The organism is Sphingomonas sp. 179-I 2A4 NHS (assembly GCF_045369135.1).
Lineage (GTDB): Bacteria > Pseudomonadota > Alphaproteobacteria > Sphingomonadales > Sphingomonadaceae > Sphingomonas.
Window position 1 is genome coordinate 1 of the sequence record NZ_JBIQFL010000008.1, and the last position, 57671, is coordinate 57671.

A 57671-nucleotide genomic window follows, 5' to 3' on the forward strand; every position below is an offset into this window, starting at 1 on the left:
AACATCAACCTCCGGACGAGGCCCGCACTCCGCTAATCTACGCCGCGATCTGTGCCGAATGTTCTGACGACTGACAGGGATCGCGGTCGCTGACGGTGATCTCGAGCACGTTGCTGGCCTTGCCCGGCCGCACCGCAGTCTGTGCGATCAGGCTCTTTGCCTGACGATCGAGCTGCGCATCGTCGGGCTTCTGCCCCTGCTGGCGGGCAAGTTGCTCCGCAACAGCGCGGGCGACGAAGCTGCTGACGATGATGTCGGATTGGGTACCGATCAGATTGGTGGCCGACTGGGTCGAGCGTTCCTGATCGCCGAGCGAGAGATCAGGCTGGGACACGTCGAACAGCAGGGACGATGATGCCTGAAAGGTCCTTGGCTGGACCGAGATCCAGAAGGCGATGATGACGAACATGATCGCCGCGATGGCAAGGCCAAGCCGCCAGCGGTCGCGCAGCGCTGCCAGTAGGTCGCTCGCTGTCATGACACTCCCCCTACCCGCGCCGTCACAGCTTCCAGATGGCTCGCGAAACAAGCAAGGTCGGCGCAGGCCGCAGACCTATCGTGACGCACCATCGCGAGCAACAAGTATTGCGGCGCAAGTGAATCGGTAAATGCAAGCCCGCCATCAACCTCGCGCAGTTCTCCCCCCAGCCCATCGACAACGGCCACGACGATTGACTGGATCTCGGAAGGTGAACACACGCGCGCGTCGCCGATCGCCTCAGCCAAGCGAGCAGCGTCGAACACATACTCGGTGCCCGCCAGCAGCGCCGTGGCGACCAGCGGCTCTCGCAGTGCCGCCGATGCAGCAAGCCGCGTGAACCGCCGTGCCGCCGACGCGCTCACCCCCGACCAGTCTCGCCAGGCAGTATCTATTCCCTGCCAGAGCGCCGCTTCGTCGACCGTCTCAACTCCCGCCTCGAACGCTTGAAGCCCGGCCTCCCGCGCCAACGTCCGGACATGATAAGGTGACCCGATCGAGATTGCCGCGATGATGTCGACGACGCCGGGCTCGTAATCGAGTCCAGCACGACGTCCCCCCTCCGCCATCAGGGCGCGGGCCGCGGCCGGTTCGATCGGGCCGACGCGGATAGCCGCCATGTGCCGCCGGAGCGAGGCGTGCTCGGCAATCAGCAAATCGACATCGTTGCTGATCCCGACCATGACGAACTGCACCGGGATCCGGAAATCCGACAGCAGCTTCATAAGCGCCGCCAGCTCAGACCGTGTGCGCTGGTTCGTGATTCGGTCGAATTCGTCGAGGATCAGGAAGATACGGCGGGTGCGCACACTGGCCAGTGCGTCGGCTACATCGCGAGCGGAGAACGGCGCCTGGAGCACAAGCGACCGCATCGGCTGGCTGCGCCCGGCAGTCTCCTCGATGAAGCGGACATAGGGGGCGACGACCGCCTCGAACTCCGCATCGCCGCTTGCCGAATGATAGAAGACGTCGCAGCCGGCCTCGTCGACCAGATCGCCGAAGACGCGCGCCAGCGACGTCTTGCCGACCCCGCGTGCGCCATAGATGATCGCATGGTTCGCGCCGTCGACCACTGCGCTCGCCAGTGCCCGAAGCTCGGCCATCCGGCCGCTCAGCTCATAGCGGTCACCAACGGGCTTGGAGGCGTTGAACCCCTCCGTAATGCGGCTGCGCCGGGCCTCGCCGATGATCCCGGCGTTTACCGCGGCCTGAAGATGCGAAAGAGTATCCACCTGCTGGGCAAGCGCAGCTGGTTCGCTTCCGGCGGCCAGGGGGCGCGCAGAAGCCTTCTGCCCGACCTCGACATCGGCACGGCCGGGCGCGATACTGACCGGTCCCATAGGCAACGCCCCCGGCGCCACGTCCTCCGGCACGTTCCCCGCCAGCCGGTCGAACCAGCCCCAAACCCTGTTCAGCATATCGGTGCCCACCCCAAGCGTCCGCAAACGACATATGCGTCTGATCTTCTGACCGGACGCACAAGCAGTGGCAATCCGATTGTGACGGTCGCCCGCCGCTGGGGGCCCACTGGAGCACAGTATAGGCCAGTGGCTGCGTGGTGGCGATGACGCTTTTCAAGATGATGATTCCCCCCACGTCTCATCTCGAGCCGAATACTGTTGCCCTTATGTGGCGCGAAGGGGCGGCAAAGCGGCATGCGCGGCGGTCGAAGGCCGGACAGGGAGGAGCGGCGCGTCCCGGTCGGCGCCTTCCTCGCGCTGCCACCGCCGAAGGCAACCGTAGCAGACGAACAATATGGCCGCTGCCTTGATCGAGATGAACGAGTTGCTGACCGGCATGCTGAGCGCGAAGAACAGCGTGACGCCGATGATGAACCGTTTCGCCTCGGGGGTCCGCAGCGGCAGCATGAGGCACAGAAGGCACCAGAAGGCGATCAGCCCCAGCACCGATTGGGTCTGGGTGAAATAGGTCCAGCCGCTGTCGAAGGTATAGCCTGGCACCGAGGTGTTCAGCCCGAACAATTCGATCAGCGACTGGCGTTCGAAATAATAGAGGCTCTTGGCCAGCCGGCCCGGCAGCGTGTCGCCGCCGCTAGGGAGCGCGCCCAGCCCTCGTACGCTCGCCAGCAGGATCATCGTTGCGGCTGGAAAGGCGAGCGCGATGCCGCGCGGCAGCTTCGGCGCGACCAGACAGGCGCCGATCACCACCACGCTGGCGATGATCGCGAAGCGGCCGTCGCACATGACGAGGAGGATAACGTTTCCCGCGATCAGCACCACCCGCATCCAGAGTGCCATGCGTCGCCAGAAGGTGCACAGGAATATCGTGACGACCACCGTCCAGTTGCCGAGCGACACGGGTTCGAGGAAAAGCGACGACACGCGGTGGATGTCGAGTTGCGGCAGCAGCAGGCGGCCAACCGGCCGCGTGGCATTGAGGTAGAGGCCGCTGAGGTCCGGATCGTAGATCGTCGCCTCGACCCCCCGGGTATTGGCATAATATTTCGCGACATCGATCGCCACGCCGTACTTGACCGGATCGATTGCCTCCCAGAGCCCGATCACCACCGCCAGTATCTGGGTGGCGACGAGGAAGATCGGGATCATCCGCGGACGCACGACCGTGCCCATCAAGGCGAAGATCGGGAACGCGGCAATGTCGCCCAGGTATTTGGGGCTCGCCGCCTGCCGGAACAGCGACAAGCCCACCCACCAGACGAACATCAGCCACAGGATCATCAGCCAGGTCAGGCGATCGCGGTCGCCGCCGAGCACACCGATCCCGAACGCTCCGGCGAGCAGCAGCCCCTGGATGAGAACGATGCTGCCGGGGGTCAGCGCGGTGACATTGGCATTCACCCATGCCGCCGCGAAGTTGAACAACAGAGCGCCGGCCATGATTGCCATCGCCCCGGTGGTCAGCCAGCGATCGGATCGTTCCGCGCGAGCGGGCGCGGCTGCCCTTGCCGAAGCGGCCGCACCCGCCATCGTCAGAAGATCCGGTCGCGGATGAACAGGACATCGTCCGAGCGGATCGGCGTGTCGAGTTCGTCGATGTCCGATTTGGCGCCGCCGCGATAGAGCTGAACGCGGTTCTGTGTACCCGAGTCGTTCTGGCCCCCGGCCTGCGCCAGCGCCTGGCGGAAGGTCATTCCAGGCTCTAGCGGGTAGGCACCCGGCTGGCGGACCTGCCCATAGACGAAGAAGCGCTCGCTCGCCGGCACAACGATGACGTCGTTCGCCTGCAGCACGGGATCGGCGTCGGTGCCCGCGATTTGGCCGATGACGAAGCGCTGCTCGGCGCCTCCCCGGCGCCGCAAGATCGCGACTTCCGAAGAGCCCGTTTGTCCGCCCGCCTGTGCGATGACCGCACTCAGCGTCGTCGGCCGCACCAGCGGAACGATCCCCGGCGCCTTGACCCCGCCCAGCACCGTCACGCCGCGGCTGACATAGCTCACGACTTCGACGTTGACGATCGGCTTGGTGTAGTAGCCCCCTCGATTGTACTGCTGGCGGATGGCGGCTGCTAGGTCGCCCGGCGTCATGCCGACCGCGCTCACGTCGCCCAGCAGCGGCAGGCTGATGTTGCCGTCGGCACGGATGCGCAGGCGGACCGGCTGCGGAAACTGCCCATAGACCTGCACGTCGATCACGTCGTCGGGGCCAAGGACATAGGACGCTTCCTGCGCCGCGGCGGGTGCCGTCGGCAGGACGATCATCGGCGCGAGCGCGGGGATTGCCGCAAGCGCCAGCGACAGGCGCCGTGTCGGCGCGGCGAAGATTCGTGACGACATGAGCTTTGCTGCCTCCCTGTTAAATTGCCAGGCTTAGCGTCGCGACCGCGCGCGTGCCCTGATAGGTTCCGAATGCACCATCGGTGCGCCGCTCGTCGCTTCGCACTTCGGAATCGAGCCGGATGTTGGGCGCGATGTCGTAGCTTGCGCCTGCGGCGACGAACAACAGTCTGTCGAAGGTCCGGATATCGGCCAGATTGACCGGCTGGAGATCCCTATAACGGTTGCGCAGCACCCCGCCGCGCAGATTGAGCGATGTGCGCGGGCTGATCGTGTAGACGGTGCCGAGTTCCAGCCGGTCCTGAAGCACATAGCCGGCCGACACGAACAGCGCCGGTTCGATTGAGCGTAGTGCCTGAAGCTGGATGCGGTAGCGCGGCATCGGCCGGACTGTCACGTCGAGGCCGCCCGAAAAGCCGTCGAACCCCTCACCCGCTCCGGTCGGATCGACCCAGTTATAATCGACCGTCGCAGTGTAGAAGATTCGCTCGGCAACAGTGCCGCCGACCTGCCCACGAACCAATCGGCGCCGGACTTCCGTGACGCTACCGTCTTCGGGCCGGATTCGATTGGGATAGGTGAAGCGTTCGTCCCGGTAGTTGAGCGCGACGCCCAACCTGCCGGTCCGATTATAGCTGACGCCGCCCTCGATCGCTTCCGTGTTGAAGTTCGAGGCTCGGCGGCTGAAGCTGCTGTTCGAGCCCTCGCGGTGCTGGACCGTCAGCGTCGGCCGAAGTCCCGGCGCGACCTCGCAGCCGCCGCCCATCGACACGTCGAAGATCGTCCGCGCGTTGGCGGCGATCAGGCCCTGTTCGGCAAGATCGGCCTGCGCCTTCGAATAGCGAGACAGCGCCTTGCCCGAACAACGCGGCGTGGCCTTCCAGTCCCAGTCGAGCCCTGCCGACAAGCGGGTACGATCGAGGAACAGGTTGTTGGTATGATATTCTCGCCCGACCTCCGCGGTCGCACGGATGCGCTGCATCCCGGGCGTGATGTTGAGGGAAGCGATGCCGGCGATAACGCCGACCAGATCGTCCGTTTGCCGCCCGTCGACCTCCTGCACGCCGTCGCGAACGCGCAGAATGTTGTCATCGTAGACGAGCCGCGCCCGCCCGCCGATCGTGATGCCCTGCGGCAATTCATCGGCTGGAGCGACCTGTGCCACGACCGGCGCAGGCGCAAGCAATGCTAGCACCAGCGCGGCCGAACCGGCGACCGCCGCGGTCGATACCCCCATCAGAGCCCCTCTGCTCACCGGCCCGGCATCTCCACCGTGACCGCCCCCGGAATGCCTATGGCAAATTCCGATTCAACGCAAAGTGCTTCCGAATGAAAACGGGACTACCTCAGGAACGCGACTCCACGGGATCAGACAATCAGGCTGACGACGAACCCCACGGCCGCCAGCAGCGCGACGTATCCCACGGTCCGCGAAATACCATACTCGATGTTTTCAGACGCGGTCCGATCACGAGCATGAGCCAGCGACTTCATGTCGATCGAAACAGATCCTTTCACAGCGACACCTCTCCATTACCCCGGGCATCGTCTGACACCCGGCACGACCGAACATCTTTGCCGTCTCGTGCAACCACGACCTTAACGCGCAGAGTGCTGTAATAGCTCCAGAAAAAAAACTACTCGTTGCTCAGCGGCTTGGCGTGCGCTCCTTTGCTTCGCCCCTCACCGCGCTGAACGACGTTCGACCGCCGCGCGGACCAGCGTGCTCGGATGCTGCCTAAGGCATAGGCGACAACTTGCTTGCCGTTGCCAATGCGCGCTGGCCGAAAATATCTCACATCGGCTCCCGTCATTGCGCCGCCGCCCCTCCCGCCGCCCCTATCGCGGCCGAAGCCGCGGCCAAGTGATCCGCAAGCCACTTCGCGATCTCAAAGCCAGGCGCCGAACCACCACCGTCTCGGTCCTGCCCGGTGCGTGCCCTCGATACGATCCGAGACGGCGATCTCCACGAACGTCGCCTCCGTATCATCCACACCTCCGGCATTATGGTCGAATGCCTGTTTTCCACCGAGACAGGTCGAAGCCACGGCTCCACGACGCCAAACAGCAAGTCACCAACCAGGAATATGTAAATCGCCGCAGCGTAAATCGGCTGATTGCCCTGCGCGAGCGTTTATTTTCGACCGTTGATCCCATTCTCCTGCGCAACAGCGCCGTCCTGACGACGCGAGTGATCGCCTCGGGTAAGACATTGCAAAAAGGTCAATAAATTGCGAGAATTAACTACGATTGTTAATGACTTATTATCCGTTGACAGCTACTGTACTGGGGTTTTTAGGAGCCCATAAATGCGTACCGTCGGCGCCAAGGTCCCCAGTACTGCCCCGGTCCCCCCGAGCTCTGTGACACGGGCGCACGATGAGGTGGGCGGGCCCGTAGGTGAGCTCTACGATCGCCTCCATTCTCGTGTCATACCGATCATGCGCGTTCAACCGAGCCGCCCTGAGCCCGCGCTCGAGCGGTTCTCGCGTGTCGCAGGCTATGTTACCTTGGGCGCCTGCTATCTCGCGGTCTTGGCATGGTTCCTTGCCTGACCTTCGCGCCCCCCGCACTTTGCCGGGTAGGGAGTCTTCTGCCGCATCTCGGGACACGTTGGGGGGGTCGTAAGAGACGGATCCCAGGCCGTCTCGCGCCGCTTACCAGCGCGACATTAAACTGCATCTCGCCAATCAGAATTATCTGCGGCTACAGGCGAACCCCCGATAGCTGGGCGGAGACACCCCACTGCCTCTCGCTCCGGGCGGATGGGCGACGCCGAAGTGGCGTGCATGGCGGCGACGGTCCTGCTCCTCACCCAGAAGCCTGCCATCCACAAAAGCTTTGCGCCCGACCAATCCCGCCGCGATCGTTCCACATCCGCGGATCCAAAGGCGTCGGCAATTGACCCAAGGCGGCAAGCCTCATGCCGGCGTGCTCCGCGGCAGCGAGGGCAAGGTGTGAGTCAGGCGCTCTCCCCGCGTCGCCAAAAAAAGCATAAAGGAAGTCACAAGCCGACGTGACTGCCTTGATCTGGCCGACATTCGTGCCGGCTCCACACGCTTGCTACGCGCGTCTGAAGGGCTGTCGTAAGACACATCTCTTCGCGCCTACGGACGGATTGGCGCATGTCCACTATCGGTCGTGCTCACCAAGACGGCCGACTTCCAGTCCCCGCATCTCGTCGGTGACACCACGCCCAGATGATAGCGGCCGCCGGAGCCATTCTGAACGAAATGGACGCTGATTTGCCGACGGTTGCGCCTCAGTTCTGATCGCGGCCTGATCAACACGGTCGCGGCGCTTGTCGGGCGCGAGAGCGCTACCCTCAAGCTTGGCTACCCTTCGTTCACCATAAAGATTCAAGGTTATTTAGCCGCCCGGCGGCATCCAGCCACTCAGGCTTATGATAATGTTGAATCTCAGGAAACTCGCGGCTTTCGTGTCGCGGCTGGCCCGAGACAAGGCCGGCAACACGCTGGCGATCATGGCCGCCGCGATGATCCCGCTGTGCGCGATCATCGGCTCGGGCGTGGACATGACGCGCGCCTATGTCGCGCAGAACCGCTTCCGACAGGCGTGCGACGCCGGCGCCCTCGCCGGCCGGCGCCTGCTCGCCGGCACTACCGTGTCGCCAACGGTACGCACCGAAGCGACCAAATACTTCCAGTTCAACTTCCCGCAGGGCCAGTTCCAGTCCGCGCCCTACACGCTCGCGATGGCCGTGCCGACGCTCGGCACGCTCCGCATCCAGTCGGAAACGACCGTCCCCACCACGATCATGAAGATGTTCGGCTTCGAGACGCTGCCGATCACCGCATCCTGCTCCGCGACGCAGGACTTCGTGAACACCGATATCGTGTTGGTCTTCGACCTCTCCGGGTCGATGAACTGTGCCCCGGGCGTGAGCGGCAATTGCGGCAATGTCAGTCAGTCCGGCTCCAAGCTGCAGGCCCTCAAGTCCGCCGCGAAATCGCTCTACACGACGCTTGAACCGGCGCAGGTCCAGCTTGCCGAGAACAACCTCCGGCTGCGCTATGGGTTCGTCAACTACTCGAGCAACGTGAACGTAGGGCAGGCCGTCTATCAGAAGAACTCGTCGTATTTTGTGAACAGTTGGATCTACCAGTCGCGTAGCCCTGTTTACACGACCCAACCCCGTACCGAGTCGACGACGAGCCGCGCCGCGTGCGAGTCTCAGGGGGGCGTGTACTCGACGTCCTGGTTCGGGCTGATCAAGACCTGCACGTTCCAGGACCAGGTTCTATCGGGCTACACCTATGGGCCGGTCCGACATGATCTGACCACCTATCTCGCAGGTGGTACACCATACCTTGCCAGTATTGACAGGAATTCCACGCGCTGGGCGGGTTGCATCGAGGAACGCGATACGGACCCAGTGACGATCAACGGCGGCAGCGCCACCAGTGCGCCGGCGTCGGCCTACGACCTCGATATAAACTTGATCCCGTATAACGACGCTACCCGCTGGCGCCCGTCCTGGCCGGACACCGAATTCCGCCCCGGCGCCTCGACCAGCGTCATCAACAACGATTTCTATTGCCCCACCGCGTCGCGCCGGCTGCAGAATTACTACAATAACAAGGCTTCGTTCGACAATTACGTCGATGGCCTGACGGCAATCGGCAGTACCTACCACGATATCGGCATGATCTGGGGCGCGCGGTTCATCTCGCCTAAAGGAATCTTCGGCGCCACGCCCGAAGAAACCAACGATCTCACCACGCCTGACAATCCGGTGAAGCTGCGTGGGTTCGGCGTGAAGCGATACATCATCTTCATGACCGATGGTGATATGTCGCCGAGCGACACCTACTCCACCTACGGCATCGAGTCCCTCGACAAGCGCGTGACCAACGGCGCTAGCAACCAGATGAACCGCCACCTTCAGCGGTTCCGCATGGCGTGCAACGCGGCCAAGGCCACCGGTACCGAGATCTGGGTGATCGCCTTCGCCACCACGCTGACGGCGGACATGCAGAACTGCGCCTCGAAGCCGGAACAGGCCTCGGGCCTCTCCACCAATGCCGCGCTGATCGCAAAGTTTCAGGAGATCGGCTCGAAGATCGGCTCGCTGAGGCTCAGCCAGTGATGCGCCGGCTCGCTTCGGACACGCGCGGCGCGACGATCCTCGAATTCGCTTTGATCATCCCTGTCGTCTGCACCCTGCTCGCGGCGGGGTTCGAGCTTGGCTATCGCGTCTATCTAAACTCGATCCTGCAGGGTGCCCTGCTCGAAGCCTCGCGCCGCGCCACCGTGGGCGATCAGACCGGCGACCAGATCGATCAGATCATCAAGGATCGCGTCGCGATGCTGTCCAACGCTGCCAATGTGAAGGAGATCAAGAAAGAGAGCTTCTACAACTTCACCAATGTCGGAAAGCCCGAGAAGCTTACCTTCGACAAGAACAACAACGGCATCTACGACGCCGCCGACGATTGTTACGAAGACGCGAACAACAACAATCAATATGATGTTGTGTCGAATTCCGGCCTGGGTACGGCCGACGACATCGTGCGCTATACCGTGCGTGTCGAATACCCAAACATCATGCCGGTCAACGGCCTCTTGGGCTGGGGCCGGACGCAGACGATCAGCGCGTCGACGGTGCTGCGCAACCAGCCCTTCACGTCCCGCGCGATGCCGACGATCCGGTGCCCGTGATGGTGGTGCGCGCCATGCTGCGGCGGCTGAAGGACAACACGCGCGGCCTCGCCCTGATCGAGTTCGCGCTCGCGCTTCCGCTCGTCCTGACCATCATCCTCTACGGTCTGGAGATCGCCAATTACGGCCTCGCCATGCTGCGCGTGCACCAGATCGCGGCGACCACCGCGGACAATGCGGCGCGCGTGCGCGATTCGATCAACGAGGCGGACGTCAACGAAGTGCTGCTCGGCGGCAAGATCGTCGGCGATCAGATGGGCTTTGCTCAGCGTGGCCGCATCGTGATCAGCGACGTCGTGCCGAACGGCCTCACCAACAGCGCCAAGGGCCAGCGGATCCTGTGGCAGCGCTGCACCGGCGCGCTCAACACGCAGGATTCGCAGCCGCGCTACGGTACGGAAGGCAAGGGACGCACGGACGGATCGCTCCAGGCGATGGGCATGCCAGGCCGGCAGATCGCCGCCACCGACGGATCGGCGATGATCTTCGTGGAGGTGACCTACGCGTACCAGCCGATCATCTCCGACGCGCTGCTCGGCGCACAGACGCTTCGCTCCGAAGCGTCCTTCTCGGTCCGCGAGCGGGAGGCCGAAACACTGAACGCCTCACCCGGCGCAACCCCCAGCCTTTGCACTACCTACGCCGCCTGAGAGCTGCGTTCCGCGGGGCACCTATGCCTCCTATCCTCCCTGGGCATCGGCACGTATCCTCCACCCACAACAACGAAGGCGCGCCCCCAACCGTGAACCATCTCCGCCGCCTCATCGCCCCGCTGCTCGCCGCATTCGCGCTTGCCACACCGGCCGCCCTGTCGGCGGCTCCACGCACAGATGGCACGGCTGGTAGTGTAGCGCCCTTCGCGCTTCCCCGCGGATGGCAGGTTGAGCGCATGGTGATCCTCATGCGGCACGGCGTGCGCTCGCCGGACGCGGCGCCGCCAGCGATCCCCGGGCTCCCCGCCCCCTGGCCAGGCTGGCCCGATACACGCGGCTTGCTCACGGATCATGGCGCCCGGGCCATCGCGCTGCTCGCGGCCTCTGACCGCCTCTGGCTGCGTCGCTACGGGCTTGTTCCGGCGAACGGCTGCCCGGCTGCTGGCCGCGTCGCGATCCTCGCCAACAGCTTCGAACGCACCATTCGCACGGCGCAGGTATATGCCGCCAATGTCGCACCTGGCTGTGCGCTCGCGACGGTGCACAAGCCGCTCGGCCAGCCCGATCCGCTCTTTCCCTCGGCGGCCAATCGCAACCTCGTGGTCGATCCTGCGCGTGCCGACGCAGCGGCGCGAGCCGCGATCGGCAAGGGCGGCCTTGCAGCATGGGACCGGCGCCTCCAGCCGCTGCTGGCGCGGCTGAACCGGATCCTATGCGGCAGCAGCGCAGCCGATTGCGGCATCCGCGGAGGATCCACACTGGAGCCGGCGACCACCAGCCGCCCCCCGCGCGTTCACGGATCGATCGAACGCGCCGCGAAGGCATCGTCCGCGCTTCTGCTGCAATATGCCAATGGCTGGCCGGCGTCGCGGGTGGGCTGGGGCCGCGCCACGGGGGCGGACATCACCGCTCTGACCACGCTGGTGAACGTCCCCTACCAGATCACCGTTCGGCCGCCGTATCTGTCGAGCCTCGAGATCGGAACGCTCAAACGCCGCATGGCCCTCGCCCTCTCCCCCTCGCAACCGGCACGCCTCACCGTCATCGTCGGCCACGACGGCACCATCGCCAGCCTTGCCGGCGACCTCGGCCTCCACTGGAAGATCCCGGGCTTCGCTGCCGATTTCCCCTCGTTCGGCGCGGGGATCGGCTTCGCGACGCTCCGTGGCCCCGGTGGCCAGAGCCGCGTCGTCGCCTTTTTCCGCGGCCAGTCGCTCGAACAGATCCGCGGCCTCGCACGTACGCCCGCTTACGCCCAGGTCCTGCCGCTGCGCTGCGTGCAGCCTTCCGGTGGCGACTGCCAGCCCGCTGCCTTCACCAGGACGCTCGTCGGCCCGCCGCGCTGAGCCACGTCGTGGCCCGTCAGCCGCCGTGCGGCCGGATCGGCGTCGCCGCGCGCTCGCCCACCACCGTCGTCCACGGTACTGTCCGCCATCCGGTCACCAGCCCCTCGCGCACGTAAGGATCCGCCGCGGCGAAGGCGGCTGCTCGCGCTTCGTCGGTGAACAGCAGCAGCGCGGATTCCACCGGATCGCCGATCGCGCCGCCCAGCACCAGCGCGCCCTCATCGGCCGCTTCCCACGCCAGCGCGAGATGCGCCTCGCGGAACTGCCCGCGCCGCGCCAGATAATCAGGCGCCAGGTCATAGATCAGCAGAATGTGGCGCACGCGGCCCTCCGGATGGTGTGAGCCTCGCCCCTGCCCCACCGTCGCAGCCAAGGCGAGCCCAGTCCGCCAAACCGCGGGAGAGGGAGGACGCCGCCCGGCGCCCTCCCGGCCGCCCCGTCAGAACCCGTAGCTCAGCCGCGCATAGCCGAAACGGCCAGGCACGTCGTAGGTCGTCGGATCGTAATTGTTGAGGCTGCACGAGAAGCAGCCCGGCGGGTCGGTATCGAACACATTGTTGATGCCCAGCGTCAGCCCCAGCTGCTGGTTCAGCCAGCTCGGGCGGAAGGTCAGTTGCACGTCGCCGTAGAAGCGGCTCTTCAGCTTGTTGCCATCCGCAATCTCGCGCACGTCGTCGATGTAGCGGCCGGTGAACGCCGCCGCGACCGGGCCGATGTCCCAGTCCAGCGTCGCCTGCCCCTTGAAGCGGGGGTAAGCCTGGTCGGGGCTGCCGCGCTCGGTGCCGGTGTAATCGATCACCGTGACGCCGGCGGTGGCGGGCACCTCCTCCTCGTACTTCAGCAGGTAATTGCCGCTGATCGAGAGGCCGAAGGTGCCGGCCCCCGTCTCCCGCGTGCGGGCGAGGAAGGTGAGGTCGAGCCCGCGCGTGCGCAGCCCGCTGGTGTTCAGCAGCACACCGTTGATCGACGTGATGAAGCCGCTCGGCGCTCGCACCACGGCCGCGCAGGACAAGGGATCCCCGATCTCGGCGCAGCGGCTGAGCAGCACGTCCGCCGGGATCGAGGTGATCGCTCCCTTCACCTTGATGTCATAGTAATTCACCTCGAGGCTGAGCGAGCGGAAGAAGCCGCTGCGCGCCCATTCCGGGCTGTAGGCGCCGCCGAACAGCCACGTCCGCGCCGTTTCCGGCTGCAGTTCGCGGTTGCCGCCGGTGATCACTGGCAACTGGCCGGTCGGCTCGGCATAGCTGCCGTTCGCCGGCACGCCATTGGCGGCGCAATTCGCCCGCACCGTCGCCGATGTCTGGTAGGGCGATCCGGCGATGTTGCTGCACGGGTCCGCCAGCGGCTGATCGAAGCGGGACCGCGCGCCGAACAGCTCGCCGATCGACGCCGCGCGATAGCTTTCGGCATATTGGCCGCGCAGCAAGAGGTCCGCCACCGGCTTCCACAACGCCCCGCCGCTCAGCGTCGTATTCCCGCCGAAGGTCGAGAAGTCGGAGTGCCGCACCGCGCCGTTCAGCTCCACCAGGTTCAGGAACGGCGTGTCGCGGATCAGCGGCACGCGAAGCTCGCCATAGACCTCGTCGACGTTGAACGATCCGCGCGCGGCCTGCGCCGGGATGTCAGCGCCCAGCCCGGCCTGGATGATCGGATCGGGGTTGAAGCTGCCGAACTGGTCGCGATGCTCGTAACCGAAGGCCAGCCCCACCGCGCCGCCCGGCAGGTCGAACAATTCGCCCGACACGTTCAGCGTATAGTCGGTCAGCCGCTGCTCGCTGCGCGATCGTTCGTCGAAGCCGATGAAGCCCAGCATCTGCGGCGTGACGGAGCCGACACCGCCGAAGAAGTTGAACGGCACGCATTCGCCGGTGCACTGGCTCACCGGCCCCAGCGCCTGCTGCAGCCGCGCCGCGTTGATGTTGCCGGTGAACAGCTGGTGCGCATTGTTGAAGCCGAACACGGCGTTCGCGTCATAATACCAGTTGCGGCCGAACAGCTCGAACTTGCCGTCCGCCGTCGCGGTGACGGACCATGTGTCGACGCTCTGCGAATAGGTGCGCTGACCCGCCTCGATCAGGCGGCGGAAGATGGCGGTGTAATTCTGCCCCGGGATCAGCGTGACGCCGAACGGATTGTACGGATTGGTGGCGTCGATCGAGAGCGTATCGAGCAGGTTGCCGTTGCCCACGTCCGGCCCGATGCCCAGCGGCAGGAACGCCGCCTGGTTCTGCGACTTGCGATGGTTCCACACCGTGCGCAGCTGCAGGTTGAACGCGTCGGTGAACTCGGCGCGCGCGTTCAGGAACGCGCCGTACCGCTCGTTCGGCGTCAGGAAGTAATTATAGGGCGCGAAGTTGAACCGGTCCGCCGCGGTGAAGGCGCGGAAGTCGCCCGTGGCCAGCGTCGGATCATAGACGGGACGGCCCGTCAGCACCGGCGCGCGCAAGGTGATGTCCTGGCCGTTGACCAGGAAGCGGCCGAGCGCGCTGAAGCTCGAACAACCGCCGATCGGATCGGTGCAACTCGTCTGCCCGGGGTTGGGGAATTGCGAGATCCCCCGATCGGCCGCGCGCACCGAATCCTGCTTGGTGTAGAAGGCGCCCGCATCCACCTTCAGTCCGCCGGAGCCGCCGCCCCAGCTCAGATGGTAATTCTGCGTCTCACCGTCGCCTTCGGACAGATATTGGCCATATTGCGCCATCGCGCGAAAGCCCTTCTGCCCCGATCGCGTGATGATGTTGACGACGCCGCCGATCGCGTCCGACCCGTACAGGGCGGATGCGGCGGATTGCAGCACCTCGACCCGCTGGATCATCACGTCCGGAATGGAATTGAGGTCGACCGATCCGGGAATGCCGCTCGCGCTAGATCCGTTCACGTACCGCAGGCCATCGACCAGCACGAGCGTGCGCTTGGAGCCCAGATAGCGCAGGTCGATCCCTGCCGAACCGGCGCCGACGCCGCCACCGTCCGGTGGGCTGCCGAGATTGCCCGAATTGTTGAACTTGGTGTTCAATCCGCCGGACGAGGCGGGGAGCCGCTGCAGCACGTCCGCGATCGAGGACAGGCCGGTCTTCGCGATCGCCGCTTCGTCCACCGTCACCACGGGGGATGGATTATCCAGCGGATCGCGGCGAATGCGTGATCCCGTCACGACAATGTCGGATCCGCTTTCTGCGGCTTGATCTGCGGGCGTATCTTGAGGCGCTGCCTGGGCCGCTGCGCCGCTGGGCAAGAGGAAGATCGCTGCGATCGCGCCTGCACTTGCCGTCGTGAACCAAGTCTTCATTCGGGTACCCCCGTTGCTTGACGTGCTTCCCTCTGCCCAGATGCTGCGCTCCTCGCTGCGCCGCGGCAATCTGCCCCGTGGTCGACCATGAACGAATTGTGACGCGATGTTGCCATATAGTCACTTAACCGAGGCGCTTGTGTCCTTCGCCAACATTTACATGCGCAGCGGAAAGTCTTCGCCGGTAACGCAACAAATCCGCTCGCTGCTTTCGCGCGACAACGGCCCGGCGCATACGCGCCGCGACGCCGCACAGGCCCGGATGCCGCGCAGTGTCGCAGCGCAGCGCACGCCTTAATCTGCGCTAGTGAAACACCCTCTCACGCAGGCTAGCGTCCGCCCCCGATTGGCGGCACTGTGCCGGGCCCGTTCGGCACTTCACCGTCGGTCGCAGGTTCGACCTACCATCGAGAGCTTCTTTGACGCACCAACCCAGTCTTGATGCCGTGGGCGGCGATCGCCGCTTCGAATTGCTAGTGAACGCGGTGAAGGACTACGCCATCTACCTGCTCGATCGTGATGGCAACGTCGCCAGCTGGAACGCCGGCGCCGCCCGTTTCAAGGGCTATACCGCTCAGGAGATCATCGGGCAGCATTTCTCGCGCTTCTATACGGAGGAGGATCGTGCGATCGGCCTCCCCGCCCGGGCGCTGAAGACGGCGGCGGAGTGCGGCACCTTCGAGGCGGAAGGGTGGCGCGTGCGCAAGGACGGCACCCGCTTCTGGACCAGCGTGGTGATCGATCCGGTGATCGACGACGACGGCAACCTCTTGGGCTTCGCCAAGGTCACCCGCGACATCACCGACAAGCGCGAGGCGCAGAAGAAGCTCATCGCCAGCGAACAGCGCTTCCGCCTGCTCGTGCAGGGCGTGAAGGATTACGCCATCTACATGCTCGACCAGAATGGGTATGTGACGAACTGGAATCCGGGCGCGCAGGCGATCAAGGGCTATTCGGCTGACGAGATCATCGGCCAGCATTTCTCCAACTTCTATACCGAAGAGGATCGCCAGGCCGGCGAGCCGGAGCGCGCGCTGCGCACCGCCCGCGAAGCGGGTAAATATGAGGTCGAGGCATGGCGCGTCCGCAAGGATGGCACGCGCTTTCGCGCCGGCGTGCTGATCGATCCTATCTACGATTCCGGCAAGCTCATCGGCTTCGCCAAGGTGACACGCGATCTCACCGAACGATGGCAGGCGCAGCAGGAGGTGGAACGCGCCCGTGAAGCCATGGCCCAGGCGCAGAAGATGGAGGCGGTCGGCCGCCTGACCGGCGGCGTCGCGCATGATTTCAACAATATGCTGACGGTGATCCGCTCATCGGCTGACCTGCTCAAGCTGCCCAGTCTCCCGACCGACAAGCGGGATCGCTACATCAGCGCCATCGCCGACACGGCCGATCGCGCCGCCGCCCTAACGTCGCAGCTGCTCGCGTTCGCGCGCCGTCAGCCGCTGAAGCCCGAGATCTTTGACGTCGCGCAGCGGGTCGTCGGTCTCCAGCAGATGATGGAGACCAGCGTCGGCCCGCTGATCCGCATCACCATCGATGCCGACGGCGAAGGCATCGTCAACGCGGATCTCAACCAGTTCGAAACCGCGCTGCTGAACCTCGTCATCAACGCGCGAGACGCCATGCCCGCGGGCGGAGAGTTGACCATCAAGGCTGCGACCGTGGATGCCTTGCCGCGCGTCCGCGGCCACGCTGGCGCGGCTGGCAAGTTCGTCGCGGTCACGGTCGCCGACAATGGCAGCGGGATCGCCGCGGAAACGATCAAGCACATCTTCGAACCCTTCTTCACCACGAAGGGGCTGAACAAGGGCACCGGCCTCGGCCTCAGCCAGGTGCACGGCTTCGCCAAGCAATCGGGCGGCGAGATCGACGTCGAGAGCCGGATCGGCATCGGCACCGTCTTCACGCTCTATCTGCCGGTCGCCCGCGCCGATCAGATTGCCGCCGCGGCGCCGTTCCAGCCGGCCCGCCTCGGCACGCTGCGCACCCTTCGCGTCCTTCTGGTCGAGGACAATGAAGTGGTGGGCCAGTTCGCCCGCGGCCTGCTGGAAGAGATCGGCCAGATCGTCACCTGGGCGCAGAACGGCGAAATGGCGCTCGGGCTGCTCGAGACCTCGGCGGACAAGTTCGATCTCGTTTTCACTGATGTCGTGATGCCGGGGATCAACGGCCTCGATCTGGCGCGAACCATCGCCGACCGCTGGCCCGGCCTCCAGGTCGTGCTCACCAGCGGCTACAGCCACGTGCTCGCCGAAGAAGGTGACCACGGCTTCGGCTTCCTGCGCAAACCCTATTCGCTGGAAGGGCTGCTGGCGCTGCTGCGCTCCAGTGCCGAGTCGCTGGTCGATTAACGGGGGCGCCGTCTCGTGATCCCAGGCCTGGTCCGGGATGACGCTTCTGCCTCTCAGTCCGTCGGGCGCCCCCCGAACGACAAAAAGCCAGGCGATCCGAAGATCGCCCGGCCCGATGTCGTGTCCTGCCGCGCCGCGAGTCGCGGCGCTGCGCGTTCGTCAGGCGAGAGCCGACAGACGCTTGGTCAGGCGCGAGAACTTGCGGCTGGCGGTGTTGCGATGAAGCACGCCGCGCGCAACGCCGCGCTGCAGCTCCGGCTGGACCGCGGCGAGGGCCGCCGATGCCGCCGTCTTGTCACCCGCTGCGAGCGCTGCCTCCACCTTCTTCACGAAGGTGCGGATGCGGCTCACGCGCGCACCATTGATCTCGGCCCGGCGCTGGTTGCGGCGGATGCGCTTCTTCGCTTGCGGCGTGTTCGCCATTTACAGTCCTCGAAATATCGGTCGATGAAAAAAGGGCGGCGGGAACACCCATCGCCCTAGAAGTCGCGCCACTTAACGCCAATGCCGCAAATGGTCAACTGCGCTGGCAGGCCGGGCACCAGAAGGTTGATCGTCCGCCTTCTGCATATCGCTGCACCGTGCCGCCGCACGCACAAGGCTCTCCTTCCCGGCCATAGACTGCGAATTGCTTGGAGAAATAGCCCAGTTCGCCGTCCGGCCGGGCATAATCGCGAAGCGTCGATCCGCCCGCCTCGATCGCCGACAGCAGCACCGCGCGGATCGCGTCCACCAGCCGGTCGAGCCGCGCCCGGCTGATTCGCCCGGCGGCGCGCTTGGGGGAGATTCGCGCCAGATACAGCGCCTCGCAGACGTAGATATTGCCCAGCCCGGCCACGATCCGCTGGTCGAGCAGCATCAGCTTGATGGACGCTCGCCGCCCGGCCAGCGCCTCGTGCAGGTACGCGCCGGTCAGTTCCGGCCCCAGCGGCTCGGGCCCCAGCGCCGCGAAGGCCGGGAACGCGGGCAGCTCGGCGGTGGGCCACAGGTCGACCGATCCGAACCGCCGCGGATCGTTCAGCGCCACGCGCCGCCCGGCCGTGGTGTCGATCACCAGATGGTCGTGCGGCAGCAGTTCGCTCGGATCCACCCGCCACCGCCCCGACATGCCGAGGTGGAAGATCATCGTCTGCCCGCGATCGGTATCGATCAGGCCGTATTTGGCGCGCCGCGCGAGACTTGTGATACGGGCGCCGGTCATCACCTGGCGGAGTTCCGGCGGGAATGGCCGGCGCAGGTCGCCGCGCCTCGTCTCGATCGCGGCGACGGTCGCGCCGTCCAGCACCGGGCGCAGGCCCCTCACGGTGGTTTCGACTTCGGGTAGCTCAGGCACGTAACGCCCCTAGCCCCCCGCCCTGCGCCCCGCTAGAGCCGCGCACATGAGCGAAACCGTCTCCTTCGGCTACGAAGACATCCCCGCCACGGAGAAGACCGCGCGCGTCGGCGGCGTCTTCACCAATGTCGCCAGCCGCTACGATCTGATGAACGATGCCATGTCGGCCGGCATGCACCGTTTGTGGAAAGATCGCTTCGTGCGCCGGGTCAAGCCGCGCGCCGGCGAGGAGATCCTCGACATGGCCGGCGGAACCGGCGACATCGCCTTCCGCCTCCAGCAATCGGGCGCCTCGGTGACGGTGGCGGACATCAACCCCGCCATGCTCGAAGTCGGCATGAAGCGCGCGCAGGAGCGCGGCATCGACGGCCTCGTCTGGACGGAAGCCAATGCGGAAGTGCTGACCTTCCCCGACAAGTTCTTCGATGCCTACACCATCGCCTTCGGCATCCGGAACGTGACGGACATTCCGGCGGCGCTACGGGAGGCGCACCGCGTGCTTCGCCGCGGCGGCCGTTTCTTCTGCCTCGAATTCTCGACGACCACCTGGCCGGGGTTCAAGGAAGCGTACGATGCCTATTCGCACCATCTGGTGCCAAAACTCGGCCAGATGCTCGCGCAGGATGCCGACAGCTACCGTTATCTGATCGAATCGATCCGTCGTTTTCCGGATATGCCCACCTTTGAAGGCATGATTCGCGACGCCGGCTTCGTGCAGACGAAGGTGGAGCCGCTGCTCGGCGGCCTCGTCGCGATCCACAGCGGCTGGAAAATCTGATGCATTCCCCGCTGCTTGGGGGCGCTGGCGCCCGTTGACCCACCCGCTCGTCCATAGCTGGCGGCTGCTCACCTGGGGCCGCACGCTCGCGCGCCACGGTGCCCTGAGGGGCCTGGAACGCGATCCCAACACCCCGCCCCGCGTCCGCCGCCTCGTGCGCCTAGCGCGCGTCGGTGCCTCGGTGCCCGATCAGCCGCGCTACGCCGACGCCTTCGAGGCGCTCGGCCCCGCCGCGATCAAGTTCGGCCAGACGCTCGCCACCCGCCCCGACATCGTCGGTGACGAGGCCGCGCTCGATCTCTTCCGCCTGCAGGATGCGCTGCCGCCGCTTCCGTTCGAGGCGATCCGTCCGCAGATCGAGACCAGCCTCGGCCGTCCGATCGAGGCGATGTTCTCCAGCTTCGATCCGGTGCCGGTCGGCGCTGCCTCGATCGCGCAGGTCCACCGCGCCATCACCACCGATGGCCGCGCGGTCGCGGTGAAGGTGCTGCGTCCCGGCGTCGAGGAAGAGTTCGCCCGCGCGATCGAAACCTACGAATGGGCCGCCGCCCAGATCGAGGCACAGGACCGTCGCGGTGGCGGCGGCGAGATCGCACGGCTCCAGCCGCGCCTCGTGATCGCCACCTTCAAGCGCTGGACGGCGCGCGAACTCGATCTCCGCCGCGAGGCCGCTTCCGCCAGCGAGCTTGCCGAGGCGATGACGGCGGAGCCTGCCTTCCACGTTCCCGCGATCGACTGGCCCCGCACGTCCGGCAAGGTGCTGACGCTCGAATGGGTCGACGGCATCAAACTGTCGAACCGCGCTGCGCTCGTCGAGGCCGGCTATGACCTGCCGCTCCTCGCCAAGACGCTGGTGCACGCCTTCCTGCGCCAGGCGATCGCCGAGGGATTCTTCCACGCCGATCTCCATCAGGGCAATCTCTTCGCATTGCCGGGCAACCGCATCGCCGCGATCGATTTCGGCATCATGGGCCGCATCGATCGCCGCGCGCGCATCTGGCTGGCCGAAATCCTCTACGGCCTCATCACCGGCAACTACCGCCGCGTCGCCGAAATCCACTTCGAGGCGCAATATGTGCCGGCGCACCACGACGTCGCAGAGTTCGCGACGGCGCTGCGCGCCGTGGGCGAGCCGATGCGCGGCCTGCCGGTGAAGGACATGTCGATCGGGATGATGCTGGACAGCCTCTTCTCGATCACGCGCGATTTCGACATGGTCACCCAGCCGCACCTCCTGCTGCTGCAGAAGACGATGGTGATGGTGGAGGGCGTCGCCACCGCGCTCGATCCCGATATCAACCTGTGGGACACGGCGCAGCCGTTCGTCGAGGACTGGATCCGCACCGAGCTGGGGCCGGAAGCCGCGGTGGCCGATCGCATCGTCGCCGACGTGAAGACGCTCTATCGGTTGCCCGAACTGGTCCGCCGGATCGAGGCCCGCTTCCCCCCGCCCGGCGGCGCGCCCCCTGCCCCGCCGCTGCGCGAGATTGAGATCGTCCGCATCGGCGGCGGCTGGCGCTATGCTGCGGTGGCGCTCGCCACCGCTGCGCTCAGCGTGGCCGCGACGTGGATGGTGATCGGCTGAGATGCCGGCGGCGCCCGGCCGACCGATCTGGCTTGCCGCGCCGTCCCGCTTCGCGGGCTGGCCGGCGAAGCGCGCGCGCGCCGCGCTCGTCGTCCTCGCCCTGCTGATCGCTGCGCTCACCATTCAGCCATACCGGCCGCCCCCGCCGCCCGACGCGCCACCTGCGGTCGAGAACAAGGGCAGCGAGTCCGACCTCGCCCTCTACGAAACCATCGTCGACGATGTGCACCATGGCGCGGACTATTATCAGGCCACGGCGCGCGAACTGCGTGCGCGGTCCGGTTATCCGCTTCGCCCCTTCGTCACCTTCCGCATGCCGCTGCTGGCGCAGGTGCAGGCAACGCTGCCGCTTGCGGGCACTATCCTCCTCCTGTGGTTGCTCGCGGCTGCTACCGCGACCGCATGGCTGGTGCGCCTCAGTGAAATCCTGCCGCATCGGGCGCCGCGCATCGTCGCCGCACTGCTTCTCGCCGGCGGGCTCATCGTCTCGGTCCAGCCGGAACTCACGGCCTCGCACGAGATCTGGGCGGCGCTGCTGATCGCCTGGTCGCTGGCAGTGCGCCGCCGCGGCGAGTGGGTGGCGTCGGTGGCGCTCGCCACGATCGCGATGCTGATCCGCGAAACCGCCGCGCTGTACGTCGTGGTCATGGCGGGCTTCGCGCTCGTGACGGGCCAGCGGCGCGAATTCCTCGGCTGGTGCCTGGGCCTCGGGGCGTTCGCCGCCGCAGTCGTCGCTCACGCTATGGCGGTGGCGCAGGTCACGGGCCCGCTTGATCTGGTGTCCGATGGCTGGTCCGGCCTGAACGGCTTGTGGTTCTACGCCATGACGCTGCGTCACGCGACGGTGCTTGAGGTGTTCCCCTTCACGCTGGTCGCCCCGGTCATTGCGCTGGCGCTGTTCGGCTGGACGGTGCCGCGCGATCCGCTGACGATGCGCATGGCCGTGGTGCTCGCCGCCTATGGGATCCTGATCGCCGGCTTTGCCCGGCTCAACAACTTCTACTGGGGCATGATGGTCGCCCCGGTCGTGCTCGTCGGGCTGGCCTTCGTGCCGGACGGGCTGCGCGATCTCTACCGCGCTGCGCTCGACAGGCGCCGCATTACCGTGACAAGAACCGCATCATGAGCCGGATACTCCTGATCGTCGGCGGCGGAATCGCGGCCTATAAGGCCTGCGAACTCATCCGCCTGCTGCGCAAGGCCGGCCACGGCGTGCGCTGCGTCCTGACGGAAGGGGGCAGCCACTTCGTCACCGCCATGACGCTTGCCGCTTTGTCCGAAGAGGAAGTCCACACCACTTTGTGGGATCTCAAGGACGAGGCCGAGATGGGCCATATCCAGCTCAGCCGTCAGGCAGACCTCGTCGTGGTCGCGCCAGCGACGGCTGATCTGATGGCGCGCATGGTCGCCGGCCTCGCCAATGATCTGGCCACCACGTTGCTGCTCGCGACCGACAAGCCGGTGCTCGCCGCGCCAGCGATGAACGTGCGCATGTGGCTCCACCCGGCAACCCAGCGCAACGTCGCACAGCTTCGCGCGGACGGCGTGACCGTAATGGAGCCGGATGAGGGCGCAATGGCCTGCGGCGAATATGGGCCGGGCCGCCTCCCCGAACCCGCAGCGATCGTCCGCGCGATCGAAGAGCGGCTCGCCGCTCCGCGCGAGGCAGCTTCGATTTACGACACGAGGGCGCAGCCACTCGCGGGCAAGCACGTGCTCGTGACAGCCGGCCCCACGCACGAGCCGATCGATCCCGTCCGCTACATCGCGAACCGCTCGTCCGGAAAGCAGGGCTTCGCCATCGCCGGCGCGCTCGCGGCGCTCGGTGCGCGCGTATCACTCATCGCCGGTCCGGTGACGCTGCCGACCCCCGCCGGCGTCACCCGCATCGACGTGGAAACCGCGCGCGAGATGGCGGCTGCCGTGGATGCGGCGCTGCCGGCCGACGCCGCCGTTATGGTCGCTGCGGTCGCGGACTGGCGCGTGGAGTCCAGCGCCGATCAGAAGATCAAGAAGGCCACCGGGGCGACGCCGACGCTCGCTTTGGCCGAGAACCCGGATATTCTCGCCACGCTAGGCCGCAGCGATCGGCGCCCGCGCCTGCTGGTCGGCTTCGCGGCGGAAACGCAACAGGTCGTGCCGCATGCGCAGGCGAAGCTCGCGCGCAAGGGTGCGGATTGGATCGTGGCGAACGATGTCTCCGGCGATGTCATGGGCGGAGACGCAAACACCGTGCACATCGTCTCCGCGGACGCGGTCGAGACATGGGATCGGGCGCCGAAGGCCGCGGTCGCCGAACGGCTCGCCGCAAAGATCGCGGCTGCGCTACAGTAATAAGCGTCGCCCGCGCCCATATTCGCGCGCCTATCAACCGGAGATACAATGACTGACCCGATCAGGATCCAGATCCTGCGCCTGCCGCATGGCGCTGGGCTCCCGCTTCCCGCTTATGCCACCGCCGGCGCCGCCGGGATGGACGTGGTCGCCGCGGAGGATCTGACGCTCGCGCCGGGCAAGCGGGAAGCCGTCGCAACCGGCTTCGCGATGGCGATCCCACCGGGCTATGAGGTTCAGGTGCGCCCCCGCTCGGGTCTTGCGCTCAAGCATGGCATCACGTGCCTGAACACGCCGGGCACGATCGACAGCGATTATCGCGGCGAAGTGAAGGTGATCCTCGCGAACCTTGGCGAGGAAGATTTCCTTGTCCGGCGCGGCGAACGGATCGCGCAGCTGGTGCCGGCACCTGTGCTACAGGCAAGGCTGGACGAGTGCGAGGCACTCGATGATACGGATCGCGGCGCCGGAGGTTTCGGGTCGACAGGACGATGATCGCACTCACGACGATACTTGCCGTGCTGGCACAGGCGCCGGAGCAGGTGACGGCGGCCGCCCCGCCTGCCGTGGAGCTGGCGGAGGCCCCGGCGGATTTCGCTGCCCTGCCGGAACTGCCGCTCCAGCGTCCGTTCGCTGACATGCGCCCGCTGTCGCAGTTCGTCCGCGACGAAGTGCGCGCCGGCCGCTGCTCCGCGACCGACAGCAGCATCCGGGTGGATCTTGCGGTGCTGATCGCCGCCAACGGCCAGGTCCGGCGCGTGCGGCCGCGGGCGATCGCTTGCCCCACCGTCGAACAATATGCCTCGGGCGTGATGTCGCGCATGGCCCGCAACAATGTGTCGGCGCCGGGCGAGGATCGCTGGTACCGCGCGGCGCTCGTCTTCGCGTGGAACTGACGCTCGGCGCCGAGGAGCGTGCCCGTTACGCCCGGCAGATCATCCTCAAGGAAATCGGCGGTGCCGGCCAGCGCCGGCTGAAGCGCGCCTGCGTCGCCGTAATCGGCGCGGGTGGCATCGGCTCCCCGGCGATCGCCTATCTGGCCGCTGCCGGGATCGGTCGCCTGGTCATCATCGACGACGATTCGGTCGACCAGTCGAACCTCCAGCGCCAGATCCTGTTCGACACCGCCGATGTCGGCCGCCCCAAGGCGCAGGCTGCGGCTGAGGCCGCCCGCGCCCTCAACCCGCATGTCGAGACGCAGGTGATCGCCGCCCGAATCGGGCCGGACAATGCCGCCGCGCTCCTCTCCGGTGCCGACGTCGTCCTCGACGGCTGCGACAATTTCGCCACCCGCCTTGCCGTCGCCGACGCAGCGCTCGGCCTGCGCATCCCGCTCGTCTCCGCCGCGGTCGGGCAGTTCGAAGGTCAGCTGGCGGTCTATCGCGGCTGGGAAGCGGACAAGCCATGCTACCGCTGCCTCGTCGGCACCTCGCCCGATCGCGAGGAGGGCAATTGCGCCGAGCAGGGCGTGCTCGGCCCCGTCACCGGCGTGCTCGGCAGCATGGGCGCGCTCGAGGCGATCCGCGCCGTCACCCCCTTCGGCGAAGATGCCGCCGGCCGCCTCATCCTGCTCGATCTGCTCGATCTGCGCTTCCGCACCGTGCGCCTGCCGAAGGACCCGGCCTGCCCCGCCTGCGGTCCCTCGGCGCGCTGAGGCGACTTCCTACTTCAGCAGATCCTTCGCGAAGGCACGCACCGGCGGGCCGATGTCGTCACGCGCCAGCGCCAACGCCAGGTTCGCCTGGATGAAGCCCACCTTGTCGCCGCAGTCATAGCGGTGCCCGTCGAAGGTGAAGCCGTGGAACGGCTGCTTGCCGATCAGTTGCGCCATGGCGTCGGTCAGCTGGATCTCGCCGCCCGCGCCGCGCGTCGGATTGTCGAGGATCCGCATCACTTCGGGTTGCAGGATGTAGCGCCCGGGCGTCATCAGGTTGGAGCGGGCCGTACCCGGCGCCGGCTTCTCGATCACTTCCAGCACCTCGGTCAGCCGCCCATCGACAGCGCCGGGGGTGATGATGCCGTACTTGCTCGTCTCTTCCGGCGCCACTTCCAGCGCGCCGATCAGATTGCCGCCGACGCGCTGATAGGCCTCCACCATCTGCGACAGGAAGCACGGCGTCCCCACCATCAATTCATCCGGCAGCAGGACCGCGAACGGCTCGTCGCCGACGATCTCCCGCGCGCACCAAACGGCATGGCCCAGCCCCAGCGGCTCCTGCTGGCGAACATAGACCGGCGAGCCCGGTTTCTGGCGGATGCCGTCGATCGCGGAGAGGCTCTTGCCGCGCTCCCTCATCGTCGTCTCAAGCTCGTAGGAAATGTCGAAATGATCCTCGAGCGCCCCCTTCCCGCGCCCGGTGACGAAGATGATCTGCTCGATCCCCGCCTCCAATGCCTCCTCGACGGCATATTGGATCAGCGGCTTGTCGACGACCGTCAGCATCTCCTTGGGCATCGCCTTGGTCGCCGGCAGGAAGCGCGTTCCCAGCCCCGCAACTGGGAATACGGCCTTGCGTACCGGCTTGATCGACGACATCGGCTGACTTCTCCCCCTGTTGAGGCGCGCAGGAATAAGGCGAGGCGCTCGCGCGGCAAGCACGATTTGCCCCGTTGCGGTTAGTCGCCCCTTAAACCTGTCCGGCTACGAAAAGGTGTCATGAAGGTTCTCGTTATTTTCGGCACCCGGCCTGAGGCGATCAAGCTCTTCCCCGTGGTACGCGCGCTCGCCGACACGCCGGGGCTCGTCGTCCGCACCTGCGTTACGGCGCAGCATCGCGGCCTCCTCGATCAGGTGCTCGCGATTGCGGGCCTCGCGCCGGACGTGGACCTCGACATCATGGAGCCGGGGCAGACGCTCGATCGCCTCACCGCCCAGTTGCTCACCGGCATCGGCGAGGTGCTCGATCGCGAGCAGCCCGATCGCGTCATCGTACAGGGCGATACCGCCACCGCCATGTGCGGCGCGCTCGCCGCTTATTACCGCAAGATCCCGGTCGCCCATGTCGAGGCGGGTCTTCGTTCCGGCAACATCTACCATCCCTGGCCGGAGGAGGTGAACCGCCGCATCGTCGCCCCGATCGCCGACCTCCATTTCGCCCCCACCGACACGGCCGCTGAGGCCTTGGCGCGCGAGAACGTCCGCACCGCCGTCCACGTCACTGGCAACACCGTGATCGATGCGCTTCACTGGACGGGTGATCGCATCGCCGCAGATCCGGCGCTCGCCGCCGGCCTCGACGCGATCGCCGGCCGCTTCGCCGGCAAGCGGATCGTGCTCGTCACCACCCACCGGCGGGAGAATTTCGGTGGCGGCATGGCGTCGATCGCCCGCGCCATCGCGCGCATCGCCGCCCGGGAGGATGTGGCCGTCCTCTTCCCGATGCACCCCAACCCTAACGTCGTGTCGGTGATGGACACGATCCTCGGCGAGCATGCCAATGTCGCGCGTATCGATCCGCTCGATTACCCGCACTTCATCCGCGCGCTTGGCCTGTGCCATCTCGCGCTCACGGATTCAGGCGGCGTCCAGGAGGAAGCGCCCGCGCTCGGCAAGCCAGTGCTCGTGATGCGCGACACCACCGAGCGGCCAGAGGGCGTCGCCGCCGGTACTGCGAAGCTGATCGGCGCGGACGAGGATCGGATCGTTTCCGAAGTCTTCACTCTTCTCGATGACAAGGCCGCCTACGCCGCGATGGCCCGCGCCCACAATCCGTTCGGCGATGGCCACGCCAGCCAACGGATCGCAAGGATCGTCGCCGATGCTGTCGGGAACTGAATTGAACGTCGTCGTCCTCGGGCTCGGCTATATCGGCCTGCCCACCGCCGCCGTGATCGCACGAACCGGCGCACAGGTGCTCGGCATCGATGTTGATTCCTCGGTCGTCGAGACGATCAATTCGGGCAAGGTGCATATCGAGGAAGTCGACCTGGACGGCCTCGTGTCCGGTGTGGTCGCGCGCGGCAATCTGCGCGCCTCGACCCAAATCGAGCCGGCCGATGTCTTCGTCATCGCAGTGCCCACGCCCTTCGGAGAGGACCATTCGCCCAACATCGGCTATGTCCTGAAGGCCGCAACGACGGTCGCCGCCGTGCTCAAGGTTGGCGACACGGTGATCCTCGAATCCACCTCGCCCGTCGGCACGACGGAGCAGGTGCGCGATCTTCTCGCAAAGCTTCGGCCCGATCTTCGTGCCCCCGGCCTCGGCGACGGCGCCGATTACGCGGTGGCTTATTGCCCGGAACGCGTTCTCCCGGGCCGGATCCTCGTCGAACTCATTGACAATGATCGCGTCATCGGCGGCATCACGCCGCGTTGCGCGCGCAAGGCGCTCACCTTCTACCGGCGCTTCGTGCGTGGTGCCTGCGTCACCACCAATGCGCGCGCCGCCGAGATGACGAAGCTGACCGAAAACGCCTTTCGGGACGTGAACATCGCCTTCGCCAACGAGCTCAGCCTCGTCGCCGAGAAGATGGGCGTCGATGTGTGGGAAGTGATCCGGCTCGCGAACCGCCACCCGCGCGTCAACATCCTCCAGCCCGGCCCCGGTGTCGGCGGCCATTGCATCGCCGTCGATCCCTGGTTCCTCGTCAGCGCCGATCCGCAGAACACGCCGCTCATCCGCACGGCCCGCGAAGTGAACGACGGCAAGACCGATCATGTCATCGTCAGCGCCACCGCACTGATCGAAGCGAACCCGGGCGTGCCGGTCGCGTGCCTCGGCCTCGCGTTCAAGGCGAACATCGATGACTTTCGGGAAAGCCCCGCGCTCAAGGTCGCCGCGACTCTTGCGCAGCGGTTCGGCAGCAGGGTGCGGATCGTGGAACCATACGCGACCGCCCTGCCGCCCGCATTCGACGGCACTGGCGCGGCCCTCATCGACATCGACACCGCGATCGAACGCTGTCCGCTGATGATCGTCCTCGTCGATCATGATGTGTTCCGCTCGGTTCCGCTTGAGGAACGCGCGGCGAAGCAGGTGCTAGATACCCGCGGCATCTGGCCGGATCAGCCGCCACCGCGCAGCGCAGAGCCGCTTCGACTGGCCGTATAATCTATGCAGGCCTTCCGCTCATGTTGCGGGCGCGAAGAACGTCAGGTAAGGGCCGCGCTTTCCTGAAGTAATTGCTTGCCTATGCTTTCGCGTTTGCTCTCGCGCCGCCGTCCCGAACCGATCCAGGCGCGACTGCCCGAGGGGCGCCGCATCTATGCCATTGGCGATATTCACGGCCGGCTCGATCTTCTCGATCAGCTGCTGGAACAGATCGCTGCAGACGATGCTGCGCGCGGCCCCGCGTCTACCGGGCTCATCTTCCTCGGCGATCTGGTCGATCGCGGGCCCGATTCGGCCGGCGTGGTCGAGCGGGTCCGCGCCTTGTGCGCAGAACGCTCAGACACGCGCTGCCTTGCCGGCAACCATGAAGAAATCTTTCTCGGCTCCTATGAAGGAGATACCGATCTACTGCGTTTGCTGCTGCGTGTCGGCGGGGAGGAAACCCTGCTGAGTTATGGCCTCACCGCGCAGGAAATCGAGGAGACAACAGCGCCCGAGCTGGCGGCGCTGATCGCAAAGCGGCTTCCGGCGGAGCACATGACGTTCATTCGCAATCTTGATGATTACATTGTCGAGGGCGACTATGTCTTCGTGCATGCCGGTATCCGACCGGGAGTCCCGCTGGAGGCGCAGCAGAACAGCGACCTTCGCTGGATTCGCGGGCCGTTCCTCACCCACAGCGGAAGCCACGGCAAGTTCGTGGTACATGGTCACACGATTACCGAAGAGGTTCATGAGTGTGACAACCGAATCGGGATCGATACCGGGGCCTATCGCAGCGGGCGGCTGACCGCCTTGGGGATCGAGCGCGACCGTCGCTGGCTGCTGCAGACCGAAACTCAACAACCAGTTGCTGGGAACGACTGATATTGTAGCTCGTTTTCCTTCCTATTTGTCGTTTCTTAGTTGAATAACCCCCGAATCATCGTGTTTTGTACGTTGCGTTGCACCACATTCTCTGCCAGATGGCGTGCGACGGACAATAAAGGGAGTTCGTAATGAAGCTTCGTGGTTACATGGCGGCCGTTGCCGCTGCTTCGCTGGCAGCCGCTCCGGCGATTGCTGCTCCGGCCAACTCGGCCTCGAGCCTCTCGGTTGCCAAGGCTGCACGCGCCAGCGCGCCGACTGCCAAGGGTGAGAAGGTCGCTGGCGGTGGCGTGATCGTCGCCGTTCTCGCGGCTGCTGCCGTGATCGCGGGCATCGTGATCATTGCCGACTCGGACGACGATTCGGACAGCAACTAAGTCCTTCTTGGATTTGGTAAGGAAATAGCGGCCTTCGGGCCGCTATTTTTTTGTCTGCCGCAGATGGATTGATCAAGATCAAGCTCTTTGACCGTCCGACATCGTCGTGCCCCGGTGGAAGGAAAACGATCAGGGCATCGCCACTCTGCTCCTGGCCTACGCCCGCCCGCTCCTTCGTCCGCGCCAGGCGCTGTCCTACATCGCACGCGCAAGGCATGATCATCGCGGTGATCGCCCCCCCGGCTCTCAGCACCGTTGCGAATGTTGAAGATGTTGGAGAAAAAAGCGCCAGAGCCTCAACTTCCTCAACATTCGCGCTGGTCGCAGCGCCGCCAATCCCCACAAGAATCAGAAACAACTGGAGAGAGAACAATGCCTTACGCCCCATTCGACCTTACCGGCAAAGTGGCGCTGATCACCGGCGGGAATGGCGGGATCGGCATCGGCATGGCGGATGCGCTCGCCCAGGCCGGCGCTGATGTCGTCATCTGGGGAAACAACCCGACGAAGAATGCCGCGGCTGAGGCACGCCTGTCGGCGCATGGCGGGCGCGTACTCGTCGAACGTGTCGATGTCGGCGATGAGGCTGCCGTTGACGAAGGCGTCAACCGCGCGGTCGAGACATTCGGTCGGCTCGATTTCGTCGCTGCCAATGCCGGTATCGGCGAAGGTGCCGAATCCTTTCACTCGATGACCACCGAACTGTGGCGCCGCGTGCTGGCGGTGAACCTCGATGGTGTGTTCTGGACGTTGCGCGCCGCCGCCCGCCACATGGCCGAGCGTGCTGAACGCGGCGATATCGGCGGCTCGCTGCTGGCGACCTCCTCGACGTCGGCGGTACACGGCGCCCCGCGCAATCAGGCCTATGCCGCAACCAAGGGCGCCCTGCTGCCGATGATCCGCGGGATCGCGGTTGAATATGCCCGGCATGAGATTCGCGCGAACGCGATACTCCCCGGCTGGATCGCCACCGACATGACGTCCCGCGCGCAGGGCAATCAGAAGTTCAACGACAAGGTGATCACCCGCGTGCCGATGCGCCGCTGGGGAGAGCCGGAGGATTTCGGGGGGCTTGCCGTCTATCTCGCCTCCGATGCCTCGCGCTTCCACACGGGTGACACGTTCACCGTCGACGGCGGCTACACCATCTTCTGATGCCAACCTCCTTCAACGCTGGCGGGCGGCGGCGGCTTTCCCTACATGGCCGCGCATGACCGCAATCACCGTCGCCGCGCTTCAGCTCGCCTTCTCGAATGATATCGATGCCAACATCGCCAATGTCTCGCGCCTGGTGCGCGAGGCGGCGGCCAAGGGTGCGCAGGTCATCCTGCCCCCGGAGCTGTTCGAAGGCGAATACTTCTGCCGGGTCGAGGACGAAGGTCTTTTCGCCAATGCCAAGCCAACGGCCGAGCACAAGGCGGTGCGCGCGATGCAGTCGCTTGCGGCTGAGTTGAAGGTCCATATCCCCACCAGCTTCTTCGAAGCGGATGGGCCGCATTACTACAACAGCCTCGCGATGATCGGTCCCGATGGCGCCGTCCAGGGCGTCTATCGCAAGAGCCACATCCCCGATGGCCCGGGCTATGAGGAGAAGTTCTACTTCCGCCCCGGCAACACCGGATTCAAGGTCTGGGATGGCCCCGCGAAGCTCGGGGTCGGCATCTGCTGGGATCAATGGTATCCTGAAACCGCGCGCGCGATGATGCTGATGGGCGCGGAGGTCCTCTTCTATCCGACCGCCATCGGCAGCGAGCCGCACGATACCTCGCTCGACACCGCCCGGCTGTGGCGCCGCGCGATGGTCGGTCACGCGGTCTCGAACGTCGTGCCGGTAATCGCCGCCAACCGCGTCGGCACCGAACACGATCAGACCTTCTACGGCACCAGCTTCATCTGCGACGAGCGGGGGGATATTCTGGCGGAGCTTAATCGCGAGGAAGAAGGCGTGATCACCGCCACGCTTGATCTCGATCGCGTCAAGCGCCACCGCGCCGCCTTCGGCTTCTTCCGAGACCGCCGCCCCGAACTCTACGGCCGCCTGGTCGCGGACATCTGATGGCGTAAGGGCGAGCGGAGAAATGCTGGTGGGTCCGCCGGGGCTCGAACCCGGGACCTCTCGATTAAAAGTCGCTTGCTCTACCGACTGAGCTACGGACCCGCACCAGCGCCGCTGCGACTAGGGAGCGGGCGCCGGCGGGTCAACCGGCTGTGAAGCTGACGGACCGTAAATCCGCTGATCGGGTCACGCCAATCCGCCGCGAGATCGAGGAGCGGGGTCAAAACGAAGTCACGCTCCCGGAACGCCGGATGCGGAATTGTCAGGCCGGGCCCCTCGAACGCACCCCCGGACCACAGGATGATGTCGAGATCGATGACGCGAGCGCCCCAGCGCTGCCCAGGCCGCCGTCCGAATCGCCGCTCGATCCGCTTCAGCCGTCGCAGCAGCTTCTCTGGCCTCGCGCGCGTTTCCACCAGAGCCACAGTATTCGCGAAGCGCCGGGTGGACGGGCCCATGGGCGCACTCGACCGGATTGCGGCGGCTGTCACGCGCCCCTTGATGTGTTCCAAAGCAGCCGCGATTTCCGCTGGCGGCGTTCCGTGCCGGCCGCGACGATTAGAACCGGCGGCGATGACATAGGTTGAGCGCTCCATGCCGCTCAGCCTATCGCGCGTGCATGAACTTCGCACCATCCCCCCTGCCCCGCACGGAGCCGCCCAGCAACTGCGCGCTCTGTCCTCGCCTCGCGGGGTTCCGCCAAGCACTTCGTGCTGAGCATCCGGACTGGTGGAATGCACCCGTGCCCGCCTTCGGCGACCCGGACGCCTGGCTGGTGATCGTCGGGCTGGCGCCCGGAAAGCATGGCGCAAACCGTACCGGCCGACCCTTCACCGGCGATTACGCGGGCGTGCTGCTCTACGACACTTTGGCAAAATATGGACTCAGCGATGGTACCTTCGATGCGCGCCCAGATGATGGCCTGAAACTTCGCGGTGTGATGCTGGTCAACGCTGTCCGCTGCCTCCCGCCCGAGAACAAGCCCACCCCAGAGGAGATCCGCACATGCCGCCCCTTCCTCGAAGCGCCGCTAGAGGCGCTGACGAGGGCGCGTGTCTTCATCGCGCTGGGACAAATCGCACATCAGTCTGCAGTAAAAGCCTTGGGCGGAAAGCTGCCAAAAGCAAAATTCGGCCACCTTGCGGAACACAGAATGCCGGATGGACGCGTCTTGATCGATAGCTATCACTGTTCGCGCTACAACACGAATACGGGACGTCTCACGACACCGATGTTCCAATCGGTATTCGACCGAGCAGTATCATTGCGAGATTTCACCTAAACCAAGACTTGCGACCATCCATTTGCGTGTTAACCATAGCCCGCAAATAAATGGGGGCGCGCGCAATGGCTGATCCAAAGATTGCGTTGATAACAGGCGCAACAGGACAGGACGGCGCCTATCTGTCCGAGCTTCTTCTTTCCAAGGGTTATGAAGTGCACGGCCTGAAGCGGCGCTCCTCCTCGTTCAACACGGCGCGAATCGAAAATATTTACCAGGATCCGCATGAGGAGGCCCGTCGCTTCCACCTCCATTATGGCGACTTGACCGATTCCACGAACCTGATCCGGCTGGTCCAGCAGATACGCCCCACCGAAATCTACAATCTCGCGGCACAAAGCCACGTGGCAGTCAGCTTCGAGACGCCGGAATATACCGCGAATGCGGACGGGATCGGCACGCTTCGCCTGCTCGAAGCGATCCGCATTCTTGGCATGGAAAGACAGACGCGCTTCTACCAGGCGTCCACCAGCGAATTGTACGGGCTGGTACAGCACGTCCCGCAGCGCGAATCGACACCGTTCTACCCGCGCTCCCCCTACGGGATTGCGAAGCTTTTCGCCTTCTGGACGGTCGTGAATTACCGCGAAGCCTATGGGATGCACGCGTCAAACGGCATCCTGTTCAACCACGAAAGCCCATTACGCGGGGAAACCTTCGTCACGCGCAAGATCACCCGTGCGGCAGCGGCGATCAAGCTTGGGAGACAGGATCGGTTGTGGCTCGGAAATCTCGACGCGCAACGCGACTGGGGCCATGCACGCGAATATGTTCGCGGCATGTGGCTCATGCTGCAGCAGGAGGAGCCGGATGATTACGTGCTCGCTACCGGCGAGTGCACCACCGTCCGGGCATTTGCGGAATGGGCGTTCGAGGAAGTGGGCATTCGGCTGCGATGGGAGGGCAGCGGCGCGGACGAGAAGGGTTTTTGCGAACGGAGCGGCGATTGCGTCGTCGAAGTTGACGCACGTTACTTCCGCCCCACTGAAGTCGACCTTCTGATCGGGGATTCCGCAAAGGCCAAGCAGCGCCTCGGCTGGTCTCACGATACTTCCGCGCGCGAACTCGCACGCGAGATGGTCCATGCAGACCTCCTCGTCATGCGGGACGCGCCGATCGCTCGAGATGCTTGGTGACGAGCGACGGATACGAACTGAGAGGAAAGCGCGTCTTTGTGGCCGGCCATGGGGGCATGGTCGGCTCAGCAATCGTCCGCCGGCTCGTCAATGAAGGTTGCGCAATCATCACCGCGCCCCGGTCAGAGCTTGACCTCAGCGACCAGGCGCAGACGCGCGCTTGGTTCAACGCAGCCAAGCCGGACGCGGTCTTCTTGGCCGCGGCGAAGGTCGGCGGGATCCTGGCTAATGCCGCCCATCCAGCCACGTTCCTCTACGAAAACGTGATGATCCAGGCCAATGTGCTCGAAGCCGCTCGCCGTAGCGGGGTCGAGAAGCTGCTCCTCCTCGGCTCTTCCTGCATCTATCCGAAGCATGCGACGCAGCCAATCAGCGAGGACGAACTCCTCAGCGGGCAACTTGAACCGACCAATGAATGGTACGCTATCGCCAAGATCGCCGGCATCAAGCTGGCCCAGGCGATCCGCCGGCAGCATGGATGCGACTTCATTTCGGTAATGCCATGCAACCTCTATGGCCCGGGCGACGATTTCGACCTTCAATCAAGCCATGTCCTGCCGGCCCTGATCCGCAAGGCGCACCACGCCAAGACTTGCGGTAAATCAGCTATGAAGATCTGGGGCACCGGAGAACCGCGCCGCGAGTTCCTGCATGTCGACGACCTCGCCGACGCATGCGTCTTCCTCATGAACCACTATTCCGGCGAAAGCCCGATCAACGCCGGGTTCGGCCGCGACATATCCATTTTGGCGCTGGCCGAATTGATATGCCGCGTGATCGGCTTTGAAGGTCACATCCGGCGAGACGCTACGAAGCCCGATGGTACACCGCGCAAACTGATGGATTCCGGCCGGCTCGTCGCGATGAGATGGCGACCGACCATTACGCTCAAGGCCGGAATTGCAGACACGTACCGCTGGTTCTTGCGCAACATTGAAGCCGTGGAGCGGGTGAAGGGATTATAACAAGCCACTACAAATAAACAACATTTTTTGCTACAATGACCCACACAGAACCTACACAGGTACGGCATATCAAGCACTTACGCCGCCAATCTGCACAGTTTCTGCACAGTGGGAAGCGGAGAAATGAGTTTCATCCTCGATAAAGAGCAGATCAAGCCCGGCCTTATCATCTTCCGACGCGGCGACGTCGGGCACGACCAGTATTACTGCCGGATCAGGATCCAGAACGAAGACCGCTACAAGACAATCTCGCTGCGCACGGCAGACCGACAGACCGCGCGTGACCGCGCGATGGACGAGTATGCCGACATCCGTTTTCGTGTGAAACACGATGTTCCTGTATTCAACCGCCCCTTCTCGCAGGTGGCGGAGGAATATGCCGACGCCCAACAGCGGCGCGCCAACGCGGGCGAGGTCAGCCAAGCCCGCTGCAAAAATATCAGAAGCAAGATCGACGGGCCTCTCAAGGCTTATGTCGGCAGCACACAGATTCATCTGGTTACGCAAGACCGCTGGTCGGAATATCCGCTGTGGCGACGTGAAAACGGCGAAGGCCGTCGCAAGAGCGTCATCAGCGATTCCACTATCCGCATCGAGATGACCATTTTCGCAGCCATCATGAACTTTGCGATCAGCAAGCGGTATGTTCCCGCGCATCATCGCTTTGAAGGCATGCCGAAGCTCAAATCAAACCGCCGCGACGAGTTCACGCTTGAGGAATACCGCAAGCTGCACACCAAAGGGCGCAAGTGGATGAAGGAGGCGACCACGCCGCAGGGCGTCTGGTATCGCCAAGTCTGCTACAATTTCATTCTCATCATGTGCAACACGGGGATGCGCCCCCCGGAAGCGAAGAACCTGCGCTGGCGGGACATCACCACCGCAAAAGACAAAGACGGACAGGAAATCCTTGTCCTCTACGTTCAGGGCAAGGGCAAAACCCGCAAGCTGATTGCTCCGATCAGTGTTGCAAAATACCTCGACCGCATCCGCGAGCTTTCCAAGGCGACCAAGCCTGACGATCACGTCTTTACGATTATCAACGGCAAACCGGCAAAATGGCTCTATCGAGACACCGTCGAAGAGTTATTGAAATACACCGACCTTCGCGAGGGACCGAGCGGCATTCCCCGCACAACCTACTGCTTCCGCCACACCTACGCCACGCTCCGGCTCTCCGCCGGGGTGGATGTCTATATCCTCGCCCAGCAAATGGGCACCTCCGTCAAAATGATCGAGCAGCACTATGGGCATGTGAACACCATCAAACATGCCGACCGCGTGCTTATGGGCATCGGCGGCTGGGATGCGATGCATGCCGAAATGAACGCCGAAATCGACGAGCTGGAAGCCAAGGCCAAAGAGGTGCAGTCCATCAAAGCCAAGCAGACGGACAAACCGAACCGCCCCAAACGCTAGCGCGCATCGCACCAGCCGTCGAGTTCGATGGCCGATGCAACAGAGCTATGCGTTTCTGCCGGAGGTCACGACGCGCCGCTGGCGCTTCCCGGTCGTGGAATCCGGCCAAGCGGGCACGGGAAAAAGGCGCGCCGAGCTTCAAGCGCCCCTTGTGATCGCGTCTTTCCGCGAAGCCATTGCCTCAGCCGCTGGCGAACCAGAGGAAATGGATAGCGGGGCCTGCCTTCATGCAGGCCACCCTTACCCCCAAATCGCTATATCTCAGGATATGCCGCTGACCTCTAGAACTGCCACTTACGCTTTGCAGGCGTTGGCATTGTTCTCGGCTCCGTCCTGAATTCCCCTTGTCTTGTTTGCATTCCCATCGGGCAGCGTCATGCCCCCTGCCATGCGCGGGCGCTCATGGCGTCAACAGGAAGCCTCGGCTCCCCCGTCCGCAGGCGTCCGGTCCCCCCAATTTTCCTGTGTGACGCCGCGCCATCGCGCCTGGCTCTCCGTGGGCACGCCCGAAAGGGAAACGCAAACCAAGGAGAAAAAACATGACGAAAAAATCCGAAACCAAAGTGCCCGCGCTGATTGCGTGGCACGTCAGAGAAGCCAAAGGCGGCAAATCCTTCTGGACGCGCATCGGGGCCGCTTGGCCCCACCAGAACGGCGACGGCCATACCCTGCAACTCGACCTCTATCCGCTAGACGGTCGCATTGTTCTGCTCCCCCCGAAAGCCGACGAAGCGGCGGAAGGCGGTGCAGCATGACCCGCAGCCAGCGCCTCTCCAGTGGGCTTAACAGCATCTTTGACCACGTCAGCTTTATGCTCGACAACTACGATAGCATCACCGGCGACGCCCGCCGCGACCTCCAAGAGGTGCTCTACATCGTCGGTGCGGCTCAGGACGAAGCCGCCCAACTTCCCCTCTCAGAGGGAGGTGCAGCATGAGCCGCCTCTGCAAACGCTATACGGAGCATCACGAAACCGTCTGGAACGGCGTGACCATTTCCATCAGCTACGAACCGCGCTGGCTCAGCCTTGCCGACGACTACGGCCTCGACACGGCCCACCTCGAAATCGAGGCCATTGCGCCAGAGCGCGCGCCGCTTCCCATCACGGAAACCGGCTATCGCTCGCACTTCACGACGGCAAATGCCGTCGCCGCGATGGGCGGGCCGGTGGCGCTTGTACGCACATGGCTTGACGAGGAAGCGGCCTCGCCGGGCTGGCGGCGGCACGAGGCCGCCGCCCGCCAGCTCACCCTCTTCTGAGGGTGATGCTGGCCAAAGCCTATTGTCTGTCGAGGCGCCGGTAATATCGGCGCTGGTTGGTAACGGGGTCGATCATGCAGAAGCAATCCGCAAGAGCGTCAACGCTTTGGAGAACGCCCAGCAATGCATAGGCGTTGAACGGATTACCCGCTCCCGTTTCATAATGGTTTACGTAATTGGCCATGATGGACGGCCCATGATGGTTTTGTAGATCAGCGATCTGCTGCGCGGACAAAACGCAGCGCCCTGCCGCCTGATAGAGCGAAACCGCCGACGTGATTGCATCCACATAGGTGGACAAGGTGCGCTTGTCGCCCCGCGTGGCGTAGTCGGGAGGCACCGGGACTTCCAGACGGGTGATAATTTGGCCGAGCTTGTATTCGAGATACTGGCGCACAATCGGCTCGCCAATATCGACCTGCCCAGCGTTCAGATATTGCTCGGCCTGCGCCTTTAGGCGATCCGCCTGCTGGGCCGCGATCATCAGCCGACCACGGGGCGGCATACCTTGCAGTTTCTGATGGTGCCATTCTGTGGTGCCGTTGAGCCGGTCGAAATACTTTTCGAGGCTCGTGTCGTGGCTGAGGATGATGAATTGAAGCCCGCCGGGTAGCCCGTTTGGCGCCCCAAAGCGCAGCTTCGTCCTGATCGTATCCATGAGGCTGAACTGATGTCCGGCATCGAAGCTTGAGGTGACATCGTCCAGCACCATGAAGCGCGGAACGCCTTGGTGCCGAGTCGCCGCCGCCATGAAAATGGAGGCCGCCACCGCGTTGCGGTAGCTCTCCGACAAAAGCGCTCGTGCGCTTTGGTCTTGAAGTCCGAAGAAATCGGCGAGCTTCAAGTCCACCTGTTCAGTGTTTTGCGCCCGGTTCAATGTCGGACGAACATCCGGTCCGCCCCGCATCAGATATCCAAAAAGCTCCTGACAACTAGCTTGAATATCTGTGATGCGCGCATTGGCGAGCGCACCTTCTGCCGTTGCGAACTGCCCTGCGACGTTCGCGATGAACGTCTTCCAGCGATTGAGCTTCGCCAGTTTGGCGCGCTTCGTCGCCAGCGCCGGAAGGGCGTCTTCATATTCCTTCATCGCATCGCGGAACTGTTTCGCCTGCCCGAGGATGCGGGTGACGGCGACGAGCGAGGGCGGCAGGCTGGCTTGCAGTCTCCCAATCTCGGCTGTTGCCGCCGCGAGTGCTTCAGCCCGTTTCGTTTCAAGCGCGACGAGGGCATCCCTTGCGCGCTCCACGTCTGCCGTGGAAACCGACGACTGGCGCGCCGCCAGCGTCATGATCGGCGCAATACGATCAGCGGCGGCGACGCCAAGGCTCGCATACTCTTCAAGCTGCCGCAGCTTAGCGATGCACCCAGCGGCCTGAATCTGCCGTTTTAGCTCCGCGTCGAGCTGTTCGGCCTCGTCATAGAGGGCGATCTTCGCTTCCAGTTGGTCTTGAAGCGGCCCGTCGCCCGGCTTTTCACAGACGGGGCACATCGTCGGATCGTGCCAGTCCTCGCCCGTTACCACCGACAACGCGTCTTTCAACAAGGCGTGGAGGCTCGCGGCGCCGACTTTCCGCATCGCGTCGTCGCGCGCCTTCGCCGCTGCTACAAGGGCCTCAATTTCAGCAACTTCCGCCGCCGACACCTGCAACGCCCCCAGCGTCGTCGCGGTGTTATTGAGGCCGTCGAGGGTCTTGCGGGCCGCGCCGCCTTCTTCCTGATCGACGATTTTCTCGGCAGCCTCGAAGTCGAGGTCCATCACCGAAATATCGGTAAGGAGCGGCGCGAAGAGGGAAATGCCCGCCAATCCCGCCGTCACCTGCGCTTTCAGCGTGGCAGTATCTGTAATCTGGCCGCCCGCCGCGCCGGATACTTCCTGATGCGCCGTTAGAACGCGCTGTTCGACGGCACCGAGCGCGCGGTTCTCGGCTGTCACTTCCGTTTCAAGGCCGGAAAGCCCGAGGTCGCTGTTGATATTCCGGGTATTCTTGGCCCCGTCGAGCGCCTGCCGGAGCTGGGAATACCGGCTCATACCGACCAGCGAGGCGAAGGAGCGCCCGCGATCCAATGCGGAACAATCCACGAAGGACGCGAAGCGCGGGTAATCGACCAGCACGAAATCCTCGCAAAGGCTGGCGAGAAAGCCGTCCGGATCGGCGTGGCCGGACGGAGAGGTGACAAGCCTGCCGCCCGCCGCCGTCCGCGTGACGGTGATCGACACATCGGCTGTTCCGTCATCGCTCTTGAAGACCAGTGCGACTGTGGCCTGTTGGCCCGGATGGAACTTGTTGACGATGTAGCTTCCGCCCTGTTCGGCGTCCTGCATGTCTTGGAGACGCGGCACGGTGCCGTGCAGGGCAAAATGCAGCGCTTCAAAAACCGAGCTTTTGCCGACGCCGTTAGGGGCGTGAATTGAATTGACGGCGTCGTGCCTGAATTTCAGAACGAGAGGATCACCGTCATTGTTGATGCCACGGAAACCCTCGATGGCGGCGGAGGCCAGAAAGTACCGGCTCATTCCGCTGGTCCCTCCGGCAAGCCATCAAGTTCGGCAAGGACAGCACGATTAAATTCCTGCACCGCCTGCCGGGTGCGGGTGGCGTCACCGTCCCGAGCCAGAAGCGCCAGATTGTCGAAAAGGATGCGCGCGCAATCGGCATCTATGCGCTCCGCCTCCGCTCGAAAACGGGCGAGATTGTCCGAAAATGACAATGCTGCATCAAAATCCATACGCCCCCCCCAATACCACCCGTCACAGATACGCGGGCAGTTTCGCTTTCCACTCGCTCATCAGAATCAAGGTGCCTTCAACAGTCTCGCCGTTATTGACCAGTTCTAGCTCGCCAACCGGCGTGGCCTCGTCCCAACGGAAGTGGTCCGAAAGAAACGCGAGTGCTTCGCGCTTGTAGGCCGTATCGAGATTGTCGAGTTGGTCGCCCTTGGTTTCGAGAACTGTGATTTTCTTTTCCTCGCCGTCGCGCTGCACGGCGAAGATGAAATCCGGATAGATTTTGGCTTTCTTCCATCCCTGAAGGCCGTATTGCGTGCGCGCGACGTTTCGATGCCACCACGCCAGCGTCTTCTCGCCGTCGAGATAGACAGCCACATCCCGCTCATCGCTGTTCAGCTCGTTCTCATAGACCGGCGCGAACAGGCTCTTTTCGAGCGGGCCGCCCGCACGGTTCAGGAGCTGGCGTCCATCGTCAGGTTCGGCTGTTTCGACGCTGAATGGCATCCGCCAGTTGCGGCCATCGAGTCGCAGCCGGAACTGAATGCGTCCCGCAGCCACTTCGGCCTTGAATAGGGCTTCGGCGCGCGCGTTGCGCGCTGTATCGAGACCCTTGCGAAGCTCTTCCGCGATCAGGCTCGATAGTTGCCCGAGCTTGGCGTCATCGAAGCCCCGCGCCCGAAGGGCAGCCATCGTCGCGCCGACAATCTCGCGCCCGACGAAGGGATTGGGCACAATATCGGAGATCATCCGGACGGCATGCGCCGGATCAAAAGCGAGGATTTCCGTGTTCGCGGCAACCGTTTCGCCGACGAACAGCTCATCGCCGTCGTCGGAGAGACTGATGCGCTGTAGCTGGCTTTCTGCTGCTTGCGCATTTTCGGGAATGCGTTCGGCGATTTCTTGCGGATCAAAGCCGCGCCAGTCGATAGCCGAGAGAACATCGGTTTCGTAGTCGAGGTCGCGAGCATCCTCGCCATCCACGACCATGACCTTTGGCAGATAGATTTCCGTAGTCGCGAAGGCCGGACGGCGCTTGATGCTGCGGGAGACTTTCCCTGCTGCGCTCTTGTCGTCCTGTGTCACACGCAAAACCAGATCGCCGAGGCCGTCTTGTTCCAAGCCGTCTTTGATCGCGCCGACCACCGTGGCGGTGTCGGCATGATGGGTAATGACGTGGCACTCGTCGAGCGCATCAACGCCCGTCTTGAGCGCGCCGGGCTGTCGGAGGATGCGTCCGACAAGCTGCGTCATGGCTTTGAGGTTGGCGCTGGCCGCAAGGCTGCACAGCACGTAGGCGAAGGGACAATCCCAGCCTTCTTGGAGGGCTTGCTTGGTGATGATCGCTCGCACCCGATTGGTGGGCGACAAAAGGTCTTGGTTTTCGGGATCATTGAGATCGTTCTGCTGCGCGGTTTTAATGGCGATTTCCGCCTGATCGAAACCCGCCGTCAGGAGCCAGTCCTTCACGTCATCGGCGTGGATATGGCCGCTCTCGCGCTGATCTGCGCCTGTGCGCTCGACCTGAATCAACATGATTGGCCGAATGTACCTTCCCGAGTCCGCCCGAAACTGGCGGGCTTCGGCATCAAGAGCGTTGAGCTTGGCCAGCGCTGCGTTGAGCGTCGCTTTCCAGTCGTTGCCCTGTCGGGGATCGAGATTGAGCGGCATCTTAATCATGCCTTCCCGATCAAGCTCGCGCCCCGTGACTTCCACCAGCACGTTCGCATACCGGCCCTCACGCGGATTGCGCCCGCCGCGCGGCTGCACATCCTGCGGCGTGGCCGTCAGTTCCAGCACAAAACACGGGTTGAAGCCGTAGAGTGTGCCGAACGCCAAATCGGAAATAGCGCGGTGCCCTTCGTCCATCACGACCACAGGGCGGATGACCCGAAGCGCGTTGCCGAGGGAATCCTTCACCATCGGGAACATACCCGTATAGGCGGAGAGGTTCGGCGTGCGGTCGATGGCGGCCTTATGCGCCTGTTGTTCGCCTTCGGGCGGGAAGAAGCCGTGCACGTCGCCCCGGTCCTGAAACATCTTCAGGGAATCCTGCGTCTCGCGGTTCGCGGATTGCAGCATCAGCAACATGACGCAAAGGTTGGTTTCCACGTCCCGCGCATCGAGCCGGTCGGTCTTCTCCATGATCTTCACGCGCCCTGCCGCCGCACGGTCGAGCGCTTGGCGATAGGGATGCTGACGATCTTTCAGGCGCTTGAGCGTCTGCGTGTAAATCGCCTCGTTCGGCACGATCCACAGGACGAAGCCGGTGTTGCGGTCGAGATAACGGCCCATCACGCGCGACACGGCGGAGACGGCAAGCCATGTCTTGCCGCCGCCTGTCGGCACTTTTAGCACTGCATTGGGCACAGGACGCTCGCAGCCGTCTATGCGAGGCGAGAACGGAATGGCCGCGCGGGAAGCGGGCAGTTTACCTGCCGCTTTCAGCGCTTCCCACGCCTCTTTGGCGAAGTCCGGTATGGCGAGGCCGAGGTCGGGGTCTTGCGCCGCAAGCGCCGCCACCTTGTCCGCGCGCACTTTCTTTTCCTTCAAGAGGTCAAGATAGGCGTCAAGCGTCGAGAGGACGCGGTCCTGATAGTCGAGCTGCCGATACATGCATCAGCTCCGATCTATCCGGTAGAGCGCGAAGGGCAGCGGAACAAACTCCACAGGGACGTTATGTTCCGCCAGCATCTTCTGGCTCACGAAGCGCGCTGGAGCGAAGACGAGGTGCCGCTTGCCCGCATCGGACGCGGCGAACGCCTTGGCGCGCGCCAGCGTCAGCGCGGCCTCAGGCGACTTCAGCCAGTCGAGATCGGGCTTGTAAATAAGCCAGACGTGTTGGCCTTCCGTCGCGCCGAGATAGAAATCATCCTCCCGTACTGCGGCAGGATCGAGCGCATGGTTGGTCGCCATGTGGAACAGGGCCGCGCCGAGACCGGCATAGGGCGGCAGGGTTTCACCGCTGAGGACCTTGTCCAGCTCGACGGGATCGCCGAGTGTGCAATAGGTGAAGGTGCCGCCAAGACCTTCGGCGCGCTCCGCCACCGTCTTTTCGCCGGTAACGATCAATTCACCGTCGCTCACGTCTTTCTTGATGCGGTCGAATTCGTGGCCGTGCAGGTTCTCGATAGCTCCGACCTTGTGCACCAGATCGCTGCTGTTGCTGAGCGTGCGCCAATGCAGCCGCTCGCGCAGAAGCTCAGTCTTCTGCGTTCCTTTGAAATCATAGCCCGTTACGGCGCGCCGAATACGCTCCGCCGTCAGATTGTCTGCATAATCCTCCATTTCCACGAGGATGAAGCGGCGGTTCCCGCCATCGCGCTTGTTGGCTTCTAAAACCGCATGACCGGTCGTCGCTGATCCCGCGAAGGAATCCAGCACAATGGAATCCGTATCAGTGGCAATTTCGATCACACGTGACAAAAGCTTAAGCGGCTTCGGAGTGTCAAAGACGGGACTTCCGAAAATCTGCTTTATTTGAGCTTTCGCTCCCCGAGAGCTTCCGACATCCTTATGATACCAAATCGTTTCGGGAGGACGGCCTCCAGTCGTATCTGCATAAATTCTATAGTAAGGCGTCCATCCATTATTCCCCTTCCGCCATTCTATGCGATCTGCTTCACGCTCGACCTTAGCAGGCCCCCAACGCCACCGACCCTCGGTACCGTCCGGCCGCATGGGCAGAACTTCATTACCGTCAGGGTCATGTAGAGGAAAATACATGCTTGGCCGCGCCTCACGGGTATCTTCTCCACTTCCCATCGCTCGCAACGGCTTCAAGTAATAGCTTCGACCACTTTCGTCATAAAGATTGTAGTGCTCCGGAGCATCTTCTTCATCAAGATCAATCTTGTGAAAGATCATGTCAGACGGATTCTTGGCGTAGGCTATAATGAAGTCATGGCTTGAAGAAAATCTCTGAGCATCCATTCGTGGGCTGTCGGATTTCTCCCAAACTAGTGTGCCAAGACCGTTCTCATCTCCGAATATTGCATCCAGCATCAGCTTGGCGCGGTGGACTTCATTTCCGTCAAGCGTAATCCAGATCGTGCCTTTCTCTGAAAGCAGATCGTACAGCAGCCGAAGGCGCGGCCACATCATGGCGCACCATTTGTCATGGCGGAGCCCATCCTCGATGCCAATCGGGTTGGCTTCCAGCCACTCCCGGATCATCGGAGCATTGACGTTATCATTGTAGCACCAGCCTTCGTTGCCAGTGTTGTACGGCGGGTCGATGAAGATGCAGTCCACCTTGCCAGCGTAAAGCGGAAGCAGAGCCTTCAACGCATGCAGGTTGTCGCCATGAATGACGAGATTGCCGTCGAGCGCGACGGGGCCGATACCTTTGGTTTCGTCGGGCACGAGCGGACGGAAGGGCACCGCCAGATGGTGGTTGTAGACAAACTCTTTGCCCTTAAAACTCAGCTCCGTCATGCCCGCCCCTTCGTGTTCAGTCCTGAATATCGCTCGACTTTAATGTCTCCCGCCCGCTTGCGCGCTTGGGCGATGTCGTAGCTGTTCTGCATTCGCATCAGCGTCTCCATGGAGACGCCAAACGCCTTCTCGATCCGGAGCGCCATTTCCGGCGATAGGTGCGCCCGCTCGTTGAGCAGCGCAGATAGCGCAGGCCGTGTGACGCCGAGCACTTCGGCGGCATCCGTCACGGACAGGCCGTGCGGTTTTAGCACTTCATGCTTCACGAAGCCGCCCGGATGGGCGGGTTCCTTTAGCCGAACATCGGCCTGATTTGGCATGTGCGGTATCCGGTTGAATTGCCCCTTGAATCGGCTTTCAGCCTATCGGACGGATCGTTGCCTGTAAAGACACGCTTTACATAACCTGCGGCGCGTGAGCCATGTCCGGCTTCCGCCACAACGGCACATCCATCGCCATGTTTGCTCCTGCGGTGTTGTTCCCCCCTCAGTCATGCCGCGTTACTGGCGTCGGGCGCTTTGCCGTCAATGGGCTGCCCGCACCACCCCTTCGGGCCGTGTTGCCCATGACGGCAGCAGCTTGGTCCCGCCGCTCCGAGGTGCCGCGTCCTTCGGGACAAACAACACCAATCAAAAGGAGCAACAAAATGGGACTGGATATGTATGCACTTGTGACCCGCGAGAAACCGGCAACGCCCTTCGGCTTCAAGGTCGAAGATGCCGCTGAAATTCACTACTGGCGCAAGCATCCGAACCTGCACGGCTGGATGGAAAACCTCTACTTCGAGAAGGGCGGCGCGGATACGTTCAACTGCATCACGCTCGCCCTGACGGCGGAAGACCTCGACCGTCTGGAAGCGGATGTACGCGCAGGACACTTGCCGCCAACCAGCGGTTTCTTCTTCGGTGAATCCGACGGCAGCGAAAGCGAAGATGACCTGATGTTCATCGCCACCGCTCGTGCGGCCATCGCCGAGGGCAAGACCGTATTCTATGACTCGTGGTGGTAGGCCGACCTGTGGCGGGGCGCGGCATTGCCGCGTCCTCGCGGCTGCTATTCTTGCGGCCTTTACGGCCTCACACCTTCACGAACCGCGAACCGACAATGGCGGCGCGGGCGGTTTCGTCGCTCCATGCCATGCGGTCTATCTTGCCTTGACCGATTTTCCCGCGCTGGCGGCGTATCGCTTCGCCGCGCTTGAGCGGATAGAGCGGGCGCAGCCATTGCGGCGCAGGCTCGACGGTGCAGGCCGTCACTTCAATATGCACCCAGCCGCCACGGTCAATCTTGATCACTTGGCCCGTGATGACGCGGTGGCCGGTGATGACCGGCCTTTTCTTGGAATGGCGCGGCTGGGGTTTCCAGACCGGCTCGCGCCAGCGGATCACGTCCGCCACGATGAACTCAGCGCCGCAGGACAGCCATTTCACGTCTCCCCCAATCCGGGGGCGCTGCGCGCGTGCGGTGCCGCTCGGGCATCTGCGCATGCGCGCCTCTGTATGGTAAGCTTGACGCGCCCCCTGTCTCTTTAGATTGTGAAGGGGAAAGACGTTTGTGCGCAAGTACATCTGCAACGTCCTGCCCACGAAGCAGGACATGGCAAAGATGTGCCGAGACGGCTTGCCGCTCCGCACAAACATACAAGTGTATGTTTACTAAGGGGGCGACATGCCGGAGGACAAGCCGAGCGCACCAACCGCAGATGAAGCGCTAAGCGCTTGGGAACGTGGCGCAGGCAATACGCCCGATGCGCCGCCGCACCCGAAGCTCGCCCACCTCAAAGCCCTCTTCGCCGCGCATACGGATGTATGCAGCTTGGAAGCCGTGCTTTCCGCCGCGATGAATGACGCGGGCGACGCCGCGTCCTTGACCGTGGAGGTGCAACCGGGATTGCTCGCGCTTCTCGCGCAGATCGAAGAACTCGACTCGGCCCGAGTCGGGCGGAATCCCGCGCCGCCGTCGCGCCTGCTGACGCAGATCGTCGCCAATCACCTCGAAAATCTGCTGCATACCATCGTAACCAACCCGACCAGCCATCCGCACTATGCGGAACTGTGGAACGCCCTCTGCGCCGCCGAAGGCGCGCCGGAATTGGCGGTGCCGACTGGCACGGCAGCGGGCAGAACGCCGCCCTCCGAAGGAGGGCCGTTCTGATGCGCGCGGCGACGAAGCCCTTACGGGCCGTCGCCGTATCGCTGGCGCTTGCCGCGTCGCCGTTGTCCGCCGCCGCGCAAGAATCCGCGCCAAGCTGGCAGAAGGACAATCCGATATTCCGGCAGGGCGGAGAGCCGCGCGGGCTTGTGCTGCCGCCCGCGCAGCAGCGCGTCTTTGACCGCGATGCGGCGTTGCTGGCCGATGTCCGCGTGGAGGTGACGCAGGGCGAGTATCGCCGCAAGGCAGGCGAGATTGATGCGGCGGCATGGCGCAGGCGTGCTGGCGAACTGCAAGCAGCGGAAGCCGCCTTGCGCCGCAAATGGCAGGGCATCGGCACGGGCCAAGACCTGATGCTGAGCAGCGCCGCCGACAGCATCGCCCGCGCGCGCATGGCGGCGCTGCGGGCGCAATACGACCCGCCCAAACAGCCGACCCCTTGGAACTACGTCACCGAGCTTGCAGGGATTGGCAAGGACATGGCCGTGGGCCTGTTCCGAGACAGCATCGGCTTTCTCGGCAGTCTGTTTTCCAGCCTGTTCGGCCCGCTGGCCGTGCTCGTGGGCGTCGTCGGGCTGATTTGGCTGGTGAAGGACAAGCGGCGCAAACCGAAGCCAAAACCCGCCCTTTCCGACAACTACGGCAGCGCCCGCTATGCCGAGGTGCGGGACCGGCTTTCCGACCCCTACGACGGCCATCGGGGCGTGTTTTTCGGCAAGAGCAGCGCGCCGGAGCTTTCTGCCATCCCCATCGAGCAGCAGACGGGCGCGCCTGTGCTCTCGACGCCGGAACACCATACGCTGATTGTCGCGCGCACCCGCACGGGCAAGGGCACCCGCGTCATCGTGCCGACGCTCCTGCGCTATGGCGGTTCGGCCATCGTGATCGACCCCAAGGGCGAGAACGCCGCCATCACGGCGCGCATCCGGCGCGGTGCGCTCAATAGCGCCGTCCACGTCATCAACCCGTGGGGCGAACTGGCGGAAACGTTCAAGGAGCGCGGCCTTGCGCCCGCGACCTTCAATCCGTTGGATGTGCTGGTGCGCGACGACCCCAACGCCGTCGCGGTGGCGCAGGCGCTTGCTGCGGCGGTCTGTCCAACGACCCCCGGCGACAAAGACCGCTATTGGCAGGGCAGCGCAGCCAACGTCCTGACCGCGGTGCTCCTGTGGATTACCGACCAGCCGGGCGAGCAAAAGACGCTCGCCCGCGCGCGGGAGATTGTGAGCCTGAGCCGGAGGGATTTCACGGAGAGGTTTCTGGTGCCGATGGCGGCCAGTAGCGCCTTCGGCGGGGCGATACGGGAGATGGTCAGCCCGTATCTCGACCTCGCGCAGGAAACTTATTCGGGCATCATGTCCAATCTGTCGGAGGCGACCAAGTTCCTGTCCGACCCGCAGGTGAAAGCCGCCACCGCCAAATCCACCTTCGACATGGCCGACCTCATCCGCGAGGCGGTGGCGGTCTATCTGGTCATCCCGCCCGACCGCATCGACACGCAGCGAACATGGCTTCGGCTCATGACCACGGCGGCGATGCACACGTTCAAGCGGTATCCGCTTGGCGGGCGTCCGCCGCACCGCTGCATGATATTGATGGACGAGTTTCCGGCCTTGGGGCGCATCGAGGATTTGCCCCGCGATATCGCCACCATGTCGGGCTACGGCATCGACTTCACCCTCATTGTGCAGGGCCTCGACCAGCTCAAAGACCTCTACGGCGCGGCGGCGGGCACCATCCTCTCGAACTGCGCCTACAAATGGTTTTGCAACGTCAACGACCTTGAGAGCGCGAACTACCTCTCCGAAACCTTGGGCAAAGTGACCGTGCAGACGGTCGGCCATGGCGAGGGCCAGAACTTCGGCCCCGGCGGCGGTGGCCAGAGCGAGAACGTGAATTACGGGGAAACAGGCCGCCCGCTGCTGATGCCCGACGAGGTGCTGGCTTTGGGCCGGGACGTGGCGATTGTCCTCAATCCCGCCGACCGTCCGCACTATGTCCGGCCCGTCGATTACTGGCGGCTCCCCGACGCCTTCGCCTCGCTCGCCAGCGTCTATCCGCATCTCTATTGGGAGCCGCCCTTAGCCTACGACGACAACCCGTATTTTGTGCGGGGCGGCAAATCGGACGGCGGCCAGAATGGCCGCCAGTCCGGCGGCGCGCGTCAGCGCGCCGCAAAACCCAACGGCAAAATGACGCGCGCGGAAGCGCTCGACCTTCTCGGCCTCTCCGAAGGCGCAACCGCCGCCGAGGTGCGAGCCGCTTGGAAGCGGCTGATGCAGAAGGTGCATCCCGACACCGGCGGCTCGGCCCGTTTCGCGCAGATGCTCAACGAGGCCCGCGACGTGCTCGCCACGGGCGGCGGCGACGAGGGCCGCGCGGGATGAAAGCATCGCCACATCGCCCGCCTTCGTGCTATCCTGCGGCTCATACCGCGCTGAGTGAGTCGCATACGGTTGTATGCAGACGGCGATACCCCGGCTTGCCGCAAGCACTCGCTACCCCACACCCCAGCACGTCCCGTGCTATCCTAAGTTATGGCTTAGGAGAGTGTGCAAGCCATGTGCGGACTGACCGTCCGCACCCCGCACCTGAAGGTGCTGGCTTGGCAAGGAAGGCGCTTCGCCCTCCCGTTGCATCCCTCCCGAGCGAGGGGTTTCACACCCCTGCACCCGTGCGGGGAGCCTTCGTGCTCCCTGCGACCCATGACCGGGGCTTTGCCCTCGGCACCCACCAAGGCACGTCGTCCTTGGAACCAGACAAGGGGTTATCGCACCCCTCGACCACTCGCCGGAGACTTCCGCGTCCCGGCACCCACGGCCAGAGCTTGCGCGCTCTGGACGACGCGCAGGCGGCTTTCATGCCCCTGCACCCTGACGGAGGGGGATACCCCCTCGACCCCGCAGCCGGATACGTCCGGCAGAAAGGAGATGCGCTTGAGCGATAGCGGCTCAGAGCACAGCCCTTCCGGGCGGCGCAAGTCGGAACGGCGGCAACGCACCGCCACCATCTATGCCCGCGTCACGCCCGACGAGAAGTCGGCGTTTCTCGCCCGCGCCGACAGGGCGGGTATGGCCGCCGCCGCCTTCGCCCGTGCGGCGCTCATCGGCGAAGCCGGTCCCCGCGCGCAGCGGCGCATCCCTGCCGACAGTGCTGCGCTGCGTCAAATCCTCGGCCACCTTGGCAAGACCGGCAGCAATCTGAACCAGATTGCCCGCTACCTGCATACAGGTGGCGAGGCGGAAACCGTCTTGCCGGACCTGCGCGAAGCGCTGGCCGACTTCGCGCGCATTCGCACCCTCATCTATGGCGCGCTTGGCAAGGAACCGGATAGCGCCCCAGCGGCGGCATCGCCGCTGGCCTCGACATCTGCACCGGCTCCAATCCCGGCACCGGCAGCGCCGGAGGCCATCCCGCCAGCGGGATTGTCCAAGTTCATCCCGCCGCCCAAACCGTGAGGCTGCGGCATGATTATCAAAGGAGGCTCACGCGCCGGACCCCGCCAGCTTGCCGCCCACCTTCAGCGCACCGACACCAACGAGCGCATGGAGGTGCTGGAACTAGACTCCGGCCTCGATGACCTCGCCGCAACCTTCCGCGACTGGCAAACCCTCTCGGAGGGCACGCGCGGCAAGAAGGGCCTCTATCACGTCAATATCGACCCCGACGCCCGCTATGAGATGACGCCCCAGCAATGGGCGCGTGCCGTGGAGGTTTTGGAACAGGAACTCGGGCTGGACGGCCAACCCCGCGCCGTGGTCCTGCACGAAAAGAAAGGCCGCCAGCACATCCATATCGTCTGGTGCCGCACCGACCTCGAAACCATGACTATGCGCACGGATAGCAACAACTATCTCGCCCATGAGCGCGCCAGCCTCAAGCTGGAACGCGAGTTCGGTCATGAGCATGTGCCGGGCAAACACGCCAAGCGCGACCGCGCCAAGCAGCCGGAGTTCCCGCGCGCGGATGTCAGCCACGCGGAGCACCAACAGGCCGAACGCAGCGGCCTTTCCACCCAAGAGCGGCGCGCGCAGCTTGCCGCGCTCAAATCATCCTGTGACAGCGGCATGGCGTTCAAGGCCGCCGTGGAAGAAGCAGGCTATGTGCTCGCGCGAGGCGACAGCAAGGACTTCGTGCTCGTCGGGCCGGAGGGCAGCGTTTACAGCCTGAGCCGCGAACTCAAAATGAAGGCCGCCGAAGCGCGGGCCTTCATGGCGGATGTTGAGCGCGATGCGCTCCCCACCGCCAGCGAAGCCAAGGCCCAGCAGCGCGACCGGAAACAGGATGCCGAGCCGCCTGCATTCGAGATGCAGCGCCCGCCCGTCGAAGATCTCGCGCCAGCGCCGGAGACGCAGGGCGAGACACCGGACGCGCGGGAACAGGATTCCGGCACGCCGGAACTCGCGCCCGCCGTCGCGGCGGCCTTGGCCGCGCGCGAACAGGCCGAGGCGAACAAACTCACCGCATGGCACAGTGCAGAACTGCGCCAACTCCGGCATGTGCTCTTCCTTGAAGCGCGCGAAAAGATAGAGGGGCTGAGACGCCAGCAGCAGGCCGAGCGCGAACGCTTCATCCGTGACGGGAAATTATCTGGCATCGAGGGATATATCGAAGCCCTGCAAAACCGCCTCAATCCGGGACGCGGCGCGGAAAAGCGCCTTGAGAGAGATACCGCATGGAAACACCTGCGAGAGCGGCAGGCCATCGAGCGCGCCGACCTTCGCACACTCATCCGGCAGGATCGGGCCGAACATATCGAGGAACTGAAAGAGCGCCACGACCAGCAGCGGCGCGACCAGCAGGCAGTCTTTGCGCGGGAGCGTATCCGCTATGCCGAGGACTCGGCGCGCGCGGCGCGGCTCTTGGCGCAGGTCGAAGAAGACCGCCGCGAGGCAGAACGGCAGCGACAAGAGGGGCGCGCGGCGGAACCGCCGCCAAGACCCGCAAAGTAAGCGGCTCGCGTTTCCTGCAACCAGAACCGGGCCGCAAGAAAAAGAAGAAAAAGGTTGCCACAGGTCAGCAGGGCGAAGCCGCCGCCGAAGGGCTCTTCGGCTGGCTTCCCGACATGGCGGCGATATCCGCTGCCATGTCGCGCTTCTTGCATCTGGACGCGATGCAATCATCGGAACCGGCAGATACAGGCGCGACCGCGAAAGACAGTGAAGGGTTTGAAGACCCGCCCGAGCTTGTGCCCACGTTCATGCCGACGGTGCGGCGCGCGCTCTCGCGTTTCATGAATCCAGCGAAGAAGCGCAGCGTGAAAAACCGCCGCGCGCGCGGCCTTCGCGCACTTCTCGCCCGAACGGGATTCAAATCGAAATTTCTTGCGCAGCCGTCACCGCCGCCTGCGCCCAAACCCATACCGAAATCTGCCTTGCCACAATGCTTCAATGGCAGGACTCACAAAATATTCAGAAATAATATTAAGCTGTAATCTCAGCGTTTATGGGAGACAACTTTCTATTGAACTAATGGCGTCAATGTTGAAATATATATGAACAAGAATCACCATATAGTCGGAATATATATTTGATAAACAATCTAAGGAATTTGCTAGAACGAATAATACCTGTTCCAGAAAAGGGCTATCCGCGTCATGAAGAAGGCATATTGACTGCGTTGATACTACCTAAAGAACTGAGGCTCTCACGAGACGCAGACTATTTAGTCTATCTATTATCTAGATTGTGCGTGACATTTATATTAATAATTTCTTCTATTTTTCTACTCGACCATATTTTCGATATAGGATTCTTTAGCAATTTTATCAATATGTCTGATACCCAGGCATCAATAGCAGAAAACTTTGGAGATATCATTAGGTATCCACTATCAATACTATTTATTCTGTTTTATTTTCGTATTCGCCTCTCATTAGATATCGCATGCGGCGACATTCCGGTTCTCGCACATCCTGCGTTCTTTGACGATAAAGTCAGATCGAAGTGGATAGTGAGGTCGTTATGCATTCTCATTATCATTTCTCTAGTACTGATGAACTTCCATAAGGCCGTAGCCGGGATATCGCATTATGCGAGACTGGATCATGATAGTCCGTTGAGCACCGTCCTTATAACTGTAGCTGTTGGCACATGTGTTTCAATGGTGCCCTCTATAGCGATTGTTTACGCCCTAACCTTGGAAAAGGCCTTTCGATACTTTGATGATTTTAAAAGACAGCTAGACGAACTTGCCAAAGAAAGAGATTTAGAAACCGATAAATATAAAAAATCATAAGGAGATAAAATGACATTCTCAGCAACACAACTCGATACAGGCACACAACAGGCATTTGATAGATTACTTTCAACTTACGGAGAGAGTAATCGTCTATCAACAACGATATATAACAATCTTTATTTATCTGGTGCTGATGCAGAGCTATTGGAATATGTACGAAGAGCATCTCCAACAACCGACGCGTCTTTGGAATATCAAAGACAGCAAAAGATAGAATCTGCGGCTATTGATTGGGCAGTTGCATTTGGTCTTGAGGCAACTCAAAGAGGGTTGGCCGCGACGAAAGACCTTACTTTGGCGATGACGAACACCGTTATGCTGAATACCGCCACGGGGCCTCGCTTGATAGAATCTACATTCTCTGCAACGTTACCTCCCACATACGGAAAGTTTCTATCGGCCCTCGCTCCTTACGTTTCTACGGCTGGAACAATAGCTGCGATGAGCGATCCGATTATCGCAGCATATAATGATTGGAACAGCGGTATTGCGACATCTGAGCCGACGAAAGCGATGGTGGCGGCTTCTGCCGCTGCGATTACGACTGCACTTCTGATTCCGTTTGTTGGGACGACTCTAACTGCAACAGGCCTAGCCCTTGCAGCAGGTGGATACGTAGGATTTGCCGTAAAGGACTTTTTAGATAACGACCTTGCGGGATATGTTGAGAGTGCGAAGCAACTGGGGTTGAACGCTGCTGAGTTTCTAGAGAGCTTGTGGGATGTTCTGCCCGGCAAAATCGCTGCGGCGTGGGAAGCGACCGGACAAGAGCTTGAGTATATAAAAGAGCAGGCGTCCATATTCACCGGCCACCTGATTGATGCCGCCAGCGAGTTGCTACATGATAAAGTCACCGATCTTGGCAAGCTGATGTTGAAGGCCAACGAAGTGTTCGGAATAGCCGTTAATACCGGCTCTCCTCTTGTACTGGACTTGGAAGGGAACGGGCTCAATCTCACTTCAAAGGACGGCACCGGCGCTGTTTATTGGGACATTGATTCAGACGGATTCCGCAATGCAACCGGATGGATCGGCGCAGGTATGGGGCTCCTAGCAGTTGACCTCGACCAGAATGGTACGATCGACAACAACTTAGAGCTATTCGGCAACCAGCCGCAGAACGGCTTGGCGAACGGCTTTCAGTCGCTTGCCGCATATGACAGCAACAACGATGGGGTCGTCGATGCGAACGATGACCAGTTTGGCGATTTGCTTGTCTGGACGGATGATAACGGCGACGGTCAGAGCAGCGTTAACGAGTTACACACGCTGGCAAGTCTCGATATCACGAGCATCAACCTTAATTACGCCGACGTCAATTATACCCTCAACGGCAACAATGTTCGGCAGGAAAGCACGTTCACGATGGACGGGCAGACGCATACGATTGCGGATGTGTGGTTTTCTTTCGACGCAGTGAATACACGCTACGATATGGACTATGAGCTTAGTATTAACGCTCTAGGATTGCCGAGCCAGCGTGGATACGGGAAGCTCTCCACCCTTGATATTGCCGTCGGTCAAAACCAAAATTTGTTAGACATGGTTGCCTCCCTTGCAGAGAAATCAGCCTCAGACCTGTTCGCTTCCAACTTCGATCTCCGCGCCGCACTAACCGATATCATGTATGAATGGGCTGGCGTTGCGGATATGGACCCCGACAGCCGGGGTACGGCGCTCGACGCCCGAATGATTTCCTTCCTTGAAAAGCTGAATGGCGTCTACTTCGGGAACGATCCGGAATCGATTGTCTCCGGCCTCGCAGGTACGCAGATGCGGGAAGCTTGGAACGCGGCGTTTAGCCTTGTTGCTACCCATTTCCTTGCACAGTCGGGCATGAAAGACCTTCTCGGTAATCCCTCTTACGACCTCAGAGCCGATAACCTTTCGGGCGGCTATTTCGGGGAAGATTTGGCGCTTCGTTTCACTACGCCCTTTGCGTCGGGCTATTGGCTGCTCAACGATTCCGGCTTTAACGATGTGTATGTCCTGCGCGCGGGAGATACGCCGCACAGCAACGGCCTCAACATATACGAAACCGTCAGCACGACCACGGACGCTGTTTTCCTTGGCGGTATCGACTCTGCGAATGTCCGCCTCTGGACGGACAACTACGGTGGGCTGGTTATCCGCTACACGAACGATGACTCGTTCACCATCAACGCGTCGAAGGACGTTTCAGGTGCATCGCGCGTCGGGGAGTATGTCGAGTTCATCATGTTCGATGACGGCACGACATGGGATCTGCGCGAAGGGCTTTATCTGTGGAACATCGATAGCCGTAACGCGGGCCTGTATGGCAGCGCCTATGGCGACCTCATCAAGGGCGGCACGGGCGCGGAGCAGTTGTACGGCTATGCCGGAAACGACACGCTCATCGGCAATGGTGGGGACGATTATCTCTACGGCGGCGCGGGTGACGACACCTATGTTTTCAAGGCGGGAGACGGCCTTGATACAATCTATGAATCCGCAAGCGAGGGTACGGATACCATCCGCCTTGAGGGCGTATCTTCGGGCGACGTCTATATGTGGCATACCGTGCTCTACGGCTCGTCCCAGCTTGTCATCCAGTACGGCGCGTCCGATAAAATCACCGTGGCCAACGGTGGCTATAGCAGCGCGGGCGCGACTGTAGGGCATGTCGAGCAGATCGTTTTCGACGACACCACGGTCTGGGATTTGACCGCAGGGCTGCATATGCGCCTGCCGAATGTCAGCACAACCGCGTATGGCACGGCCTATGGTGACACCATCGAGGGCGGCTCGGGTAACGATTACATCGACGGCGGCGCGGGTAATGACACGCTGATCGGCGGCGCAGGCAATGATAACATCTTCGGCGGTGACGGCGACGATTTCCTGAGCGGCGGCTTCGATAGCAACTATCTAAGCGGCGGCGCGGGCGCAGATATCTTCCACTTTGATAGTTCTGCGTTGGATAGCTCCATCGACACCGTCGCCGACTTCTCGTTGGCGCAGGGCGATGTCATCGACATTCGCGACGTTCTGAACGGCGCTTATGATCCGCTCACGCACAATCTCGCTGACTTCGTGAAATTCCAAGGCACGCCCTATTCCGGCATGCGTCTCAGCGTCGATCTGGACGGCGCGGGCACGGAGCATGGCTGGACAGCCATCGCGGACCTGAGCGGCCTCAGTTCCTTGCCGGATGTGGATACCTTGGTTGCCAACGGCAATCTGTTGGCTGCGTAAGCACACTTCCTCCGAAAAAAGCCGCCAGCGGCGTTTCGTCCGCTGGCGGCTTTGCTTTGGGCGGGGTCAGAACCCCGGCCCCTTGAGGCGGCGCGTGATAATCGCGCGGTTAATGTTTTCGAGGGACGCCAGCGCGTTCGCGCGCTCGGTGGTGGCGGGCTCGGTGAAGGCGAGTTCCTGCTGCACGCGGTAGAATTTGGAGTGCAGAGCGGTTTCCGGCAGGTTGTCGAGTTCGGAAGCGACGATGAGGCGCATGGGCTGTCTCCCTATTGCTTGAGGCCGCAACCACTACGGCCTTTCATGCCCCCCGATGACGCCAGCGGCATTGCCGGGTGCATCCGTAGGACCGCAACGGAGAGAAGGAGCCCACAAGGGCTTGCGCCCAGCAGGCAAGGCCGCTGGCAGGGTGCATGATGAACAGGACGTATGGGGGCGGACCCGCAGGGACATTGCCTCGCGCCGATTGTAACTTGTCCCGAACCTCGATACCGCCGGAGCAAAAACCGCGTGCATTCCATCGGCGCGCGGCTGGAAGCACTCAAGCCCTGAGCATGTTCGCCGCCTGCGTGTAGTTATACGCCTCATAGAGCGTCCACAGGCCACCCGCGATGAACACGACGCCGATCAGGAACACCAGCGTCATCACACCGAGCGCGAGGAGCGTCGCGCCCATCAGATACCCGACCGTCGTCGGGGTGCTATAGACGGCGCGCGTCTTGTCGTTGCGCAGAGCCAGCGCCTTGAACACGCCGTTCTTCTCGCGTCCGGCCAGCGTCACCTCATCCCCGTCGCGGATATCCGGCACATCGGCCAGCTTGATTTGTGCGGAGCGCTCGCCCACGCGAAACGCGATGACCTGTCCGGTTTTCACGGAACCGCCGTTGCGGCCTA

Annotated in this window: 52 protein-coding genes and 1 tRNA gene (1 of these 53 running past the window's edge); 32 read left to right on the forward strand and 21 right to left on the reverse strand. The window is 63.3% G+C overall.

Features of this window, described 5'->3' with window-relative positions:
* Nucleotides 1-37: 37 nt before the first annotated feature.
* The 6 genes from ACH0CP_RS13715 to ACH0CP_RS13740 all read right to left on the reverse strand — a co-directional run bounded on the left by ACH0CP_RS13715 (nt 38) and on the right by ACH0CP_RS13740 (nt 5726).
* Nucleotides 38-478, reverse strand: a complete 441-nt coding sequence (locus tag ACH0CP_RS13715) for a hypothetical protein (RefSeq protein ID WP_406889695.1) — start codon at nt 476-478, stop codon at nt 38-40.
* On the reverse strand, nt 475-1896 hold the full coding sequence (locus ACH0CP_RS13720) for an ATP-binding protein (protein ID WP_406889693.1): 1422 nt from the start codon (nt 1894-1896) through the stop codon (nt 475-477). The genes ACH0CP_RS13715 and ACH0CP_RS13720 overlap by 4 nt, the downstream gene beginning before the upstream one ends.
* A 207-nt stretch (nt 1897-2103) precedes the next feature.
* The gene (locus tag ACH0CP_RS13725; protein WP_406889692.1) at nt 2104-3426 is read right to left on the reverse strand and encodes a hypothetical protein; all 1323 of its coding nucleotides are present in this window, start codon (nt 3424-3426) and stop codon (nt 2104-2106) included.
* 2 nt (nt 3427-3428) lie between these two features.
* Nucleotides 3429-4232 carry an SLBB domain-containing protein gene (locus ACH0CP_RS13730; RefSeq protein ID WP_406889691.1) on the reverse strand — a complete coding sequence of 268 codons (804 nt, stop codon included), beginning with the start codon at nt 4230-4232 and terminating at the stop codon, nt 3429-3431.
* A gap of 19 nt (nt 4233-4251) precedes the next feature.
* Nucleotides 4252-5469 (reverse strand): hypothetical protein, encoded by a 1218-nt coding sequence (locus ACH0CP_RS13735; protein WP_406889689.1) that lies wholly within the window; start codon nt 5467-5469, stop codon nt 4252-4254.
* A 131-nt stretch (nt 5470-5600) separates the two neighbouring features.
* Nucleotides 5601-5726, reverse strand: a complete 126-nt coding sequence (locus ACH0CP_RS13740) for a hypothetical protein (RefSeq protein WP_406889687.1) — start codon at nt 5724-5726, stop codon at nt 5601-5603.
* Between the two features lie 1915 nt (nt 5727-7641).
* Here ACH0CP_RS13740 and ACH0CP_RS13745 point away from each other — a divergent pair.
* The 4 genes from ACH0CP_RS13745 (at nt 7642) to ACH0CP_RS13760 (ending at nt 11913) form a co-directional block, all read left to right on the forward strand.
* Nucleotides 7642-9342, forward strand: a complete 1701-nt coding sequence (locus ACH0CP_RS13745; protein ID WP_406889686.1) for a pilus assembly protein — start codon at nt 7642-7644, stop codon at nt 9340-9342.
* Nucleotides 9342-9914, forward strand: a complete 573-nt coding sequence (locus tag ACH0CP_RS13750) for a TadE/TadG family type IV pilus assembly protein (protein WP_294443424.1) — start codon at nt 9342-9344, stop codon at nt 9912-9914. The genes ACH0CP_RS13745 and ACH0CP_RS13750 overlap by 1 nt, the downstream gene beginning before the upstream one ends.
* Entirely contained in the window at nt 9905-10564 is a 660-nt protein-coding gene (locus tag ACH0CP_RS13755; RefSeq protein ID WP_365928237.1) for a TadE family protein, read from the forward strand. Before ACH0CP_RS13750 ends, ACH0CP_RS13755 begins: the two co-directional genes overlap by 10 nt.
* 92 nt (nt 10565-10656) lie before the next feature.
* Complete coding sequence (locus tag ACH0CP_RS13760; RefSeq protein ID WP_294443423.1) at nt 10657-11913, forward strand: histidine-type phosphatase; 1257 nt, start codon at nt 10657-10659, stop codon at nt 11911-11913.
* A 16-nt stretch (nt 11914-11929) separates the two neighbouring features.
* Here the strand turns inward: ACH0CP_RS13760 and ACH0CP_RS13765 are convergent, their stop codons facing one another.
* Both ACH0CP_RS13765 and ACH0CP_RS13770 read right to left on the reverse strand, forming a co-directional pair.
* The gene (locus tag ACH0CP_RS13765) at nt 11930-12235 is read right to left on the reverse strand and encodes a YciI-like protein (RefSeq protein WP_294443422.1); all 306 of its coding nucleotides are present in this window, start codon (nt 12233-12235) and stop codon (nt 11930-11932) included.
* A gap of 117 nt (nt 12236-12352) precedes the next feature.
* On the reverse strand, nt 12353-15205 hold the full coding sequence (locus ACH0CP_RS13770; RefSeq protein ID WP_294443421.1) for a TonB-dependent receptor domain-containing protein: 2853 nt from the start codon (nt 15203-15205) through the stop codon (nt 12353-12355).
* Nucleotides 15206-15624: 419 nt separating this feature from the next.
* On the opposite strand from ACH0CP_RS13770, the gene ACH0CP_RS13775 reads away from it, so the two are divergent.
* Nucleotides 15625-17565, forward strand: a complete 1941-nt coding sequence (locus ACH0CP_RS13775) for a PAS domain-containing sensor histidine kinase (RefSeq protein ID WP_294443420.1) — start codon at nt 15625-15627, stop codon at nt 17563-17565.
* A 159-nt stretch (nt 17566-17724) separates the two neighbouring features.
* On the opposite strand, the gene rpsT is transcribed toward ACH0CP_RS13775, so the two are convergent.
* Nucleotides 17725-17988, reverse strand: a complete 264-nt coding sequence (rpsT, locus tag ACH0CP_RS13780) for a 30S ribosomal protein S20 (protein WP_046411219.1) — start codon at nt 17986-17988, stop codon at nt 17725-17727.
* A gap of 94 nt (nt 17989-18082) precedes the next feature.
* Entirely contained in the window at nt 18083-18898 is an 816-nt protein-coding gene (mutM, locus tag ACH0CP_RS13785) for a bifunctional DNA-formamidopyrimidine glycosylase/DNA-(apurinic or apyrimidinic site) lyase (RefSeq protein ID WP_294443419.1), read from the reverse strand.
* A gap of 46 nt (nt 18899-18944) precedes the next feature.
* On the opposite strand from mutM, the gene ACH0CP_RS13790 reads away from it, so the two are divergent.
* Genes ACH0CP_RS13790 through ACH0CP_RS13820 form a run of 7 tightly spaced genes read left to right on the forward strand, consistent with a single transcriptional unit; the run spans nt 18945 to nt 25249 of the window.
* Nucleotides 18945-19676 carry a class I SAM-dependent methyltransferase gene (locus ACH0CP_RS13790; RefSeq protein WP_294443418.1) on the forward strand — a complete coding sequence of 244 codons (732 nt, stop codon included), beginning with the start codon at nt 18945-18947 and terminating at the stop codon, nt 19674-19676.
* 34 nt (nt 19677-19710) lie between these two features.
* On the forward strand, nt 19711-21261 hold the full coding sequence (gene ubiB / locus ACH0CP_RS13795; protein WP_294443417.1) for a 2-polyprenylphenol 6-hydroxylase: 1551 nt from the start codon (nt 19711-19713) through the stop codon (nt 21259-21261).
* Nucleotide 21262: 1 nt separating this feature from the next.
* Nucleotides 21263-22387 carry a hypothetical protein gene (locus tag ACH0CP_RS13800; protein ID WP_294443416.1) on the forward strand — a complete coding sequence of 375 codons (1125 nt, stop codon included), beginning with the start codon at nt 21263-21265 and terminating at the stop codon, nt 22385-22387.
* Entirely contained in the window at nt 22384-23595 is a 1212-nt protein-coding gene (gene coaBC / locus ACH0CP_RS13805; protein ID WP_294443415.1) for a bifunctional phosphopantothenoylcysteine decarboxylase/phosphopantothenate--cysteine ligase CoaBC, read from the forward strand. Before ACH0CP_RS13800 ends, coaBC begins: the two co-directional genes overlap by 4 nt.
* Nucleotides 23596-23643: 48 nt before the next feature.
* Complete coding sequence (gene dut / locus ACH0CP_RS13810; protein WP_294443414.1) at nt 23644-24090, forward strand: dUTP diphosphatase; 447 nt, start codon at nt 23644-23646, stop codon at nt 24088-24090.
* Nucleotides 24087-24491 carry a hypothetical protein gene (locus ACH0CP_RS13815; protein ID WP_294443413.1) on the forward strand — a complete coding sequence of 135 codons (405 nt, stop codon included), beginning with the start codon at nt 24087-24089 and terminating at the stop codon, nt 24489-24491. The genes dut and ACH0CP_RS13815 overlap by 4 nt, the downstream gene beginning before the upstream one ends.
* Nucleotides 24488-25249 carry a HesA/MoeB/ThiF family protein gene (locus ACH0CP_RS13820; protein ID WP_294443432.1) on the forward strand — a complete coding sequence of 254 codons (762 nt, stop codon included), beginning with the start codon at nt 24488-24490 and terminating at the stop codon, nt 25247-25249. The genes ACH0CP_RS13815 and ACH0CP_RS13820 overlap by 4 nt, the downstream gene beginning before the upstream one ends.
* Nucleotides 25250-25258: 9 nt before the next feature.
* Here ACH0CP_RS13820 and galU read toward each other — a convergent pair whose 3' ends face one another.
* Nucleotides 25259-26131, reverse strand: coding sequence for a UTP--glucose-1-phosphate uridylyltransferase GalU (gene galU, locus ACH0CP_RS13825; protein WP_294443412.1), 873 nt, complete (start codon nt 26129-26131; stop codon nt 25259-25261).
* A 120-nt stretch (nt 26132-26251) separates the two neighbouring features.
* On the opposite strand from galU, the gene wecB reads away from it, so the two are divergent.
* The 6 genes from wecB to aguB all read left to right on the forward strand — a co-directional run bounded on the left by wecB (nt 26252) and on the right by aguB (nt 31946).
* Nucleotides 26252-27370: a non-hydrolyzing UDP-N-acetylglucosamine 2-epimerase gene (gene wecB, locus ACH0CP_RS13830; RefSeq protein ID WP_294443411.1), complete on the forward strand. Its 1119-nt coding sequence runs from the start codon at nt 26252-26254 to the stop codon at nt 27368-27370.
* Nucleotides 27354-28646, forward strand: coding sequence for a UDP-N-acetyl-D-mannosamine dehydrogenase (gene wecC, locus ACH0CP_RS13835; protein WP_294443410.1), 1293 nt, complete (start codon nt 27354-27356; stop codon nt 28644-28646). The genes wecB and wecC overlap by 17 nt, the downstream gene beginning before the upstream one ends.
* An 81-nt stretch (nt 28647-28727) precedes the next feature.
* Nucleotides 28728-29513: a metallophosphoesterase family protein gene (locus ACH0CP_RS13840; protein WP_294443409.1), complete on the forward strand. Its 786-nt coding sequence runs from the start codon at nt 28728-28730 to the stop codon at nt 29511-29513.
* A 131-nt stretch (nt 29514-29644) separates the two neighbouring features.
* Complete coding sequence (locus ACH0CP_RS13845) at nt 29645-29890, forward strand: hypothetical protein (protein ID WP_294443408.1); 246 nt, start codon at nt 29645-29647, stop codon at nt 29888-29890.
* Between the two features lie 372 nt (nt 29891-30262).
* A complete protein-coding gene (locus ACH0CP_RS13850) occupies nt 30263-31045 on the forward strand; it encodes an SDR family NAD(P)-dependent oxidoreductase (RefSeq protein WP_294443407.1) in 783 nt (260 codons plus the stop codon).
* Between the two features lie 55 nt (nt 31046-31100).
* Nucleotides 31101-31946, forward strand: coding sequence for an N-carbamoylputrescine amidase (gene aguB / locus ACH0CP_RS13855; protein WP_294443406.1), 846 nt, complete (start codon nt 31101-31103; stop codon nt 31944-31946).
* Between the two features lie 26 nt (nt 31947-31972).
* Here the strand turns inward: aguB and ACH0CP_RS13860 are convergent.
* Nucleotides 31973-32048, reverse strand: a tRNA-Lys gene (locus ACH0CP_RS13860).
* Nucleotides 32039-32581 (reverse strand): 2-amino-4-hydroxy-6-hydroxymethyldihydropteridine diphosphokinase, encoded by a 543-nt coding sequence (folK, locus tag ACH0CP_RS13865; RefSeq protein WP_406893921.1) that lies wholly within the window; start codon nt 32579-32581, stop codon nt 32039-32041. Before folK ends, ACH0CP_RS13860 begins: the two co-directional genes overlap by 10 nt.
* Between folK and ACH0CP_RS13870 the strand changes: the two genes are divergently transcribed.
* The 7 genes from ACH0CP_RS13870 (at nt 32566) to ACH0CP_RS13900 (ending at nt 38008) form a co-directional block, all read left to right on the forward strand.
* Nucleotides 32566-33228 carry a uracil-DNA glycosylase gene (locus tag ACH0CP_RS13870; protein ID WP_406875540.1) on the forward strand — a complete coding sequence of 221 codons (663 nt, stop codon included), beginning with the start codon at nt 32566-32568 and terminating at the stop codon, nt 33226-33228. The genes folK and ACH0CP_RS13870 overlap by 16 nt on opposite strands.
* Before the next feature lie 65 nt (nt 33229-33293).
* Nucleotides 33294-34364 carry a GDP-mannose 4,6-dehydratase gene (gmd, locus tag ACH0CP_RS13875; RefSeq protein WP_406875539.1) on the forward strand — a complete coding sequence of 357 codons (1071 nt, stop codon included), beginning with the start codon at nt 33294-33296 and terminating at the stop codon, nt 34362-34364.
* Nucleotides 34361-35329 (forward strand): GDP-L-fucose synthase family protein, encoded by a 969-nt coding sequence (locus ACH0CP_RS13880; RefSeq protein WP_406889684.1) that lies wholly within the window; start codon nt 34361-34363, stop codon nt 35327-35329. The genes gmd and ACH0CP_RS13880 overlap by 4 nt, the downstream gene beginning before the upstream one ends.
* Nucleotides 35330-35452: 123 nt before the next feature.
* Nucleotides 35453-36748: a site-specific integrase gene (locus ACH0CP_RS13885; protein ID WP_188235771.1), complete on the forward strand. Its 1296-nt coding sequence runs from the start codon at nt 35453-35455 to the stop codon at nt 36746-36748.
* Between the two features lie 539 nt (nt 36749-37287).
* Nucleotides 37288-37503, forward strand: a complete 216-nt coding sequence (locus ACH0CP_RS13890; protein ID WP_129404622.1) for a hypothetical protein — start codon at nt 37288-37290, stop codon at nt 37501-37503.
* Nucleotides 37500-37685 carry a hypothetical protein gene (locus ACH0CP_RS13895; protein WP_188235773.1) on the forward strand — a complete coding sequence of 62 codons (186 nt, stop codon included), beginning with the start codon at nt 37500-37502 and terminating at the stop codon, nt 37683-37685. The genes ACH0CP_RS13890 and ACH0CP_RS13895 overlap by 4 nt, the downstream gene beginning before the upstream one ends.
* Nucleotides 37682-38008, forward strand: a complete 327-nt coding sequence (locus ACH0CP_RS13900; protein WP_406889682.1) for a hypothetical protein — start codon at nt 37682-37684, stop codon at nt 38006-38008. The genes ACH0CP_RS13895 and ACH0CP_RS13900 overlap by 4 nt, the downstream gene beginning before the upstream one ends.
* A 19-nt stretch (nt 38009-38027) precedes the next feature.
* Here the strand turns inward: ACH0CP_RS13900 and ACH0CP_RS13905 are convergent, their stop codons facing one another.
* From ACH0CP_RS13905 to ACH0CP_RS13925, 5 genes are read right to left on the reverse strand one after another with little or no spacing between them, the layout of a single operon-like run.
* On the reverse strand, nt 38028-40526 hold the full coding sequence (locus tag ACH0CP_RS13905) for an AAA family ATPase (protein WP_406889681.1): 2499 nt from the start codon (nt 40524-40526) through the stop codon (nt 38028-38030).
* Nucleotides 40523-40738 (reverse strand): hypothetical protein, encoded by a 216-nt coding sequence (locus ACH0CP_RS13910; RefSeq protein WP_406889679.1) that lies wholly within the window; start codon nt 40736-40738, stop codon nt 40523-40525. The genes ACH0CP_RS13905 and ACH0CP_RS13910 overlap by 4 nt, the downstream gene beginning before the upstream one ends.
* A gap of 22 nt (nt 40739-40760) precedes the next feature.
* Nucleotides 40761-43352 carry a DEAD/DEAH box helicase gene (locus ACH0CP_RS13915; protein WP_406889677.1) on the reverse strand — a complete coding sequence of 864 codons (2592 nt, stop codon included), beginning with the start codon at nt 43350-43352 and terminating at the stop codon, nt 40761-40763.
* A 3-nt stretch (nt 43353-43355) separates the two neighbouring features.
* The gene (locus ACH0CP_RS13920) at nt 43356-45173 is read right to left on the reverse strand and encodes a site-specific DNA-methyltransferase (RefSeq protein WP_406889675.1); all 1818 of its coding nucleotides are present in this window, start codon (nt 45171-45173) and stop codon (nt 43356-43358) included.
* On the reverse strand, nt 45170-45493 hold the full coding sequence (locus ACH0CP_RS13925) for a HigA family addiction module antitoxin (protein ID WP_406889673.1): 324 nt from the start codon (nt 45491-45493) through the stop codon (nt 45170-45172). The genes ACH0CP_RS13920 and ACH0CP_RS13925 overlap by 4 nt, the downstream gene beginning before the upstream one ends.
* A gap of 101 nt (nt 45494-45594) precedes the next feature.
* Here ACH0CP_RS13925 and ACH0CP_RS13930 point away from each other — a divergent pair, with 101 nt between their 5' ends.
* Nucleotides 45595-46182, forward strand: coding sequence for a hypothetical protein (locus tag ACH0CP_RS13930; RefSeq protein WP_406889671.1), 588 nt, complete (start codon nt 45595-45597; stop codon nt 46180-46182).
* Between the two features lie 67 nt (nt 46183-46249).
* Here the strand turns inward: ACH0CP_RS13930 and ACH0CP_RS13935 are convergent, their stop codons facing one another.
* Nucleotides 46250-46603, reverse strand: coding sequence for a hypothetical protein (locus tag ACH0CP_RS13935; protein WP_406889669.1), 354 nt, complete (start codon nt 46601-46603; stop codon nt 46250-46252).
* A gap of 238 nt (nt 46604-46841) precedes the next feature.
* Between ACH0CP_RS13935 and ACH0CP_RS13940 the strand changes: the two genes are divergently transcribed.
* From ACH0CP_RS13940 to ACH0CP_RS13965, 6 genes are all read left to right on the forward strand, one after another.
* On the forward strand, nt 46842-47327 hold the full coding sequence (locus ACH0CP_RS13940) for a hypothetical protein (RefSeq protein WP_406889668.1): 486 nt from the start codon (nt 46842-46844) through the stop codon (nt 47325-47327).
* Nucleotides 47327-49711: a type IV secretory system conjugative DNA transfer family protein gene (locus tag ACH0CP_RS13945; RefSeq protein WP_406889666.1), complete on the forward strand. Its 2385-nt coding sequence runs from the start codon at nt 47327-47329 to the stop codon at nt 49709-49711. Before ACH0CP_RS13940 ends, ACH0CP_RS13945 begins: the two co-directional genes overlap by 1 nt.
* Before the next feature lie 543 nt (nt 49712-50254).
* Entirely contained in the window at nt 50255-50782 is a 528-nt protein-coding gene (locus tag ACH0CP_RS13950; RefSeq protein ID WP_406889664.1) for a plasmid mobilization protein, read from the forward strand.
* A 9-nt stretch (nt 50783-50791) separates the two neighbouring features.
* A complete protein-coding gene (locus ACH0CP_RS13955) occupies nt 50792-52276 on the forward strand; it encodes a relaxase/mobilization nuclease domain-containing protein (RefSeq protein ID WP_406889662.1) in 1485 nt (494 codons plus the stop codon).
* A 113-nt stretch (nt 52277-52389) separates the two neighbouring features.
* Nucleotides 52390-52758 (forward strand): hypothetical protein, encoded by a 369-nt coding sequence (locus ACH0CP_RS13960; RefSeq protein WP_406889661.1) that lies wholly within the window; start codon nt 52390-52392, stop codon nt 52756-52758.
* An 812-nt stretch (nt 52759-53570) separates the two neighbouring features.
* A complete protein-coding gene (locus ACH0CP_RS13965; RefSeq protein WP_406889659.1) occupies nt 53571-56780 on the forward strand; it encodes a calcium-binding protein in 3210 nt (1069 codons plus the stop codon).
* Between the two features lie 66 nt (nt 56781-56846).
* Here ACH0CP_RS13965 and ACH0CP_RS13970 read toward each other — a convergent pair whose 3' ends face one another.
* The gene (locus tag ACH0CP_RS13970) at nt 56847-57035 is read right to left on the reverse strand and encodes a hypothetical protein (protein ID WP_406889657.1); all 189 of its coding nucleotides are present in this window, start codon (nt 57033-57035) and stop codon (nt 56847-56849) included.
* 283 nt (nt 57036-57318) lie between these two features.
* Nucleotides 57319-57671, reverse strand: the 3' portion of a protein-coding gene (locus ACH0CP_RS13975; protein WP_406889656.1) for a hypothetical protein. It continues 40 nt past the right edge of the window; the window shows 353 of its 393 coding nt (coding positions 41-393); the start codon falls outside the window, past its right edge — the gene reads right to left on this strand; its stop codon occupies nt 57319-57321.

Coding starts and splice junctions, on each gene's coding strand:
- ACH0CP_RS13715 (WP_406889695.1), bottom strand. CDS start 478: ATGACAGCGAGCGACCTACTGGCAGCGCTGCGCGACCGCTGGCGGCTT.
- ACH0CP_RS13720 (WP_406889693.1), bottom strand. CDS start 1,896: ATGCTGAACAGGGTTTGGGGCTGGTTCGACCGGCTGGCGGGGAACGTG.
- ACH0CP_RS13725 (WP_406889692.1), bottom strand. CDS start 3,426: ATGGCGGGTGCGGCCGCTTCGGCAAGGGCAGCCGCGCCCGCTCGCGCG.
- ACH0CP_RS13730 (WP_406889691.1), bottom strand. CDS start 4,232: ATGTCGTCACGAATCTTCGCCGCGCCGACACGGCGCCTGTCGCTGGCG.
- ACH0CP_RS13735 (WP_406889689.1), bottom strand. CDS start 5,469: ATGGGGGTATCGACCGCGGCGGTCGCCGGTTCGGCCGCGCTGGTGCTA.
- ACH0CP_RS13740 (WP_406889687.1), bottom strand. CDS start 5,726: ATGAAGTCGCTGGCTCATGCTCGTGATCGGACCGCGTCTGAAAACATC.
- ACH0CP_RS13745 (WP_406889686.1), top strand. CDS start 7,642: ATGTTGAATCTCAGGAAACTCGCGGCTTTCGTGTCGCGGCTGGCCCGA.
- ACH0CP_RS13750 (WP_294443424.1), top strand. CDS start 9,342: ATGCGCCGGCTCGCTTCGGACACGCGCGGCGCGACGATCCTCGAATTC.
- ACH0CP_RS13770 (WP_294443421.1), bottom strand. CDS start 15,205: ATGAAGACTTGGTTCACGACGGCAAGTGCAGGCGCGATCGCAGCGATC.
- rpsT (WP_046411219.1), bottom strand. CDS start 17,988: ATGGCGAACACGCCGCAAGCGAAGAAGCGCATCCGCCGCAACCAGCGC.
- ACH0CP_RS13790 (WP_294443418.1), top strand. CDS start 18,945: ATGAGCGAAACCGTCTCCTTCGGCTACGAAGACATCCCCGCCACGGAG.
- ACH0CP_RS13800 (WP_294443416.1), top strand. CDS start 21,263: ATGCCGGCGGCGCCCGGCCGACCGATCTGGCTTGCCGCGCCGTCCCGC.
- coaBC (WP_294443415.1), top strand. CDS start 22,384: ATGAGCCGGATACTCCTGATCGTCGGCGGCGGAATCGCGGCCTATAAG.
- dut (WP_294443414.1), top strand. CDS start 23,644: ATGACTGACCCGATCAGGATCCAGATCCTGCGCCTGCCGCATGGCGCT.
- ACH0CP_RS13815 (WP_294443413.1), top strand. CDS start 24,087: ATGATCGCACTCACGACGATACTTGCCGTGCTGGCACAGGCGCCGGAG.
- galU (WP_294443412.1), bottom strand. CDS start 26,131: ATGTCGTCGATCAAGCCGGTACGCAAGGCCGTATTCCCAGTTGCGGGG.
- wecB (WP_294443411.1), top strand. CDS start 26,252: ATGAAGGTTCTCGTTATTTTCGGCACCCGGCCTGAGGCGATCAAGCTC.
- wecC (WP_294443410.1), top strand. CDS start 27,354: ATGCTGTCGGGAACTGAATTGAACGTCGTCGTCCTCGGGCTCGGCTAT.
- ACH0CP_RS13840 (WP_294443409.1), top strand. CDS start 28,728: ATGCTTTCGCGTTTGCTCTCGCGCCGCCGTCCCGAACCGATCCAGGCG.
- ACH0CP_RS13845 (WP_294443408.1), top strand. CDS start 29,645: ATGAAGCTTCGTGGTTACATGGCGGCCGTTGCCGCTGCTTCGCTGGCA.
- ACH0CP_RS13850 (WP_294443407.1), top strand. CDS start 30,263: ATGCCTTACGCCCCATTCGACCTTACCGGCAAAGTGGCGCTGATCACC.
- aguB (WP_294443406.1), top strand. CDS start 31,101: ATGACCGCAATCACCGTCGCCGCGCTTCAGCTCGCCTTCTCGAATGAT.
- ACH0CP_RS13870 (WP_406875540.1), top strand. CDS start 32,566: ATGAACTTCGCACCATCCCCCCTGCCCCGCACGGAGCCGCCCAGCAAC.
- folK (WP_406893921.1), bottom strand. CDS start 32,581: ATGGTGCGAAGTTCATGCACGCGCGATAGGCTGAGCGGCATGGAGCGC.
- gmd (WP_406875539.1), top strand. CDS start 33,294: ATGGCTGATCCAAAGATTGCGTTGATAACAGGCGCAACAGGACAGGAC.
- ACH0CP_RS13885 (WP_188235771.1), top strand. CDS start 35,453: ATGAGTTTCATCCTCGATAAAGAGCAGATCAAGCCCGGCCTTATCATC.
- ACH0CP_RS13890 (WP_129404622.1), top strand. CDS start 37,288: ATGACGAAAAAATCCGAAACCAAAGTGCCCGCGCTGATTGCGTGGCAC.
- ACH0CP_RS13895 (WP_188235773.1), top strand. CDS start 37,500: ATGACCCGCAGCCAGCGCCTCTCCAGTGGGCTTAACAGCATCTTTGAC.
- ACH0CP_RS13900 (WP_406889682.1), top strand. CDS start 37,682: ATGAGCCGCCTCTGCAAACGCTATACGGAGCATCACGAAACCGTCTGG.
- ACH0CP_RS13905 (WP_406889681.1), bottom strand. CDS start 40,526: ATGAGCCGGTACTTTCTGGCCTCCGCCGCCATCGAGGGTTTCCGTGGC.
- ACH0CP_RS13910 (WP_406889679.1), bottom strand. CDS start 40,738: ATGGATTTTGATGCAGCATTGTCATTTTCGGACAATCTCGCCCGTTTT.
- ACH0CP_RS13915 (WP_406889677.1), bottom strand. CDS start 43,352: ATGTATCGGCAGCTCGACTATCAGGACCGCGTCCTCTCGACGCTTGAC.
- ACH0CP_RS13920 (WP_406889675.1), bottom strand. CDS start 45,173: ATGACGGAGCTGAGTTTTAAGGGCAAAGAGTTTGTCTACAACCACCAT.
- ACH0CP_RS13925 (WP_406889673.1), bottom strand. CDS start 45,493: ATGCCAAATCAGGCCGATGTTCGGCTAAAGGAACCCGCCCATCCGGGC.
- ACH0CP_RS13930 (WP_406889671.1), top strand. CDS start 45,595: ATGTCCGGCTTCCGCCACAACGGCACATCCATCGCCATGTTTGCTCCT.
- ACH0CP_RS13940 (WP_406889668.1), top strand. CDS start 46,842: ATGCCGGAGGACAAGCCGAGCGCACCAACCGCAGATGAAGCGCTAAGC.
- ACH0CP_RS13945 (WP_406889666.1), top strand. CDS start 47,327: ATGCGCGCGGCGACGAAGCCCTTACGGGCCGTCGCCGTATCGCTGGCG.
- ACH0CP_RS13950 (WP_406889664.1), top strand. CDS start 50,255: ATGCGCTTGAGCGATAGCGGCTCAGAGCACAGCCCTTCCGGGCGGCGC.
- ACH0CP_RS13955 (WP_406889662.1), top strand. CDS start 50,792: ATGATTATCAAAGGAGGCTCACGCGCCGGACCCCGCCAGCTTGCCGCC.
- ACH0CP_RS13960 (WP_406889661.1), top strand. CDS start 52,390: ATGGCGGCGATATCCGCTGCCATGTCGCGCTTCTTGCATCTGGACGCG.
- ACH0CP_RS13965 (WP_406889659.1), top strand. CDS start 53,571: ATGACATTCTCAGCAACACAACTCGATACAGGCACACAACAGGCATTT.
- ACH0CP_RS13970 (WP_406889657.1), bottom strand. CDS start 57,035: ATGCGCCTCATCGTCGCTTCCGAACTCGACAACCTGCCGGAAACCGCT.